The sequence below is a fragment of the Streptomyces sp. XY431 genome (assembly GCF_001279805.1).
Taxonomy (GTDB): domain Bacteria; phylum Actinomycetota; class Actinomycetes; order Streptomycetales; family Streptomycetaceae; genus Kitasatospora; species Kitasatospora purpeofusca.
This window is the reverse complement of the sequence record NZ_LGDO01000313.1, coordinates 1-55813: the sequence shown is the minus strand read 5'-3', so window position 1 is coordinate 55813 and position 55813 is coordinate 1. Positions and strand designations below refer to the sequence as shown.

Here is a 55813-nt window from a genome sequence, read left to right as displayed (position 1 = left end):
GGCCGACGCCCGCCCCCGCCCCGGTCGTGGTGCGGCTGTCCGCCGACGGCCCGGTGGTCCGCGCCCCGGGCGACGGCATGGACCTGCTCGGCGAGGCCTTCGCCCAGGACGCCGAGTGGCTGGTCGTGCCCGCCACCCGGTTCGGGCCGGAGTTCTTCACCCTGGGCACCCGACTCGCCGGGGAGGTCACCCAGAAGTTCGCCCAGTACCGGGTCGGCCTCGCCGTGGTCGGCGACCTCTCCGCGTACACCGGGGCCAGTGGCGCGCTGCGCGACTTCGTCCGGGAGAGCAACCGGGGCCGCCAGCTGTGGTTCCTCGCCGACGAGGCCGAGTTCGACGCCCGGATCGACGCGCTGCACGAGGCCCGGAACGGCGCCTCCCGACCGTCCCCGTGACCCGTTCCGCTTGCCCCGCGACGGCATCGGGTCGACCGTGGAGCTGATCCGTGCCGGGGGGAGGTGGAGCGGAGGGCCGGTCACGAGATATCTTGACGTCAAGACGTTGGAGACGTGAAGCGGAGTACCGATGACTGACTCGACCATCATCTATACGCACACCGACGAGGCGCCTGCCCTGGCGACGTACTCGTTCCTGCCGGTCGTCCAGGCGTACGCCTCGACCGCGGGCGTGAAGGTGGAGACGCGCGACATCTCCCTCGCCGGGCGGATCATCGCGAGCTTCCCGGAGCGTCTGACCGAGGACCAGCGGATCGGCGACGCCCTCGCCGAGCTGGGCGCCCTTGCCAAGACCCCGGGCGCCAACATCATCAAGCTGCCGAACATCTCGGCCTCGATCCCGCAGCTCAAGGCCGCCGTGGCCGAGCTGCAGGCGCAGGGCTACGCGCTGCCGGACTACCCGGACGACCCGCGGACCGACGAGGACAAGGACGTCCGCGCCCGCTACGACAAGGTCAAGGGCAGCGCCGTCAACCCGGTCCTGCGCGAGGGCAACTCCGACCGCCGCGCCCCCGCGTCGGTCAAGAACTACGCCAAGACCCACCCGCACCGCATGGGCGCCTGGTCGGCCGACTCCAAGACCAATGTCGCCACCATGGGCGTGAACGACTTCCGCTCCACCGAGAAGTCGACCGTGATCGGCGAGGCCGGCGCGCTGCGCATCGAGCTGCTCGCCGAGGACGGCAGCACCACCGTGCTGCGCGAGTCGGTCCCGGTGCTGGCCGGCGAGGTCGTGGACGCCTCGGTCATGCGCGCCGCCGCGCTGAACGAGTTCCTGGCCGCGCAGGTCGCCCGTGCCAAGGCCGAGGGTGTGCTGTTCTCGGTCCACCTCAAGGCCACCATGATGAAGGTCTCGGACCCGATCGTCTTCGGCCACGTGGTCCGGGCGTTCTTCCCGCAGACCTTCGCCAAGTACGGCGAGGTCCTGGTCGCCGCCGGTCTGAACCCGAACAACGGCCTCGGCGGCATCCTGGCCGGCCTCGACGCGCTGGAGAACGGCGCCGAGATCAAGGCCTCCTTCGAGGCCGAGCTGGCCGCCGGTCCGGCCCTGGCCATGGTCGACTCGGACAAGGGCATCACCAACCTGCACGTGCCGAGCGACGTCATCGTCGACGCCTCGATGCCGGCCATGATCCGCACCTCCGGCCACATGTGGGGCCCGGACGGCCAGGAGGCCGACACCCTGGCCGTGCTGCCGGACAGCAGCTACGCCGGTGTCTACCAGGCCGTCATCGACGACTGCCGCGCCAACGGCGCCCTGGACCCGGCCACCATCGGCTCGGTCCCGAACGTCGGCCTGATGGCCCAGGCCGCCGAGGAGTACGGCAGCCACGACAAGACCTTCGAGATCGCCGCCGCCGGCACCGTCCGCCTGGTCGACGCCGCCACCGGCGAGGTCGTCCTGGAGCAGGCCGTCCAGCCGGGCGACATCTTCCGCGCCTGCCAGACCAAGGACCTGCCGATCCGCGACTGGGTGAAGCTGGCCGTCACCCGCGCCCGGGTCAGCGGCGACCCGGCCGTCTTCTGGCTGGACGAGACCCGCGCCCACGACGCCGTGCTGATCGAGAAGGTCAAGGCGTACCTGCCGGAGCACGACACCACCGGTCTGCAGATCGAGATCCTGGCCCCGGTCGAGGCCACCACGTTCTCGCTGGAGCGCATCCGTCGCGGCGAGAACACCATCTCGGTGACCGGCAACGTGCTGCGCGACTACCTGACCGACCTGTTCCCGATCCTGGAGCTGGGCACCAGCGCCAAGATGCTGTCGGTCGTCCCGCTGATGAACGGCGGCGGCCTGTTCGAGACCGGCGCCGGCGGCTCCGCCCCGAAGCACGTCCAGCAGCTGGTCAAGGAGAACTACCTGCGCTGGGACAGCCTGGGCGAGTTCTTCGCGCTGGCCGCCAGCTTCGAGCACCTGGCCCGCACCACCGGCAACGCCCGCGCCCAGGTGCTGGCCGACACCCTGGACCGCGCCACCGGCACCTTCCTCAACGAGGACAAGTCGCCGAGCCGCCGCCTCGGTGGCATCGACAACCGCGGCAGCCACTTCTACCTGGCCATGTACTGGGCCCAGGAGCTGGCCGGCCAGACCGAGGACGCCGCCCTGGCCGAGGCCTTCGCGGGCCTGGCCAAGACGCTGACCGAGCAGGAGGCGGCCATCGTCGAGGAGCTCGTCGCCGTGCAGGGCTCCGCGGTCGAGCTCGGCGGCTACTTCCAGCCGGACCCGGCCAAGGCCGCGGCCGTGATGCGTCCCTCGAAGACGCTCAACGAGGCCATCGCCAACCTCGGCTGATCCCGCCCGCAGCGCGCACGACCCGGGAGGCCCCGGGGTCCGTACCGACGGACCCCGGGGCCTCCCGGCGTTCCACCGCCCGGGGGCGGCGGGGGCGGGGCGTTCAGTGCCCCTCGCCGTCCGGGCGGGCCTGCCGGGGGAGCAGGAAGGCGATCACGAAGGCCGCCGCGAGCAGCGCGGCGACCAGGCCGTAGGTCAGGCCGGCCGCGTGTCCGAAGCCGTCGGTGCGGGCCCAGCCGAAGAACGCGGTGCCGAGCAGGGCCACGCCCATCGAGCCGCCGAGCTGCTGCTGGGCGTTGAGCACGCCGGAGGCGGAGCCGGTCTCGGACTCCTCGACCCCGGCGAGCGCGATGTCGAAGAACGGGGCCATGATCAGGCCGAGGCCGAGGCCGGCCAGGGCGAGTGCCGGCGCCAGCTGCCAGGAGGTGAGGCCGGCGGCGCCGTCCACGGTGACCCACAGACCGAGCGCACCCGCGGCGGCCAGCACCATGCCGAGGTGCAGCACCCGGCGGCCGTACCGGGGGGCCAGCAGGGCGCCGGACAGCACGGCGCCGACGACCACGCCGATCGAGAGCGGGATCATCGACAGCCCGGCGTGCAGTGGGGTCCAGCCGAGGCCGAGCTGGAGGTGGAGGGTGAAGACCAGCATCAGGCCGGAGAGGGCGGCGAAGAACACCAGCCCGGTGGCGAGCGCCGAGACGAAGGCCCGCTTGCCGAAGAGCGAGGGCTCGATCAGCGGGGTTCCGCCGCGCCGCAGGACGCCGCGCTGCTGGACGGTGAAGAGCCAGGCCGTCGGCACCGAGGCGGCCATCGAGAGGAAGGTCCACAGCGGCCAGCCGAGCTCGCGGCCCTGCACCAGCGGGTAGACCAGCAGCAGGACGGCCAGGCCGAGCACGAGCACGCCGACCGGGTCGATCCGCCCGGCACCGGTGCCGGTACCAGTGGTGATCCGGGAGCTGCGGTCGCCGGGCAGGATCCGCCCGGCGGCGAACACGGTGAGCAGGCCCACCGGCAGGTTGATCAGGAAGACCGCCCGCCAGCCGAGGCCGAACCAGTCGGCCCCGGTGAGGTAGCCGCCGAGGGTCGGGCCGAGGACCGAGGAGAGCCCGAGGATCGGGCCGAACAGGCCGAAGGCGGTGCCGAGCTCCTTGGGCGGGAACATCGCCTTGATCAGGCCGAGGCCCTGCGGGATGAGCAGCGCCGCGAACAGGCCCTGCACGGTGCGGGCGGCGACCAGGGTGCCGGCGCCGGGCGCGGCCGCGCAGAGCACCGAGGCGAGGGTGAAGCCGCCCGCGCCGAGGAGGAACAGGCGCTTGCGGCCGAAGAGGTCGCCGAGCCGGCCGCCGGTGATCAGCAGGACGGCGAAGGCGAGCGTGTAGGACGCGGTGATCCACTGGATCTGGGCGTCGCTGCCGCCCAGGTCCTGCCGGACGGCGGGGGCGGCGACGCCGACGATCGTGGTGTCGAGGAGGTCCATCACCTCGGCGGCGAGGATGACGGCGAGTCCTGCCCAGCGCAGCCGGTAGCCGGTGGACGGCGTTCCGGTGGGCGCGGGTGGGGCGATCTGGCTGGCCTGACTGGTCATGGGGAGGTCTCCGGAGCGAGAGCCAGTGACGAACGTCGTTCGTCATCACGAACACTGTTTTCTTGAACGAACAGTGTTCTCCCATGGAACGGTGTTCGTGTCAAGTACTGTGGGTCCTGTCACCGACCACGAAGGAGCCCCCATGACCAGTGCCGCCCCGCGCTCCGGCTGGCCCGAGCACTGGCAGGACAGGGATCGGGCGCCCCGGCGGCAGCCGCTGAGCCGGGAGCGGATCGTCGAGGCGGCGCTGCGGATCGTCGACACCGAGGGCATGGACGCCCTGAGCATGCGGCGGGTCGGCCAGGAGCTCGGCACCGGCGCGGCCAGCCTCTATGCCCACGTCGGCTCCAAGGAGGAGCTGGTCGAGCTGGTCCTCGACCTCGCCTACGCCGACATCGAGCTGGAGGAGGCCGACCCGGCCCGCTGGGAGGAGCAGATCAAGGACCTGCTGCGGCGCTCCCGCGCGGCGCTGCTCGCGCACCGCGACCTGGCCAAGGCCGCCGTGGTCGCCAATGTCCCGATCACTCCGCACGCGATGGACATCGCCGAGGCGATGCTCGCCATCCTGCGGGCCGGCGGCCTGGACGAGCAGACCGCCGCCTACGGGGTCGACCTGCTGGGCCTGTACACCACCGCGACCGCCTTCGAGGCGTCCACCCGGGGCGGGGGCAATACCCAGGAGTTCACCGAGCGGATCCACGACTACTTCGCGACCATCCCGGCCGAGCGCTATCCGATGATCACCTCGATGTCCGCGGCGCTCACCCGCAACGTCGGCGACGAGCGCTTCGAGTTCGGCCTGGACATCCTGGTCGCCGGCCTCGCCCGGCAGGCCCCGCGCGGCGCCTGAGCCCGGCCCTTCCGGCACGACAGGGCCCGGGCACGACGAAGCCCCCGTCCGCGATCGGACGGGGGCTCGTCGAAGGTCTTCGGCCGGATCAGCCGGCGTCGGCCGCCGGTCGCCGGTTGCGCTGGTCCAGCGAGGCCAGATAGGCGTTGTAGGCCGCCAGCTCGGCGTCACCGCTGCGGTCCTCGGCGCGGTCCCGGCGGCGCGAGAGCCGCTCCTCCGAGCGCATCCACTGGTAGACCAGCGCGATCAGCACGATCGCGGTCGGGATCTCGCCGAACGCCCAGGTGATGCCGCCGGCCAGCTTCTGGTCGGCCAGCAGGTCGGTGCCGGGCGGCGCGCCCTCGGTGGTGAAGGTCTTGACCAGCTGGTGGTTGGCCATCATCACCGCGACGCCGAAGAAGGCGTGGAACGGCATGCCCATGAACAGCTCGATGATCCGCATCACATGGCCCGGCCGGTGCGGGCCCGGGTCCACGCCCATGATCGGCCAGAAGAACACCAGCCCGGTCGCCAGGAAGTGCACCATCATGGCGATGTGCCCGAGCCGGTACTGCATGAGGAAGTCGAACAGCGGGGTGAAGTAGACGCCGTACAGGCTCGCGATGAACAGCGGGATGGTGAAGCCCGGGTGCGAGATCACCTTCACATAGGTCGAGTGCAGCAGCGCCACCAGCAGCTCGCGCGGCCCGCGCGGACGCCCCTTGCCGGTCGGCCGCAGCGCGCGCAGCGCCAGGGTGATCGGCCCGCCGAGCAGCAGCAGGATCGGCGACAGCATGGAGAGCACCATGTGCTGGATCATGTGCGCGCTGAACAGCACCATGCCGTAGTCGTTCAGCCCGGTGCAGGTGACCAGGATCACCGAGCCGATGCCCAGCACCCAGGCCACCGTGCGCCCGACCGACCAGCTGTCCCCGCGCCGCCGCAGCCGCACCACGCCGAGGAGGTACAGCGCGAGCCCGGCCAGGGCGGCGGCCAGGAACACCCAGTCGGGGGACCAGGTGAGCACATTGGAGAACGTGAAGGGTCCTAGTTCGGTCATCCCGCCGTGGTGGTGCATGCCTGACATTCCGTCGCCCATCGGCGGGTCCTGCTTTCCGTCCTCGCGGTCCCTGGGTGGGTCCGGTTCGCCCGTTTTGCTTCGTCGTACAGCCTAGGCGGGCCTTACCCCGGCCGGCCCCCCGGCCCCCTGTCGGCCGGCTCAGCCCTTCGGGACGAGGACGTTCCCGTTGCGGCGGCCGGCGGCGAAGTCGTCGACGTTCCGGACGGTGGCGGCGATGATCTGGCCGACCGCGGTGCGGGTGAAGTAGGCCTGGTGGCTGGTGACCAGGACCTGGGGGAAGGTGACCAGGCGGGCGAGGGTGTCGTCGGTGATGCCCTCGATCGAGCGGTCGGTGAAGAAGACGCCGGTCTCCTCCTCGTAGACGTCGAGGCCGACGCCGGAGAGGTGTCCGGCGCGGAGGGTCTCGACCAGGGCGGCGCTGTCGACGAGGCCGCCGCGGCTGGAGTTGACCAGGATCGCGTCCTCCTTCATGCGGGCGAGGGCGGTGGCGTCGATGAGGTGGTGGGTGGCCGGCAGCAGGGGGACGTGGAGGCTGACGAGGTCGGCGCGGGAGAGCAGTTCGGGGAGTTCGGTGTAGGTCAGGCCGAGGTCGAGGCAGGCGGGGTTGGGGGCGATGTCCCAACCCAGGAGTTCGGTGCCGAATCCGGCCGCGATGCGGGTGAAGCACTCGCCGATCTTGCCGGTGCCGATGACGCCGACGGTCATGCCGTGGATGTCGCGGCCGAGCAGGCCGTCGAGGCGGAAGTCGAACTCGCGGGAGCGGTTGGCGGCCCGGGTGAGCCTGCGGTTGACGGCCAGCGCCAGGGCCCACGCGTGCTCGGCAACTGAGTACGGGCTGTAGTGGGAGACGCGGGCGACGGTGAGGCCGAGGGCGGCGGCGGCGTCGAGGTCGATGTTGTTGAAGCCGGTGGAGCGCTGGGCGACCAGCTCGGTGCCGCCGGCGGCGAGGACGGCGAGGGTGGCGGCGTCGAGCTCGGCGTTGACACTGCTGCTGACCGCCGGGTACCCGGCGGCGAGCGGGGCGGTGTCGCGGTTGAGGAAGACGGGGAGGCAGCGCAGCGCGTGCCGGCCCGCGAAGGCCTTCTCCAGCAGCGGTCGTTCGTCGGCCTGTACGCCGTACGCGAGGATCTCCATCGCCTGGTCCCTCCTGGGTCCGTCCGGTCCATTGCGCTCCTCCGGTCACGCTAGGCCGTGTCCTCCGGACCCCGCCAGGTGGACGCCGCCGGGGGTGCTCGCTGGCGTGATCGCTGCGTGTTCGGCACGTGACAGAAAATGACCGGATTTATACGCAACCCTACGTACCCCCGCCGATCGGCTGTTCCGTAGGTCAACAAGCATTGCGACCATCGAAACGAGTGATTCGATCAAGGAATCACCTTCGTTTAACGATTAACCAATCGTTCGTGAACAGTGCCCGAACCACAGTCCCGGGCACTCGAGGGGGTATCACCATGTCCGAAGACACCCATGCCACGGAGCTGACGCGCCGACGGATGCTCCAGGGGGCCGCGGCCGCCCTGACCGTCGCCACCGGCACCGTCGTGATCGGTCTCGCGGGCCCGGGCGGCGGGGCCGCCACCGCCGCCGACCCGGGCGCGTCCGACAGTTTCGACGAGGTCTTCCAGGGCCGCCGGATCCAGGGCCGTCCGGCCGTCGGGGGGAGCCACCACCACGGCGGCGGCGCCGGCACCGGCTACGAGGTGCGGATCGACGGCGACGAGCTGCACATGATGCGCAACGCCGACGGCACCTGGATCAGCGTCGTCAACCACTACCAGACCTTCGCGACGCCGCGCGCGCTCGCCCGGGCCGCCGTCAACGACCTCCAGGGCGCGACGCTCGTCCCCGTCGCCACCGCCTGATTCCGGCCACCCGGCCACCCGAGACCGACACACCACCACCAGAGGGGGGACTCATGGGAGTCCGCAAGAACCAGGCGAACCTGACGGCCCAGGAGAAGCGCGCCTTCGTCAACGCCGTGCTGGCGCTCAAGGCGAACGGCGGCTACGACCCGTTCGTCACCACGCACAACCAGTTCATCCTCAGCGACGTCGACAACGGCGAGCGCACCGGGCACCGCTCGCCCTCCTTCCTGCCCTGGCACCGCCAGTACCTGCTGGAGTTCGAGCGGGCGCTGCAGGCCGTCGACCCCAGCGTCAACCTCCCGTACTGGGACTGGACCGCCGACCGCACCGCCACCGCCGGCATCTGGGGCGCCGACTTCATGGGCGGCAACGGCCGCAGCAGCGACGGCCAGGTGACCACCGGTCCGTTCGCCTTCTCCGGCGGCAACTGGCGGCTCAACGTCAACACCGACAGCCGCACCTATCTGCGCCGCCAGCTCGGCACCGGGGTGGCCCAGCTGCCCAGCCGGGCCGACACCGAGTCGGTGCTCGCCATCACCACCTACGACGCCGCGCCCTGGAACAGCTCCTCGGCCGGTTTCCGCAACAACCTGGAGGGGTGGCGCGGGGTCAACCTGCACAACCGGGTTCACGTCTGGGTGGGCGGCCAGATGGCCACCGGCATGTCGCCCAACGACCCGGTGTTCTGGCTGCACCACTGCTTCGTCGACAAGCTGTGGTCCGAGTGGCAGAAGCGCAACCCCGGCAAGACCTACCTGCCGACGGCCGGCACGCCCGACGTGATCGACCTCAACGACCGGATGAAGCCGTGGAACACGGTCACCCCGGCCGACCTGCTCGACCACAGCGGCACCTACACCTACGACACCGGGTTCTGATCGGCTGACCGACGCCGGTCCGGTTCCGCTCCCGGCGGGGCAGTCGCCGCGAACGGCCCCGGCCCCCGAGAGTCGCGCTCTCGGGGGCCGGGGCACCGGACGTGCGGGGGCGGGCGGTCAGATGACCGTCTCGGCCTCCAGGTAGCGGTCGGCCGGCACGGTCTTCAGCTCGGCCACCGCCTCGGCCAGCGGCACCAGGCTGATGTTGGTGCCCTGGAGGGCGGTGATGTGCCCGAAGGCGCCCTTGTGGACGGCCTCCACGGCGTGCCAGCCGAAGCGGGTGGCGAGGACCCGGTCGTAGGCGGTCGGGGTGCCGCCGCGCTGGGTGTGGCCGAGGATGACCGGACGGGCCTCCTTGCCGAGCCGGTGCTCCAGCTCGCTGGAGAGCTGGGTGGCGATGCCGGTGAAGCGCTCGTGGCCGTAGATGTCCTTGCTGCCCTCCTCCCAGTGCATGGTGCCGGGCTCGGGCTTGGCGCCCTCGGCGCAGACCACGATGGCGAACTTCTTCTGGCGGTCGAAGCGCTCCCGGACGACCGCGGTGAGCTTCTCGATGTGGAACGGGCGCTCCGGCACGACGATCGCGTGCGCGCCCGCCGCCATGCCCGCGTTCAGGGCGATCCAGCCGGTGTGGCGGCCCATGACCTCGACCACCATCACGCGCTGGTGCGACTCGGCGGTGGTCTTCAGCCGGTCCAGCGCCTCGGTGGCGACCGAGACGGCGGTGTCGAAGCCGAAGGTGACATCGGTGCACGCGATGTCGTTGTCGATGGTCTTCGGCACACCGACGATCGGCAGGCCCGCGTCGCTCATCAGCTTGGCGGCCTTGAGGGTGCCCTCGCCGCCGATCGGGATCACCGCGTCCAGGCCGAGGTCCGCGCAGTACTGCTTGGCGCGCTCGACGCCGTCGCGCAGATGGCTGGGCTGGACCCGGGAGGACCCGAGGATGGTGCCACCCTGGGCGAGGATGCCGCTCACCGAGTCGAGGGTCAGGGGCCGGTGGTGCCCTTCGAGGAAACCGCGCCAGCCGTCCTCGAACCCGATGATCTCGTCGCCGTGGTCGACCACCCCCCGGTGGACCACGGACCGGATCACGGCGTTCAGGCCGGGGCAGTCACCGCCGCTGGTCAGCACTCCAATACGCATTGCTTTGCAACTCCCGAGCAGAACCGAGGAACGGCCGGACTACAGGCTGGGACGACGGACCGCCACCGTGACAGGCCGTACCCGCGCCGGGTGGGCGCGGAGGTGACTGTCGGGTGAAGGACCGGCCGATTCGGACAGAACATCCGAAACCGGCCGTGGAGTCGAGCATACGGTCCCTGCGTCCGGCCGGGCAGGAGCCGACGCGGGAGCGGCGTCGTCGACGCCCCCGCGTGGAAATGCAGCCTGCTGCCGAGGAGGGTGTGCAGCCGGCAGCCCCGGGACGGGGCAGCCCCATTGTCGTACGTCCCGGCCCGTCCGTGGAGCCCATGACCGCATCGCGGGCACCGGGCGGACGGACCGGGGGTGTACTACGCGGGGCGCGTCGTGGCCGCGATGCGCTCGGCGCGCAGCGCGTCGTACCAGGTGGTGTCGGCCGGCGGCAGGGCGTTCACGTCCAGCGCCAGCTTGAGCAGCATGTCCGCGACGGCGGGGTTGCGCGCCATCACCGGGCCGTGCAGGTAGGTGCCGAAGACGGTGTCCCGCCAGGCGCCCTCGGTGCCGTCGCCGGTGCCGTTGCCCCGGCCGGCGGTGACCCGGGCCAGCGGCTTGACGCCCTGGCCGAGGTGGGTCACGCCCTGGTGGTTCTCGAACCCGGTCAGCTGCGGCAGGCCGAGCGCCGGGTCCACGTCGGCCAGCACGTCGCCGACGCAGCGCTCGCCCTCGCCGCGGGTGGTCCACACGTCCAGCAGGCCGAGGCCCGGCTCGCGCTGGCCGAGGTCGTTGACGAACTCGTGGCCGAGGATCTGGTAGCCGGCGCAGACCGCGAAGATGATCGCGCCGTTCTCGGCCGCCCGGACCAGCCCGGTGTCGTTGCGCAGCCGCTCGGCGGCCAGCCGCTGCGGGCGGTCCTCACCGCCGCCGATCAGGTAGATGTCCCCGCTGGTGGGCACCGACTGGTCGGAGCGGACGTCGATCCGGGTCACGTTGAGATGGCGCTGGCGGGCCCGGCGCTCCACGACCAGGGCATTGCCCCGGTCGCCGTAGGTGCTGAGCAGGTCGGGGTAGACCCAGACCACGCGCAGGCTGCTCTCACTCATCCTCGAAGGCCTTCCATGACGTACGTGCGGTGGGCTGCTGGGGGCTGCGGGTGCCGCTCCGGCATCAGCCGGCCACGACCTTCCGCAGCTGCTGGAAGGCGGTGTAGTTGGCGATCGCCTCGATCCGGCCGGGCGGGGCCATCCGGACGGCCTGCTCCAGCGAGTCCACGACGTGGAACTGCAGCCCGGCGACCTCCAGGCGCACCGCGAGGTCCAGCTTGCGCTGGCCCAGCACGAAGACCGGGTGCCCGGCCAGCCGCTCGTAGTCGACGTCCCACAGCCAGGAGGTGTCGGTGCCGTCCGCGTCGAGCGCGTTGACCGAGAGCACCACCGGGGTGGGCGGGCCGTCGATCAGCGAGAAGGTCTCCAGCCAGCCGGCCGGGTTCTTGGCCAGCAGCAGCCTTATGTCACGGCCCTGGTACTGCACCACGTCGTAGCGGCCGGCGACCGCGGTGACGCCGCGCATCCGCTCCAGGGCGACCTGCGGGGAGACGCCGAACACGGCGGCGACCGCGGCCGAGCTGGTGGCGTTGGCGAGGTTGGCCCGGCCGGGCAGCTGGAGCTGGATCGGCCAGGCGCCGCGCTGCGGGTCGACCACATGGGTGCCCTGGAGCGCCCAGTGCGGGTTGGGGCGCCGGAAGCCGCACTCCTGGCAGAACCAGTCGTCGCCGGGGCGCTGCATCACACCGCCGCAGGCGGGGCAGGACCAGGCGTCCTCCTTCCACGCCTGTCCGGCGGCCACCCAGACCACCTTCTTGCAGGAGGAGGCGGCCCAGGTCACCAGCGGGTCGTCGGCGTTGGCGATCACCACGGCCTCGGTGTCCTGGAGGCCCTCGCGCCACTTCTCGGCCATCATCCGGGTCTCGGCGGCGCGGTCGAGCTGGTCGCGGGAGAGGTTGAGCAGGGCGATCGCCTTGGGACGGGTGTCGCGGGCGACGCCGGCCAGGTACTTCTCGTCGACCTCGATCACGCCGAAGCGGGCCTCCGAGCCGCCGGCCAGGGCGGAGGTGATGCCGGCCGGCATGTTGGCGCCCAGGGCGTTGGAGACCACCGGGCCGGCGGCGCGCAGCGCCTCGGCGATCAGGCGGGTGGTGGTGGTCTTGCCGTTGGTGGCGCTGACCAGCACCACGTCCAGGTGGTCGGCGAGGGTGGCGAGCAGATCGGGGTCGAGCCTGAGCGCGACCTTGCCGCCGATCACCGAGCCGCTGCCTCGGCCGGCCTTGCGGGACACGGCGGCGGCCACCTTGCCGGCGGTCACCGCGATCTTCGCGCGTGCCGGCAGCGAGGCGTCGCGTGCGCCTGTGGGCTCCGATTCGGTGCCTGCCATGCTCAGTGGTTCCTCCTTGCTGCGGCACCGCCCGGGGGCCGGACTACGGGCCGTCGGGCGGCGGGGACGGGATCAGCCTACCGACTCCGCCGCCCGGCTCGACCCCCCGGACCCCGTGCCGCCTGCTGCGACGCCCCGGGAGCGGCGGTCCGGGAGGTCCTGACGCGGGATCAGGATCGGCGGTGTACGGACGGGCCGTTCGCCGTCGGGGACGCCTGAGCGGGGTGCGGCGGTTCCGCGCGCGCCCCGGGCCGGGCGGCACGGGGGCCGCCCGGCCCGGGGCCGGTGAGGTTCTTGGTGAGGATGTGGTGAAGAAATGACCGGACGATTACCGGACCTGTCCGATCTGCTCACCGGTACGGCTCGATCGCGGCACCGGGTGGCCCCATCAGCGGCTCCATGAGCGGCTCCGCGAGCAGCCCGAGGGCGGCCCCGGGAGGGTCCCGTTCTCAGCGGCCCGGACGGGTCTGCCACGGCACCGGGAGCTCCTCGGCGGCCTCCGCCAGATGGGCGGTGATCACCAGGGTGCCCTCGTCCACCTCGTAGTCCAGCGGGGCCGCCAGCCGGCGCATGGTCGCGATCAGCCCGGTGTTGGACGACTGGGTGACCGCGTACACCGTCTCCACCCCGGCCTCCAGGGCCAGCGCGGACATCCGCCGCATGAGGTCCAGGCCCAGCCCGCGCCGCTGCCAGGCGTCCTCGACCAGCACCGCCACCTCGGCGCTGTCGTCGTCCCACATCAGGTGCCCGAGGGCCACGATCCGCCCGTCCGCCGTCTCCACCGCCAGGGCCTGCCCGTGCCGGGCGTCCAGCAGGTGGTCCAGGTAGCGGTCGGCGTCCCGGACCGGCCCGTGGTAGCGCTTGCGCAGGGTCTCGGGGGAGCAGCGGTGGTGCATCGCCAGCGCGGCCGCCTTGTCGGCCGCGTCCGCGCGCCGCACGGTCAGCTCGGCGCCGGCCGGCACGCTCAGCCGGGCCCGGACGTCCGGCACCCGGGGGCCGAGCAGGGTGTCCAGCTCGACCAGGGCCTGCGCCCGGGCGAACTCGGTCGGGGTGAACGGCAGCTGCGGGCGGGTGAGCTCGATCAGCTCGCCCGAGGGGACGGGCAGCCGCATCACATGGCCGTCCACCCCGGCGGTGCCGCGCGCCGCCGCCCCCGGGTACTGCCGGATGCTGCACTGCCCGAAGAGCTGGCGCAGTGCGATCGGCAACTCCGCGGCGTCCAGCGCCGTCCGGGTGGCGAGGGCCAGGACATGGGTGGGCACGTCCACCAGGTCGTGCGCGTCGGCCGGGCCGGTCCAGATGTCGTCCCCGCCGGCCCCGGCCACCAGCGCGGTCAGCTCGGCCCGGGTGAGCGAGCGCGGCGCGCGGACGAAGAACTCGTCCACGGCGCCGGTCGGCAGCGGGTGGGACTGCATCGAGACGATGTTCACCTGACGCCCGGCGAAGGCCGCGCAGACCCGGGCCAGACTGCCGGGGGAGTCCTGCACGGTGGTGCGGACCCGCCACAGCGTGCTGCCCTCGAAGTCGTCCAGCGGCCCCCGCAGCGGCTCGGCGCCGGGCGCCCCCGGCGGCGCGGGCGCGTCCGGCGCCGGGGGGCCGTGCAACTGGTGGCGGTGCGCCCACCAGGTGTGGAACAGCGCGGTGGCGAGCAGCGCGACGGCGGACACGGCCAGCACCACCGGCCCGTCCGGCCCGTGCACCACGAGCTTGGCCACCAGGTCGGCGGCGGTCACCGAGAGGAAGACGGCGGAGAGCTCCACCGCGTCGCGACGCCAGCGGTGGCCGCGGAGGCCGCGGCGCTGGGCGCGGGAGGGGGTCGTGGTCGGATCGGTCGTGGACGTCAGCTGCTCGGTGCGCTCCATGTCATCAATCTGCCGCTTCCGTGTTTCACGATCACGAATCCTCCGTGACCCCGCGGTTAATGGTGCCGTGACTCGATCACCGTCGCCGGTCACCCGGTGTGCTCGCGCCCGGCGGCCTTCACTTCGGCGAGCAGGACGGCGAGGTCCTCCTCGGTGGTGGCGGGGTTGAGGAGGCAGGCGCGGAGGATCTCGCGGCCGTCGAGGCGGGCGCCGGTGAGGAAGGCGCGGCCGCGGCGCTGGACGGCGGCGGGGAGCTCGCGGTTGAGGGCGTCGAGGGCGGCCTCGTCGGTACGGCCGGTCCGGCCGGCGGGGCGCAGGCGGAATGCCACGATGGAGGTCTGCACCTCGGCGAGGAGTTCCAACTCCGGGTCGGCGGTGATGAGTTCGCCGAGCCGACGGGCCAGGGCGGTGGTCCGGGAGATGTCGGCGGCCAGGCCGTCGCGGCCCCGGTGGGCGATGGTCGCCCACACCTTGAGGGCGCGGAACGGGCGGGTCTGCTCGGTGCCGTACTCGGAGAACCAGCCGAGCTCGCCGGCCGCCTCGTCGCGCAGGTAGGAGGGGACGAGGCTGAAGGCGGCGCGCAGCTCGGCCGGGTCGCGGACCAGCGCGCAGCCGCAGTCGACCGGGACGCCGAGCCACTTGTGCGGGTCGAGGGCGAGCGAGTCGGCGCGTGCCAGCCCGGCGTAGCGGTGGGCGATCTCCGGGTCCAGCACGCCGAACGCCCCGTAGGCGCCGTCCACGTGCAGCCAGAGCCGCTCCTCGGCGCACAGGTCGGCGATCGGGTCGAAGGCGTCGACCGCGCCGGTGCCGACCGTGCCGGCCGAGGCCACCACCAGGAAGGGCAGCAGTCCGGCGGCCCGGTCGCGGGCGATCGCATCGCGCAGCCCGGCGGGGTCCAGGCGGCCGTCCGGTCCGGTGGCGACGGCGCGCAGGTGCTTGCTGCCGAGGCCCAGCAGCTCGGCGGCCTTGCGGACGCAGGAGTGGGTCTCGCCGGTGACGTAGCCGACCAGCGGCGGCATCCCGGCCAGGCCGTCCTCGCGGACGTCCCACCCGGCGGCGCGCGCGGCGCGGTTGCGGGCGGCGGCGAGGCAGACGATGGTCGCCATCGAGGTGCCGGAGGTGAGCAGCCCGCCGCCGGGCGGGTGCGGGAAGCCGACCAGTTCGGCGATCCAGCGGACCACGGCCCGCTCCAGATGGACGTCCGCGTGGTCGCCGCCGGCCGAGCTGGGGTTCATCGCGGCGGCGGCCAGGGTGGCGAGCACGCCGGCCGGGGCGGGTGCGGAGTTCACCCAGCCGAAGAAGCGCGGGTGGCCGTTGCCCATCGGGTACGGCAGGACGTCGCGGCCGACGGCGGCCAGCAGCTCGTCCAGCGGACGGCCGGCGGCGGGCAGTGGGGCGTCCAGCAGGGTGCGGCGGGCGGCGTCGTCCATCGGCTGCCAGACCGGGCCGGCGGCCAGCCCGGCGAGGTGGTCGGCGGCCAGGTCGGCGGCGGTGTGCGCGGCGGCGCGGAAGTCGTCGGAGGTCATGCGGCGGCTCCTGGTGGTGCGGGGCCCGGTGGCGCGGCGTCCTCGGCGCACCCGAACGTCGCGATCCTACGGAAACGGGCCCGCGCCGTGCGGCGCGGGCCCGGTATCCGGGACGGCCCGGCGCCGGAGAGGTTCGGGTGACCGGTCGACCGCGAGCGGTGATGGCCCTGGTGGCGCGAGTGATCGCCCGATCGCCCAGCACCTGGTGAACCGCGGCGGCGCTCCGAACGGGGCGGCGGTTGCCCGGCGCGCTTGGGGGACAAGAGAACTGACATGTCCTCAGAAGAACTTCGCATGCGCCGAATCCCCGGGACCGGGCGGGCAACCTCCGGCGGAGGGACGGGCGTCATCGGGGTATCGGGGCACCGTGCCCCGGGTCTGGAGGAACGACATGGCTGTCGGAACACGCATCCGACTGTCGCTGATAGGCGCGCTCGCCGCGCTCCTCGCGGGCGGGGTCCTGCCCGCCACCGCCTCGGCCGCCCCGGAACCATCGCCCGCCGCGGGGGCGGCGCGCTGGACGGCGGCCAAACTGCCGAGCGGCGACACCGTGCTGACCGGCTCCACCCGTCCCGACGCCCGCACCACCTGGGCGGCCGGCTTCCGGGTCGTCCCGGGCAGCGACGGGAGCGTCGGGTTCGACCCCGTGCTCTACGCCCGCGACGACCGCCGCGACGGGAAGTGGACCGAAGTGCCGACCGCGCCCGCCGGGACCGACCGGGTCAACGCCGTCGCGGCGACCTCGGCCCGTGACGGCTGGCTGGTCGGTGACTCCGGCCGGGGTGGCGGGCCGGTCATGACCCAGCACTGGAACGGCCGCTCCTGGCAGGTGGAGCCGGCTCCGATGCCCGCCGACTCGGTCGGCGGCGGCCTGCTGGGAATCGCCGCGCTGACGCCGAACAATGCCTGGGCGGCGGGCTGGAGCCAGGGGCCCGACAGCCACGTGGGCATCGTCCAGCACTGGAACGGCCGCTCCTGGCGGCAGGTCGAACTGCCCGCGCCGTTCCAGAGCTGGGGCCTCGGCGCGATCGCCGCGGCCGGCCCCGACGACGTCTGGGCCGTCGGCAACGGCTACGCCGAGGACGACCGGCCGGTCGCCCTGCACTTCGACGGGCGCAGCTGGAGCGTCGTGCCGGTGCCGGCCTTCGGCGGCCTGTACGGCGAGTTCAACGATGTCGTGGTGAAGGGGCCGCGCGACGTGTGGGCGGTCGGGCGCGTGGTGCTGGACGAGAAGGACCGCGGCCACGCGTTGCTCATGCACTGGGACGGTCGCGCCTGGACCCGGGTCGAGGCTCCCGAGGGTGCGGGCGCCGTGAGCGGCGCCGCCTCCTCGCCGGACGGCATCGTGACGGTGGGCCGGGTCTCGGGCGGCGGCGAGGCGGCGTACGCGCTGCGGGTGACGGGCTCGCGGGCGACCTCGCTGGACTTCCCGGAGTCCGGCGCGGGCACGGCGTTCTGGTCCTGGAAGGTGTCCACCACCGGTCGTGAGGTGACCGTCACCGGCGCCTTCAACTACGAGAAGCAGCAACTCCCGCAGCCGATGGTGATGACCACCCGGCTCTGACCGCAGTGCTCTGACCGCAGTGCCCTGACCGCACGGCCCCGGCTGTACGGCCCCGGCTGTACGGTCGCGCCCGGTCCGGCGGCCCCGCCTCGGCGGTGGGGCCGCCGGACCCTGCCGTCCCGCCGCCGTGCAGAATCCGCGCACGATCGGGCGGCCGTCGGAGTTCCCGCGTCGGCCGGTCGCCGACACCGTGCCGTACGTGCCGGCACCTCCTCAGTCGAGCGAGGCGGAGAGCCCGCCGGCGGAGCGGCAGTAGCCCTGCATCTCCTTGTCGGAGAACTTGGCGCAGAGCCGGCCGGCCGCGCCCGCGTCCGTGTAGTTGACCGTGTAGTAGCTGACCAGCCCCTCGGCGCAGGCCTTGCGCTGCCAGCCGTCCGCGGCGGTGGCGCACTGCTGGGCGGCCCAGTCCTCGCGGTCCAGGTTGTACTTCATGGTGCGCGAGCCGACGCCCCGGCTGCAGTCGACCGCCCCGCCGGAGGCCTTGCCGGCGAGGCACCACTTCAGTGCCTCGGCGTACACCTCGGGGTGGTTCGGGTAGTCGTGCGAGGAGAGGTAGAAGGTCGGCGCGTAGAAGAAGCAGGCGGACTGGAACAGCGCCGGCTGGTCCTTGCACGGGTACAGCGGGTCCTGGGCTAGCTTGTCGGCGGGGAGGTTGGCCTTGGCCTTCTCGTCCTCCTCGTCCGGGCCGAAGAGCTGCATGAACAGGCCCTCGGAGCAGCGGATCCGGTTCTGGTCGGTGGTGAACTTGTTGCACAGCTCGCGCGCCTTGGCGACGTCCTGCTTGGCGACGAACATGGTGCCGTGGCCGACGCCGTGGATGCACGGGCCGCTGTTCTTGGGCGCGCAGAGCTTGACCAGGTCGGTCTCCGGCTGGGCGGAGGCGTTGAGCATCTCCTCCACCGCGCCGTGCAGATAGCCGGCCGCGCAGGTCTCGTGCGGGAAGGAGATGACCTTCTGGAAGTCGGCGTTGAACCGCTTGACCGCCGCGTGCCCGAGCTCGTGGGCGATCGGGTGGCAGAACCGGACGGTGTACGGCAGCTGCTTGGTGATCCGGTCGAGGTCGGCCAGGGCGACGCCGGGGTCGCTGGCGTCCATCTCGGCCATCAGCTTGTTGCGCAGCGTCGAGCGGGTCCACACCGCCGGGTCCCCGGTCGCGGTGGCCGACGCGGCCGGCTGCCCGGCCGCCTGCCCGGTACTGGCGGGCGCGGCGCCGGCCGAGCCGGTGGCGCCCTCGGTCCCCGGGACGGCCGCGGCGACGGCCGCGCGGTCGGCGGCCTGCTGGGGCGTCCAGTCGGTGACGGCCACCGACCCCAGACCCAGCACCCCGAGCAGCAGGGCGGTGAGAATCGCGAAGGCTCGCGGTTGCATGACGGAGATCCCCCGGCGGATCGAGACGGACGGGACGTTCCCCATCCTGACGGCACGGGTCTCGGATTCCGTGTTTTCGGCCGCCATTCGGGAGGTGTCGGCGACGCTATCGCACGTCCCGACCGGTCAACGAGCCGGGTTCACGGCGGGTCACCCTCCCCCGGGTGGCGCAACGGCGCACCACCCGGGGCACCCGGGGTCAGAGCTCCAGCGACACCTGGTACTCCGTCAGCCAGGCGTCCAGGTCCAGGGCCAGATCGGCCGCCAGCCGGACCGTCTGCGGGTCGGTGTCCGGGGCGAGCGCGTCGGCGAGCTCGCGGCGGTCGAGCAGGGCGAGGGCGGGGGAGCCGGGGTCGGCGGCCAGTGCGGCGAGCTCGCGGCGGAGCAGCTCCGGGTAGCGGGGGTCCTGGACGATCGGGTACGGGCTCTTCATCCGGCCGGCGATCTCGGCCGGCAGCACGTCCCGGACGGCGGCGCGCAGCAGGCTCTTCTCCCGGCCGTCGAAGGACTTCATCGTCCACGGCGTGTTGAAGACGTACTGCACCAGCCGGTGGTCGCAGAACGGCACCCGCACCTCCAGCCCGCTGGCCATGCTCATCCGGTCCTTGCGGTCCAGCAGGATCCGGACGAAGCGGGTCAGGTTGAGGTACGACACCTCCCGCATCCGCCGTTCGAACGGGTCGGTGTCCGGCAGGTGCGGCACCTCGGCGAGCGCCTCCCGGTACCGGGCGCGCCGGTAGCCGGGCAGGTCGAGCTTGGCGAGCAGCTCCCGGTCGAGCAGCTGCTCGCGCGGGCCGGTGCCCGCGCCGCCGAAGCCGCTGAGCGCCGTCGCCCACGGGAAGTCGTCGGCGTCGAGGGCCTTCGGGTCGTGGAACCAGCGGTAGCCGCCGAACAGCTCGTCCGCGGACTCGCCGGACAGCGCGACCGTCGAGTGCTCGCGCACCCTGCGGAAGAACAGCAGCAGCGAGGTGTCCATGTCGCCGACGCCGCCCGGCAGGTCCCGGGCGCGCAGGGTGGCGAGCCGCTGCGCCGGGTCGGTGAGGGCGGCGCTGTCCAGCTCGATCACCGAGTGGTCGGCGCCCACGTGCCGGGCGAGCAGCTCCGCGTACGGCCGGTCCGGGGTGGTGCGCACCGCGTCCGGGTGGAAGTGCTCGCTCTGCCCGGTGAAGTCCACCGCGAAGGAGCGGACCGGTCCGGCGCCCGCCGCCTCCAGGCTGCGGGCGGCCAGGGCGGTGACCGCGCTGGAGTCGAGACCGCCGGAGAGCAGTGAGCACAGCGGCACGTCCGCCTCCAGCTGGCGGTGGACGATGTCCTCCAGCAGGGCCCGGACGGTGCCGATCGTGGTGGCGAGGTCCTGGGTGTGCCGGCGTGCCTCCAGCGACCAGTAGCGGTGGACCGAGACGCCGCTGCGCCGCACCCGCACCAGGTGGCCGGGTCGGACCTCGGCGATGCCCCGGTACGGGGTGAGGCCGGGGGTGCGGATCATGGAGAACAGCTCGCGCAGCCCGTCCAGGTCGACCACCGGGCGCACCGCGGGGTGGGTGAGCAGCGCCTTGGGCTCCGAACCGAAGAGCACGCCGTCCGGGGTGGGGTGGTAGTGCAGCGGCTTGACGCCCATCCGGTCGCGGACCAGCAGCAGCTCCTCGGTGCGGGCGTCCCAGACGGCGAAGGCGAACATGCCGTTGAGCCGCTCGGCGACGCGCTCGCCCCACTCCAGGTAGCCGCGCAGGACCACCTCGGTGTCGCCGCGGGTGCGGAAGCGGTGGCCGGCCGCCACCAGCTCGGCGCGCAGCTCGTGGTGGTTGTACACCTCGCCGTTGTAGCTGAGGGCGGCCAGCAGCCGGCCGTCGTGCTCGGCCGTCATCGGCTGGGCGCCGCCCTCGGGGTCGAGCACGGCGAGGCGCCGGTGGCCGAGGGCGGCGTGCCGTTCCAGGTGGACCCCGCCGTCGTCCGGGCCGCGGCAGAGCTGGGTGGCCGTCATGGCGTCGAGCACGTCGCGTTCGAGGGTCAGGTCGCGGTCGTAGGCGACCCATCCGGTGATCCCGCACATCAGCAAGCCTCCGGTTCTTCCGACACTCTTCCGATGCTCCCGCCCCCCTGGTCACCCCGCGGTCCCCCCCGGTGTGTGAGCAGGTCATCACGCTACGTGGTGGCTCCGATGCGGACAAGACCCCGAAGCTGTGCCGGTTGCCGCAGAATCCTGCCCGATTTCGGGCAGGATCTTTGATCTTTGCCGGGAGGGCCGCCTAGGCTCACCGATTGTGTCCAGCCCGACCGGTTTCTCGCACCCTCACGAAGACCTCCTCGCCCACCTCACCCGGACCAGCCCGCTCGGGCCCCGGGAGGCGGCGCGGGTGGTGGCGGAGGTGCTGGCGTACTTCTCCGAGACCACCGAGGAGTACGTCCGCCGCCGTCACGGCGAGCTGCAGGCGCGCGGCCTGACCAACGAGAAGATCTTCGCCCGGCTCGCCGAGGAGCTGCCCGCCCGCCGGGTCGCGGCTCCGGAGCTCTCGGCCCGCCAGCTGCGCCGGATCGTCTACGGCTGACCGGCCGTCGGCGGCCGGTGCAGGACCGGCCGGGCCGGAACGCCCAGCAGCGGAACACCGAACAGCGGAACCAAGGAACCAAGGAGTCCACCACCATGTGCGGAATCGTGGCCTACATCGGCCCCAAGGACGCGACCCCCTTCCTGCTGGAGGGCCTCGCCCGACTGGAGTACCGGGGCTACGACTCGGCCGGCGTCGCCGTCGTCGGACGCACCGGCGGCATCAAGGTCCGCAAGGTCAAGGGCCGGGTCGCCGACCTCGCCGCCGCCGTCCCCGCCCGGTTCAAGGGCTCCACCGGCATCGGCCACACCCGCTGGGCCACCCACGGCGTGCCCAGCGACGCCAACGCCCACCCGCACCTCGACAACGCCGAGCGGATCGCCGTCGTCCACAACGGCATCATCGAGAACGCCGACGAGCTGCGGGCCAAGCTCGCCGCCGACGGCGCGGTCTTCCGCTCCGAGACCGACACCGAGGTGCTCGGCCACCTGATCGCCGCCCACGCCGCCGAGGGCGTCGAGCTGGAGGAGGCCGTGCGCGCCGCCCTGGGCAAGGTCGTCGGCACCTACGGCATCGCCGTCCTCGACGCCGAGCAGCCCGACCGGATCGTGGTCGCCCGCAACGGCAGCCCGATCGTGCTCGGCATCGGCGAGAAGGAGATGTTCGTCGCCTCCGACGTCTCCGCCCTGGTCCGCTACACCCGCCAGGTGGTCCACCTGGAGGACGGCGAGCTGGCCACCGTCCGCGCCGACGGCTTCCGCACCTTCACCGAGGACGCCCGCACCACCCACCGCCAGCCGTCCACCGTGGACTGGGAGATCGACTCCTACGACACCGGCGGCTACGAGCACTTCCTGCTCAAGGAGATCCACGAGCAGCCCGGCTCGGTCGAGCGCACCCTCGGCGGCCGCCTCGACGAGCGGTTCGCCACCGCCCACCTCGGCGGCCTCAACCTGGACGCCCGCGAACTGCGCGAGATCCGCCGGGTCAAGATCCTCGGCTGCGGCTCCGCCTACTACGCCGGCGAGATGGGCGCCCAGCTGATCGAGGAGCTGGCCCGGATCCCCGCGCACAGCGAGCCCGCCTCGGAGTTCCGCTACCGCAACCCGGTGATCGAGGCCGACACCCTCTACATCGCGGTCAGCCAGTCCGGCGAGACCTACGACACGCTCGCCGCCGTCCAGGAGGTCAAGCGCAAGGGCGGCCGGGTGCTCGGCGTCGTCAACACCGTCGGCAGCGCCATCGCCCGCGAGTGCGACGGCGGCATCTACCTGCACGCCGGCCCGGAGATCTCGGTCGCCTCCACCAAGGCGTTCACCTCCACCGTCGTCGCCTTCGCGCTGATCGCCCTGCACTTCGGCCGGATCCACGACCTCTCGCCCGCCGACGGCCACCGGATCGTCTCCGCCCTCAAGGCGCTGCCCGACCAGATCCGCGAGGTCCTCGCCCAGAGCGACGCCATCGCCGAACTCGCCGCCGAGTACGCCGGGTCCGAGGGCATGATGTTCATCGGCCGGGTGCGCGGCTACCCCGTCGCCCGCGAGGGCGCGCAGAAGCTCAAGGAGATCTCCTACGTCCACGCCGAGGCCTACCCGGCGAGCGAGCTGAAGCACGGCCCGCTGGCGCTGATCAGCCCCGAGCTGCCCACCGTCGCCCTCGTCCCGGACGACGAGCTGCTCGACAAGAACCTCACCACCCTCGGCGAGATCAAGGCCCGCTCCGGCCGCGTCCTGGCCGTCGCCCACCGCCGGCCCGAGACCAAGCTCGCGGACCACTGCATCCTGGTGCCCAAGAGCGAGCCCGAGCTGGACCCGCTGCTGCTCAACATCCCGCTCCAGCTGCTCGCGTACCACGCGGCGGTGGCGCTGGGGCGCGACGTCGACAAGCCGCGCAACCTCGCCAAGAGCGTCACCGTCGAGTAGTCGCGGACGCGCCCCGGGACCGGCCGTGCTCCACGGCCGGTCCCGGGGCGCGTTCCGGGTGCCGTTGCGGGTGCCGTTGCGGGCGCCGTCACGGGCCCGAAGGCCGGACGGTCAGCCGGCCGTCCCGCGCACCGCCCCGGCGGCGCGGACGACGGCCTCGGCCAGCCGGTGGTTCTCCGGGCCGAGCGGGAGGGAGCTGAACCGGCGCCGCGTGTACCCGTAGGCGACGCCGCTGCGCGGATCGGCGAAGGACTGCGCGCCCACCGCGCCGCTGTGACCGAAGGCCTCCGCCCCGAGGAACGGGAAGCGGGTGCTCTGCGCCTCGAAGCCGAGGCCGAAGTGGTCCACCTCGCCGGTCACCACGTCGGTGCCGTGCGTGCGGACCGGACCGAACTCGGCGATCGTGGCCGGTGCCAGGAACGGCGTCCGCCCGTCCAGCCCCTGCGCCGCCGCCGCGTACAGCGCCGCCAGACCGCGGGCGCTGCCGAAGCTGCCGGTCGAGGCCGGGCCCTGCGCCTGCACCGAGCGGAGGTTGCCGAAGCCCATCAGGTCGGTGGGCGGGGAGGCGTTCAGGTTGAAGGCGATCCCCATCAGGCTGTCGGGGGCCGGCAGCTCGCCCTGCTGGCCGGGGAGGGGGACCGCCGGAAGCACCGGCAGGAACCGCGACTCCAGCTCCGCGGGCAGGCCGAGGAAGAAGTCCAGCCCGTACGGGGCCCGGATCCGCTCCTCGAACAGCTCCTGCACCGTGCGGCCGGTCCGGCGGCGGACCACCTCGCCGGTCAGCGCGCCGATCACGTAGGCGTGGTAGCCGTAGGCCGTCCCGGGCTCCCAGTAGGGCTTCTGGCCGGCCAGCCGGTCCGCGAGCCGCCGGTCGTCCGCCAGCTCCTCCGTCGTGAAGCCGCCGTCGACCCCGATCAGCCCCGCCCGGTGCTCCAGCAGCTGCCGGAACGTGAGTGCGCCCTTGCCCTCGGCCGCGAACTCCGGCCAGTAGTGGGCCACTTCCTTGTCCAGGTCGAGCACACCCTCCTGCACCAGCAGGGCCGTCACCAGGTGCGCCGCCCCCTTGGCGGAGGAGTAGAGCGCGAACAGCGACTCGCCGGAGACCCCCTCGCCCGCCCAGAGGTCCACCACCCGCCGCCCGTCCAGGTGCACGGCCAGCTGCGCGCCACCGCCCGCCGGCTCCTCCGCCACCACGGCGGCGAACTCCTCCCGCACCGCCTCGAACCCCGGCGCCACGCTTCCGCCGACAACGTCACTGCTGGACATGCTTCCCCCTGTATGTGCTGCTGCGGCCTTGATCACCGGCCTGCCGGGGCGTCAACCCGCCCCGGCGCCGAAGTATTCCGGCGCCGGGCGGGGAGCGGGCGGGTCGGTGTCAGTAGTCGGCGCTGGGTGCGCGGGTGGTGGGGCCGAGGTCCGGCTCGTCGCGGACCTCCAGGGCCTCGGCGTGGCGGTCCAGTTCGAGGACGAGCAGGGTGTTGCGGCCCGGCTGCCAGAGCGGACCCGGCGCGTAGAGGGTGCGCTGCGGACCCTCCTCGGTGTAGCGGCCGAGCAGGAAGCCGTTCAGCCAGAGCAGCCCCCGGCCCCAGCCCGGGAGGGCCACGAAGGCGTCGGCAGGGGTGTCGACCTCGGTCTCGAAGCGGTGGAACGCCGGGTCGCCGTCGACGGTCCCGACGCCGTCCTCGAAGGTGAGGGCGGCGAGGTCGGTGAGCGGCAGCGGACGGATCTCCCAGGTGTGCAGGCGCTGGCGCTCGTGCGAGACGCCGCGCCGGATCCCCTTGCGATCGTCCATCTGCGGCCCGTAGTTGGCGCGGCCGAGCGCCTCGACCAGGATGTCCAGCGTGACCCCGGCCGGGCCCACCGCCAGCGGGAGGGTGGCGCCCGGCGCGTTGCGGTCGACGGCGCCGATCGGGCGGCCGTCCGCGAAGACCTGCGCGCGGTCCCCGATGCCGTCGATCCGCAGCGGCATCTCGGGTCGCGGCCCCGGGACGTGGGTGCGGTAGTGGATCAGGCCGAGCGACTGGCCGACCCGCTCCATCGGCTCGGTGGTCGGCCGGTGGACGGGCGTCGAGAGCGCGTCCAGGGAGTCCAGCAGCCGGGCCCGGCCGGTCGCCCGCTCCAGCCGGCGGGGCTCCAATCGCGGTGGGGGCGCGGGCAGTTCACCCTCGGGGAGCGGCACGTACCTGCCGATGACGGACCGCAGGGCGTGGAACTTCTCGGTCAGCTCACCCGCCTCGCCGATCGGCGCGTCGTAGTCGTAACTGGTCACGGTCGGCTCGTAGCCGGCGGTGTCGGGCCCGGTCCCGGAGTGGTTGGCACCCGCCCAGAAGCCGAAGTTGGTGCCGCCGTGCGCCATGTAGAGGTTGACCGAGGCCCCGGTCGCGAGCAGCTCGTCGAGCGAGGCCGCCGTCTCCTCGGCGTCCCGGACGTGGTGCGGCTGCCCGATCCGGTCGAACCAGCCGATCCAGAACTCCATCGCCGCCAACGGCCCCTTGGGCTGCTGCCGCCGCAGCACCTCGAAGCGCTCCGGCGCCCGCGAGCCGAAGGTGCCGGTGGCCAGCACACCCGGGATCGCCCCGCCCTGCTGCATGAAGTCCTCGGAACCGTCGGCGGTGAACAGCAGGCAGTCCACGCCGCGCGCCACCAGCCCGTCCCGCAGATGCGCCAGATAGGCGGCGTCGTTGCCGTAACTCCCGTACTCGTTCTCCACCTGCACCGCCACCACCGGCCCGCCCCGGCTGCCCAGCAGCGGCAGCAGCTCCGGGACCACGGCGTCGAACCACCCGTCCACCTCGGCCAGGAACGCCGGGTCCGAGCTGCGCAGCCCCATCCCCTCGGCCGCGAGCAGCCGGGCCGGCAGGCCGCCGGACTCCCACTCGGCGCAGATGTAGGGCCCCGGGCGCAGGATGACGTCCAACCCGTGCCGCTCGGCGGTCCGGACGAACCGGGAGATGTCCCGCCATCCGGAGAAGTCGATCGCGCCGGAGGGTAGTTCGTGGAAGTTCCAGGGAATGTAGGTGTCGACGGTGTTGGCGCCCAGCGCGCGCAGGCGGGCCAACCGGTCGTCCCACAGCTCCGGGTGCACCCGGAAGTAGTGCAGCGCTCCGGAGACGATCCGGTGCGGCGCGCCGTTGCGGCGGAAGCCGTCGTCGTCGAAGTCGAGCTCGATCATGCGGACCAGCTTTCGGTTGACGCGGTCGTCGGTCGGGTACTGCTGCGTCGGAGCCGGCCCGGGGGTGTCGGCCCACCGGGCCTGCCCTCGTCCAGCCAGCGTATACGAGGTGTGTACGCGCCCCACCTACGTTTCGGCGGGCACGTAACACTCCGTAGGAAGGCGAGGTCGCCGACGCCCATGCGCCGGGATTCCCTCAGAAGCAAGACGCGGTCCCTGGTGGCCGCGATGATCGCGGGGGTGATGGCGGTCCCCCTGGTGGGTGCCGTGTCACCCGCCGCGCAAGCGGTGGAGGCAGAGCCGTTCACCGGTCTCCATCCGTGTTTCAACACCGACGGTCTGCCTCCGGAGGAGGTCTACCGGGGGGTGGGTCTCAACTACGGAAGCAGCACGAAGGACGCGAACCCCCAGGAGGGGCCAACGGCCGTGGGCGTCGACCCGGCCACGGTGTTCAGCGTCGGCTTCAAGGCGCGAGGGGCGAACTTCTCGCTGAAAGCGCACGTCGTGGGCGATGCGGAAGGCAACGGCAGCAGCTCGTCGGGCTATGTCAGCACGAGTGCTGTCCGGAAGGTGGCCGTGGAGTTCGCCTCCCAGCACACGGGTTTCTCCGGGCGGGACGAGAACTCCGCCTACTACAAGGAGGGCTGGGTCTACACCATCGTGCCCGACCTCAGGTACGTGGACGTGTCGAAGCAGTTCAAGGCGCTCCCCGAGCAGGCCAAGGGCGAGTACGAGTGGGCGGCAGTCGGCCGTATCCCCGGCAGCAGCGTGAAATCGGCCTCGAAGGTGCGGGCGACCTACAAGCTCGACGCCAATGGCGCAGCATCGATCGAAAAGATCGCGACGATCGGGGAGGAGATCAACACCAGGTTCGAGAAGCCGGACCGGACCGTGGTACCCGACCTCAGGACCTACGGCTTCTCGTCGAGGGACGAGAAGTGGCCCGCGGTCTCGGTCAATGCGCCGGACAACCCCAGGCAGAGCCAGTGCAACGACATCGAGGAGGGGCTCTACGAGGACTGCGAGGGCGAGGACGAGACCGCCGGGCCCGCCGGCGCGCCGGTGGCGAAGAGCGGGGTGCGGAGTGTCGCCCTCGCCACGGCGGCCGGGGCCGCACCGGTGGCTGCCGGAACGGCGACGTCGCCGCTGTTCGACGGGGCGACGTACCAGTTCAGGGCGGCGGGGTCGGCGAACGGTCCGATCCACAACCTGGACGTGCGTGGCGGGGTGAGCGCCAACGGGACCACCGTGCAGGCGTACCCCCGAAACTGCACCGCCTCGCAGAACTGGCGGCTGCGCGCGGCCCCGGACGGCCGGTTCGTCCTGGAGAGCGCGCTCGCCCAGGGCATGGTCCTGCAACAGGACCTCTACAGCCACAACACCCTGCTCTGGCCGTTGCAGCGTGACGAGCAGGGCCGCTCGCAGGGCACGCCCAACCAGCAGTGGACCGTCAAGGACGCCGGTGACGGGGCGTACAGCCTGGTCAGCGCCGCCGACCAGAAGTGCCTCACGATGGCCGGACAGGAGTCCGTCGGCCTGAGCGTCAAGCCGTGCGACGGAGGCCCGGCCCAGAAGTGGACCCTGTCCGTGCCGTGCGTGCCGACCGACCCGGCCTCGCTGCCGGCCACCGGCCGCACCGTGCCCGGGTACCCCGTGCTGAAGTGGCCGACCGTCAAGGGCCACCCGGAGCTGACCTGGCCGTCGGTGCCCGGTGCTCCCGGGGTTCCGTGGCCCGCGGTGCCGGGCAGCCCCGACGTCCCGATGCCGGGCCGACCGGATCTGCCGGTGGTCGACTGGCCGGGCGCGCCCGCGCTGCCGAAGGTGTCCTGGCCGACGCAGGCGGGGCAGCTGCCGTGGCCGAAGGTCCCCGGCTTCCCCGAGGTGAACTGGCCGATCATGCCGGGGACCAAGAACGTCCCCTGGCCGATCCTGCCGCTGCCGGTCGTGCCCGGGACCGGTTCCGATGCCGGGGCCGGGATCGTCGTCCCGGGTCGGCCCGTGCCCGACCGGCCGACCGTCGCCGGTCATCCCGAGCTGACGTGGCCCGCCGTGCCCGGCTTCCCGGACGTACGGTGGCCGTCGGTGCCGGGATCCCCGGACGTTCCGTGGCCCGGTCACCCGGACATGCCCGCCGTTTCCTGGCCGGGCGCTCCGACCCTGCCCACGACCACCAAGCCGTCGTTGCCGGGCTCCCCGAACTGGACCTGGCCGGACATCCCCGGCTTCCCGGGGGTGCCGTGGCCGTCGCTGCCCGATGTGCAGCGGGCGCCGTGGCCCTCGGCCTCCGGCTTCCCCGAGGTGCCGAAGACCCCGTCCGTGCCGACCGTCTGCAAGCTGCCCACCGACCCGGGTACCAACCCCACTGACCCGGGCACGAACCCGACCGACCCGGGCACCAATCCCACCGATCCCGGAACCAACCCGACCGACCCCGGTGGTGGCGACAACGGCGGGTCCCCCGGTGGGCCCGTGCCCCCGCTTCCCGGGATCAGGCTGCCCAGCTTCCCCTTCCTCCCCCTCCTTCCGCCGTGGGGCTGGCTGTTCTCCAGCGGACCCAGCGGACCCAGCGGGCCGAGCGGCCCCGGCAGCGGGCAGAAGCCCGACCCCGTGCAGGGCATCGGCCTGGTGTCGGCCGCGGACCCGCAGCTGGTGCCGGACGTCACCGGCGGGGTGCCCGCCAACGGGACGCCCGTGCAGGCGTGGACGCCGAACGCGACCGACTCGCAGCGGTGGGCGTTCTGGGACCGGGGCAACGGCAACTGGCTGATCGAGACGCGGCTGACCTACGGCGGCAGCGACCCCGGCGCCCGGCTCGTCCTGGGCCAGGACACCGCCACGCACCGCACCGCGCTCCAGCCCGTGGCCGCCAACCGCACCGAGCAGCAGTGGCGGTTCGCCGACGCCGGTGACGGTCGGACGACGATCGCCAACGGCAACGGCGGCGGCTGTCTGACGCTCGCCGCCAAGGGCCAGCCGCTGACGGTCGCTCCCTGTGACGGCTCCGACCGGCAGAAGTGGCGGCTCAACGGCGTGGTGGCCGGCGGCGACGGCACCGCCGGTGGTGCCCCCGTGTACTCGGCCTTCCCCGGCAAGTGCGCGGACGTCACCGGCGGCAACACCGCCGACCGCACCCCGATCGACCTCTACGACTGCAACGGGACGCCCGCCCAGCGCTGGACGGCGTCCGCGAGCACCGGTGTGTTCGCCCTGAAGGCGTTCGGCAAGTGTCTGGACGTCGCCGGGGGCCTCACCGCCCACGGCACCCGGGTCGGCCTCTACGCCTGCAACGACTCGCCCGCGCAGCGCTGGCAGAAGGGTCCGGACTCCTCGCTGGTCAACCCGAACTCCGGCATGTGCCTGGACGTGACCGGTGGCGTCGACGTCAACGGGACCGTCCTGCAGATCTGGGACTGCAACGCCACCGACTCCCAGCGCTGGGGCCTGGGCACCGTCCCGCCGCGTGCGCCGGTGACCCCGACCCCGACCCCGCCGCCGGGCACCGGAGCGGTGGTCAACCCGGGGATCGGCACCTCGCAGGTGTCCACCCTGGTGTCCGCCAACAACGGGATGGTGGCCGACCTGGACCGGTCGGGCACCGCCGCCGGCACGTCGATCAAGGCGCTGGCGCCGAACGGCAACGACGCGCAGCGCTGGGCGTTCTGGACCACTGCCAACGGCCGGTGGATCATCGAGACGCTGCTCACGGACGGGAAGACGGCGGCCGGTCAGGGCATGGTCATGGACCACGACCCGGGCCCCCACCGCACCCATCTGATCCGCACCATGGACGGGAACGCCAATCAGCACTGGGCGTTCCGGGCCGCGGGCGGCGGCTGGTTCTGGGTGACGAGTGACACCGACAACAACTGCCTGACGGCCAACAACGCCGGTGAGGCGCTGGCCGTTTCCGCCTGCGACGGCGGCGACCGGCAGAAGTGGCGGCTCGGGGACGTGACCGACGGCCCGGCGGCGCAGCCCGGCCAGCCCGGCCAGCCTCAGCCGAACCGGCCGGACCCGGCCACCAGCCCGGCGGTCACCCCCGGCGGCGTCCGCAACAACCAGGTGGCGGTGCTGCGTTCCGCGAACAACGGAATGGTCGCGGACCTGGACCGGTCGAACACCGGCTCCGGCACGTCGATCAAGGCACTCGCTCCGAACGGCGGCGATGCGCAGAAGTGGGCGTTCTGGGATGCCGGCAACGGCCGGTGGATCCTGGAGACGCTGCTCACGGACGGGAAGACGGCGGCCGGTCAGGGCATGGTGATGGACCACGACCCGGGCCCGCACCGGACGCACCTGATCCGCACCATGGACGGGAACGCCAATCAGCACTGGGCGTTCCGGGACGCGGGCGGCGGCTGGTTCTGGGTGACCAGTGACACCGACAACGGCTGTCTGACCGCCAACAATCCGGGCGAGGCGCTCGCCGTCTCCGCCTGCGACGGCAGCGACCGGCAGAAGTGGCGGCTGGACGGCCTCACCCAGGGTCCGAACCCGCCGAACCCGGCCACGGGCACGGTGGTCAACCCCGGGGTGGCGAACAACCGTGTCGCCACGCTGCGTTCCGCGAACAACGGAATGGTCGCCGACCTCGACGGCGGGACGACCAACTCCGGCACGTCGATCAAGGCACTCGGCGCCAACGGCAACGACGCGCAGAAGTGGGCGTTCTGGAGCACCGCGAACAACCGGTGGATCCTGGAGACGCTGCTCACGGACGGAAAGGCGGCGGCCGGTCAGGGCATGGTGATGGACCACGACCCGGGGACGCACCGGACGCATCTGATCCGGACGATGGACGGGAACGCCAATCAGCACTGGGCGTTCCGGGACGCGGGCGGCGGTTGGTTCTGGATCACCAGTGACACCGACGGCGGCTGTCTGACGGCCAACAACTCGGGCGAGGCGCTCGCCGTCTCCGCCTGCGACGGCGGCGACCGGCAGAAGTGGCGGCTGGACAACGTCACGGACGGACCGGCGGCCCCGCAGCAGCCCCAGCCGGGCAACGGCGGGTCCGGTGGCTCGGGCGGCTCGGGTGGCTCGGGTGGCGGCGGCCCGGTCGTCCGGCCGGCCGTGGGCAACAGCCAGGTCGCGACCCTGCGGTCGAACAACAACGGCCTGGTCGCCGACCTCGACACCGGCAGCACCGCCTCCGGTACCTCGATCAAGGCGCTCGGCGGCAACGGCAACCCCGCCCAGCGGTGGGCGTTCTGGGACGCCGGCAACGGCAGCTGGATCGTCGAGACCCTGCTCACGGACGGCAAGGCCGCCCCGGGCCAGGGCATGGTGATGGACCACAACCCGAGTGCGCACCGGACCCACCTGATCCAGAACCAGTCGGGCAACGCCAACCAGCGGTGGTCGTTCCGCGATGCCGGGAACGGCTGGTACTGGCTCGTCAGCGCCGCCGACGGCGGCTGCCTGACCGCGAACAATGCCGGTGAGCAGTTGGGCGTCTGGCGCTGCGACGGCTCGGACAAGCAGCGCTGGCGGCTGGACAACGTCCAGGCCGGTCCGACCCCGGGCGCCGGTTCCGGCGGTGGAGGCAACACCGGCGGCGGTGGGAACACCGGCGGTGGTGGTAACACCGGCGGCGGGTCCGGCGGCGGTGGCGGCGGGGGCAACTCCGGTGGCTCCGGCGGCGATCGCATCCGGCCCAGTGGTGACGGCTGCGAGTACCAGACGCCGGACGCCGAACACCGGGGCGGCTGGATCTGGAAGGGCTGGAACCTGTGCCGCAACACCGAGATCAGCGACTCCGACAGCGAGCAGTCGACCACGTTCCGGATGCGGGACGACGGCACGCTGGAACTCGTCTACTCCTGGTTCAGCGACATCACCAGCCGGTGGAACACGGTCGTCAGCTGGACGGCTCCGAACAGCACCGGCTGCGGCCGCTGGGCGTCCATGCAGATGGACGGCAACTTCGTGGTCTACGGCGAGGGCTCCAGGGTCTGCTGGGCCAGCGGAACGGGCGGCCACGACTCTGCCTGGATGGAGGTCAACCGGAGCGGCACGCTGACGATCTGGTGGGTCGACGACAACGAGTTCCAGCGGGCACGCGCGCAGGCCGGCCGCCCCGGCCCGGGCCTCGGCGGCAGCTTCCTGGACGCGGTGATCGTGATCGCCTACCTGATCCCGCGCCGGGAGTGGGGGGTGGGGACGCAGCACCGGATCTCGACGCCGAACTGCGGGAAGATCCACTGCACCTGACGCGGTAGCGCTCCTCAGGACGGAGGACCGCCCGGGCACCACGCCCGGGCGGTCGTTCCGCGTCCGGAACACGGGGTTCTCCACGTGTCGCTCCGGCCCTAGACTGCTCAGCTCGCGCGGCATTACCGACGGGTAGGTACGTATCCGCGGGGCGCCGCCACCGACTGGCAGGGATGGGGAGTCCGGATGGCCGACGAGCGGGTGCACGCGTACGCGGACGACGCGCTGGGGGAGCACGACGCGGTGGCGCTGGCCGCCCTGGTGCGGGCCGGTGAGGTCGGCCCCGCCGAGCTGGCGGCGGCCGCGGCGGCCCGGGCCGAACGGGTCGACGCCGGGCTCGCCCCGGTCGCCTTCGCCGCGTACGGGCGGCCGCCCGGGGCGGACGGCAGCGCCGCCGACGCCCCGCTGTACGGCGTGCCCAGCTATCTGAAGGACAACACCGACCTGCGCGGGATGCCGACCGGCCAGGGCAGTTCGGCCTACCGGGCCAGGCCCGCCCGCCGCAGCGCGGGCTTCGCCGAGCAGTTCCTCGGCACCGGCCTGGGCGTCCTCGGCAAGACCCGGCTGCCGGAGTTCGGGCTCAACGCCTCCACCGAGTTCGCCGCCGCCCGCCCCGTCCGCAACCCCTGGCGGACCTCGCACTCCCCGGGCGCCTCCTCGGGCGGCGCGGCCGCCCTGGTCGCCTCGGGCGTCGTCCCGATCGCGCACGCCAACGACGGCGGCGGCTCGATCCGGATCCCGGCCGCCTGCTGCGGGCTGGTCGGACTCAAGCCCACCCGGGGCCGGGTGGTGCCCAACGCCCAGGGCCGCCGGCTGCCGGTGGACCTGGTGACGGACGGTGTGCTGACCCGCTCCGTCCGCGACACCGCCGCGTTCTTCGCCGCCGCCGAACGCCACTACCGCAACCCCGCGCTGCCCCCGCTCGGCCTGGTCGAGGGCCCGGGCACGCGCCGGCTGCGGATCGGGCTGGTGGTGGACTCGCCGGTCGCGCCCAGCGACGCGGCGACCCGGGCGGCGGTCGAGGCGACGGCGGCCCGGCTGGAGGCGCTGGGGCACGAGGTGACCCCGGCCGTGATGCCGTTCGGCGAGGAGTTCTCCCGCGACTTCGTCCTCTACTGGGGCTACATCGCCTTCCTGATCGCCACCACCGGCCGACTCACCGTCGACCCCGGCTTCCGGGCGAGCCGGCTCGACGGGCTGACCACCGGGCTGCGGCGGCTCTTCCACCGGGAGTTCCGGAGCGTACCGGGCGTGGTCCGGCGGCTGCGGCGCGCCGAGGAGACGTACGCGGGGATGTTCCGGACCCACGATGCGGTCCTCTCGCCGGTGCTGGCGCACGTCACGCCACCGATCGGGTACCTGAGCCCGAACGTCGCCTTCGACGAACTGATCGACCGGCTCACCCGGTACGTGGCGATCACACCGGTCAACAACGTCACCGGCGGCCCGGCGATCGCGCTGCCGACCGGTGCGAGCGCCGACGGCCTGCCGGTCGGCGTCCACCTGTCGGCGGCCCACGGGGAGGAGCGGGTGCTGCTGGAGCTGGCGTTCGCCCTGGAGGCGGACCGGCCCTGGCGGCGGATACAGGACTGAGGGCGGACGGAGGACCGAGGGCGGACAGAGGACCGCGGACCGGGGCCGTCGTTCAGCCGAGGACCGGGGAGGCGATGGCACAGGCGGCCCGGACCTCGCTGCGCAGCGGGCCGAGCACATCGGGGCCGGTCGCCCCGGTCGCCCCGGTCGCCCCGGTCGCCCCGGTCACCCCGGTCGCCGCGTCCCCGTCCGGCCCCGGCCCCGGCAGCGGTGTGCCGCTGCGCAGCGCCCCGGCCAGCGCGGCCAGGTCCGCCGCGATGGCGGCGACCTCGCCCGGCGGCGGCGCCGGCTCCCCGTGCTCGACCCGGACCCGGGTGGCGGTGGTGGCCTCCACCACCCGTTCCACCGCGATCACCAGCGGCCACCACGCCGCCGCCCGGGGCCCGGTCGGCGGCGGTTCGGTGAGCGCGCGCTGGAATTCGGAGCGGACCGCCGAGAGGTCCCGGTAGAGGCGCCGGCGCCGGACGGGCCGGGCCGGCCGGTCCTGGCCGGGTGCGCCGGCGAAGGCCAGCGCCACGTACGCGGAGGCGTCCGCCACGGTGTCGGCCAGCCGGTCGCCGATCCGGGTGTGCCAGGACTCCGGCCAGCACAGGTACCCGGCGACCAGGGCGATCCCGCAGCCGATCAGCGAATCGTAGAGCCGGGGCAGGACGAGCCCGAACCCCTGGTGGTTGAGCAGGTCGGACAGCAGCAGGATGACCGGGGTGATGGCCGCCGTCTGGAACGCGTACCCCTTGGCGGAGAAGGCCGGGATCAGCGCGGCCAGCGCCGCGACGGTCGGCACGTCCCACCAGCCGCGCGGCACCTCGGCGAGCACCGGCACGGCGAGCAGCAGCCCGCCGGCGGTGCCGAGGGCGCGCAGCACGGCCCGTGAGAACACCGAGCCGAAGTCCGGTTTGAGGACGAAGGTGACGGTCAGCGCGACCCAGTAGGAGCGGGGCACCGGCAGCACCGACACCACCACCTGCGCCAGGCCGATGCACAGCGCGAGCCGCAGGCCGTAGCGCCAGGACGCGCCGGAGAGCAGCGCCGCCCGGGCCGCGCGCCGGGTCCGCACCCAGGGGGCGGCGGGGCGGCCGAGCCGGTCGGGGTCGGCGGCGTGCGCGTGGTCGGGCTCGGCGCCGACGGCGGCCGCGTAGCGCAGCGCCCGGTCCAGGGCGCGTTCCGAGGGGCCGGTCGGCTCGGGCAGTTCGAGCGGGACGGCGGTGCCGGTCCGGGGGCCGTCCCCGATGCTGTCGGCGAGCGCCAGGACGGCCGCCGGCCAGGCCTCCGGCAGCGGGCCGAGCCGGGCCGGGCGCAGTTTGGCGGCGGAGGCCGCCTCGACGATCGGGATCAGGGCGTTGAGCCGGGCGATCAGCCGGGTCAGCCCGGGGGAGCGGCCGTGCCGGCGGGTGCGGTGGGCGAGCAGCAGGTCGTACGAGGCGTTGAGCGACTGGGTGACGGCCTGTCGCCGTTCGTCGTGCTCGGGGGTGCCGGCGGCCCGGACGAACGCGGCGACCGAGCGGTAGGAGTCGGCGACCGCCGCCCGTTCGGGGACCCCGCCGCGCAGCGGCCAGCCGAACAGGGTGAGCAGCAGCACCACCGCCCCGCCGGCGGTGAGCAGCAGCGGTGCCGTCCACCAGGGGCGGGGCATCGGCAGCCCGGCGCCGACGACGGCGTTGAGGAGGAGCAGGAGTCCGGAGACGGAGGCGACCGAGCCGATCGAGGAGATCATCCCGGAGACCAGCGCCACCAGGGTGAGGACGGCGACGGCGGTCCAGTCGCGGCCGTACACCAGGGTGCCGAGGGTGACGCCGACGGCGCCGAAGAGCTGGGGGACGGCGATGTTGAAGAACCGCATCCGGTAGGCGTCGGCGGTGTCGCCGATCACGCCGGACAGGGCGCCCATCGAGACCAGCGCGCCGTACGCGGGCCGCCCGGCGGCGAGGCCGACGGCCAGCGGCGCGGAGAGCGCGACCGAGGCGCGGGCCACCGCCGCCCAGGGCACCGGCGCGGGTTGGGGCCGCAGCCCGGCCGTCAGCCAGGTCGGCGGCAAGAGCCGGACGCCGTGCGGGTGCTGTGCCATGGGCCCAACCTACGGCGCCCGCCGGTACGGCCCCGGGCGCGGCGCGCACGGGCCGGGCGGGCTCCACGCAGGTGACTGTGCAGGTGACCGCGCAGGTGAGGGCCGGTCAGGCGGTGGCGGCGGCGGTGCCGGGCGCGGGTGCCGGTGCGGACGCCGGGTCGGCCGGGCGGCGGGTGGTGGGGAGGTCGCGGACCCGGCCGACGGGGGAGAGCAGGAGGACCAGCGCCGCCAGCGGCACCCCGGCCGTGGTGATCCACATCGCCGGGCGCAGGCCCACCGCGGTGCCGAGGACACCGGCGAGCAGGGCGCCCACCGGGATGGTGCCGTAGTTGAGGACGGCGGCACTCGCGGTGATCCGGCCGAGCAGCTCGGGCGGGCAGTAGTGCTGCTGGAAGCCGGACTTGATGACGTTCCCGGCCACCACCCCGGCCGAGACCCCGAACCCGCCGACGGCGTAGCAGAGCACGCCCGCGCCGGTCCCGGTGAGCGGGATCAGCAGGGCGAGCGCGGGCAGGCCCAGCTCGAACAGGATCATCGCGCGCGCCGTGCCGACCCGGGCGGCCACCCGGCGGGCGGCGAACGCGCCGAGGACGCCACCGCTGCCGGCCGCCGCGACCAGCCCGCCGACGGTGCCGGAGGCGAGTCCGACCTCGCGGACCAGGAAGGCGACCAGGATCGACTGGTACCCCATCAGCGCCAGGTTGCAGGTGGCGCCGTAGAGGGTGAGGGCGCGCAGCCAGCGGTCCCCGGCGACCAGCCGCAGGCCCTCGCCGATCTCGCGCCGCAGCGCCCGGTCGGCACCGCGGCCGTTGCGGTTCGCACCGCGGCCGTTGCGGTTCGCGCCGCGCCCGTTGCGGTTCGCGCCGCGCCCGTCGTGGTGCCTGCCGCGCCCGTTGCCGGCGGCCGGGGTTTCGCGGTGTCGGATCCGGCCCAGGCAGAGCAGCGAGACCAGGAAGGTCGCGGCGTTGGCGAGCATGCCGTTGGCGGCGCCGGCGAGCTGGGCGAGCAGGCCGCCGGAGCCGAGGCCGACGATCTGGGCGGCGGAGGCGCTGCCGTGCAGTTTGGCGTTGCCCTCGGGCTGGTCGGCGGGGGAGAGCAGGTCGGGCAGGTAGGCGGTGTAGGCGGTCTGGAAGAACACGGCCGCGGTGCCGGTGAGCAGGGCGACCGCCAGCAGCAGGCCGGTGCTCAGCCATCCGGCCCAGGCGGCGGCGGGGACGGCGGTGAACAGGACGAGCGAGACGGCGGCGGCCGCCAGCATCACGGTCCGGCGGGGTAAGCGGTCCACCCAGACGCCGGCCGGCAGGCCCATGACCAGCCAGGGCGCCCAGGAGGCGGCGCTGAGCAGGCCGATCTGGAAGGTGGAGGCGTGCAGTTCGGAGACGGCGATGAGCGGCATCGCGACGCCGGTCACGGAGGCGCCGAACTTGCCGGCGGTCTCGCCGCACCAGAGCAGCCGGAAGTCCCGGTGGCGGCGGAGCAGGCTGCGGCGGGGGTCGTCGTGCGTCACTCGGCGCTCCGGGCCTCGTCGGTGCGGGAGCGCCGCGGGAAGGACTGGAGCTGGACGACGATCGGCAGCGCCGCCGGGTCCGGCGCGGCGTCCGGGGCCGGGGTGTGGCGTTCGACGACGGCGAAGATCTCGTCGTTGAGCGCCTGGAGCTGGGCCGGGTTCAGCCGCAGTCGGCGCCAGTCCGAGATGGTGCCGACATTGCGCCACTCGTCCGGCCAGTCCTCGGTGATGTAGTCGTTGACCCGGTTGAAGTACTGCTGGACCAGCTGGTTCAGATAGAGCGAGACCGCGCCGCGGGTGTCCGGGTCGTCGCGGAAGTCGGCGGTGTCGAGCCGGTTGGACACCTCCACCCGCCGCCACCAGCGCTCCCGCTTGGTGCCGCGCCCGGTCTCCTCCTCGATGAACCCGTGCTCCGCGAGGTGGCGCAGGTGCCAGCTGACGGTGCCGGTGTTCTCGCCGAGCCGCTCGGCGAGCCGGGTCGCGGTCGCGGGCCCGTCGAGGTTGAGGAGCTCGAAGATCTGCATCCGCAGCGGGTGCGCGAGCCCGCGCAGGCTGCGGGCGTCGAGGCGGCGCTGCGGCGGCCCGGGGGGATCGGGCGGTCCGGGCGCGGCGGGGGTGTCGGGGTGCTCGGTGGTCATACCCGCAGCCTAGATTGCAGAGGATCCTCTGCATAGATGTGTCTGCAGAGAAACCTCTGCAAGTTTCCCGTTATCCCGAATCGCATCCCGGACGGCCCGATGATCTTCTAGAGTCGCGTCCGGTAGGACCGTAGGACCATAGGACTGAACGACCGTAGGACCGTACGACCGCACGGTGCGTTCCACCCTCGCGCACCGGTTCCAGGGAGAGGCAGCACCATGACCGAGCCGCAGCCGAAGCCGTTCGAGCACGTCGACGAGGACTGGCAGAGCGCCCTCGTGGTCGTCGCCCACCCCGACGACATGGAGTACGGCGGGGCCGCCGCCGTCGCCCGCTGGACGGACCAGGGCAAGAAGGTCGTCTATGTGATGGCCACCAGCGGCGAGGCCGGGATCGACAGCATGGACCCGGAGCTGTGCGGCCCGCTGCGCGAGGCCGAGCAGATCGCCTCCGCGGCCGTGGTCGGCGTCGACACCGTCGAGTTCCTCGGCCACCCGGACGGCACCGTCGAGAACGGCCTGCCGCTGCGCCGGGACATCGCGCGCGCCGTCCGCCGCCACCGCCCGGACATCGTCATCACCATCAACTTCCACGACACCTGGGGCGGGCCGTACCTCAACCAGGCCGACCACATCGCGGTCGGCCGGGCCCTCCTCGACGGGGTGCGGGACGCGGGCAACCGCTGGGTCTTCCGCGAGCTGACCGCTGAGGGCCACGAGCCGTGGAACGGCGTGCGGGCGATCTGGGTCTCCGGCTCGCCGGAGTCCGGGCACGCGGTCGACATCACCGAGCACTTCGACCGGGGCGTGGCTTCGCTGGAGGAGCACAAGGCGTACCTGGCCGGCCTCGGCGGCGCGATGGCGGACGCGCGCGGCTTCCTGGAGGGCTTCGGCCGCGAGGCGGGCACCCGGCTCGGCACCCGCTTCGCCGTCCCGTTCGAGGTCTTCCCGCTCGGCTGAGGTCCTCAGGAGTGCTCCGGCGGTTCTTCTTTCTGCTCCGGCTCCGGTTCCGGCTCCCGCCGTCGACGACGGCGCAGCAGCTGCCGGACGGCGAGGGCGGCGACCAGGACGCCGAGCGCGATCAGCAGCCAGAGCTGGTAGCGCAGGGCCGTCCGCCAGACCGCGCCGATGTTGGCACCCGCGACATAACCGAAGGTCGCCCACACCCCGACCCAGAGCGCCGCGCCGAGCACGTTGAACACCTGGAAGCGGGGCCAGGGCATGCCGGTCGTCCCGGCGATGAGGCCGCTGGTCTGCCGCAGGCCGTCGACGAACCGGGCCACCGTCACCACCTTGCCGCCGTGCCGGGCGAAGAACACCTCTGCGCGGGCCGCCCGCGCCGGGGTGAGCAGCACGTACGGGCCCCAGCGGTGGACGAAGGCCCGGCCGCCGGTGGCGCCGATCAGATGGCCGAGGGTGTTGCCGAGCACCGCCGCCGTGAAGGCGATCGCCACCACGGCGGCGAGGTTCAGGTGTCCGGTGCCCGCGTAGACGGCGGCCAGCACCAGCACGGTCTGGCCCGGCGCGGGGACGGCGCAGTTGTCGAGCAGCACGAACAGCGCCACCAGCGCGTAGCCGTACTGCTGCAGCAGCGGTGCGAGCGCGGCGAGCGGCCCCGGCAGCTCGGGCGCGGTCTCGGCGAGGAACCGCGCCGTCCAGGGTGGGAGGGACACGGCTCACCGCCCCGGGCCGGACGGGCGCGGGGCGGTGGGCGGTGGCGTCAGCGGGTCGCCTCGCGGGGTTCGACGTTGCAGTCCGGGCCCGGGTAGACCAGGCCCGTGTGGCCGTCCTCGAAGCGGACCATGTACGGCGGCGAGCCGTCCGGGCCGCGCACCTCGACGATCTCGCCCTTCTGGTCGATCATGCCCACCGCCCGGCTGTGGATGTGGAGCTGGTCACCTACCGCTGCGTGCATGGTCGTGCTCCTCGGGTGTGTGCGGACATCGGCGGCCGACGTGCCGCCCGGGTCCCCGTCCGCTCTCTCCACTCTGCTGCGGGCGCGCACGGCACGCAACGGCGCGCACCGCCCGCGACGGCGCGTCCGGGCGCCGCGGTGGAGGGGGGCTCAGCGCGGCCCGAGCAGATCGGCCAGGTAGCACCGGACCAGCCGCTTGCACTCGGCGATCATCGCCGGGTCGCCGTCCCGGTCGCCGCGGAAGGCGAGCTTGAGCACCGCGTCGGCCGCTTCCAGCGCCACCCGCAGGCCGAGGGTCAGCGCGGCGGGGTCGGTCGTGCCGAACAGGTCGCCGCCGAGGGCCTGGAGCCGCAGCGCGACGGCCGTGTTGTTGTCCACCTCGGCGTCCAGCAGGTGCTGGTCGTCGTGGACGCCGCTCGGCGCGGCCGGCCCGGAGAGCCCGAAGTCCACCTGGCCGAAGCCGGGGACGGTCCGCTTCATCGCGACGAACTCGTCCACCGCGAGATCGGTGAACCCGGCCGGCCCGCTGGGGGCCTCGGCGCGCAGCCGGTCGTCGAGCCGGTGCAGATAGCGGTCGAGGTTGTGGCCGGCCAGTGCGGCGAGCAGGTCCTCCTTGCCCGCGAAGAACTGGTACAGGGTGCCGATCGGCACCTGGGCGCGCTGGGCCACCTCCTTGGTGGTGAGCGCGGCGGCCCCGGCCTCGTCGAGCAGCGCGGCGCACGCGTCCAGGATCCTTCCGTAGCGTTCCTGGCTGCGCTGCTGCACCGGCCGTCGCCGCCCGGGGCCCGTCCACCCCGCCGTCCGGTGACTCCTCGTGTCCGCGCTCATGTGGCCACTGTGCCGCATCTGCCGTTCGGCGGGCCAATCCCCGGGCCGATCCCAGGGTTGATCCGAGGGCCGATCCCCGGGCCGATCCGCGCGGGACAGGCCGTAGGCTCTCTGCGCTGATCATGAGGGGCAGGAGAGGAAACCATGGGGCAGAAGATCATCCGGTTCTCGGACCTGACCGGCCGGCACGCGGAGGACGAGGACCAGCTGGTGCGGGTCGTGGTCCGCGCCCACCCGGAGCTCGCGGACGGACCGGTCGCGATCGAGGCGCTCGCCGGGGAGCTGGCCGAGGTGCGGGGGCTGGCGCTCGACCTGGTGACGATCGAGCTGCACCGCCCGGACGCGGAGGAGCCGGAGACGGTCGTGATGACCGCCGAGGCCTTCGACCGGCTGGCCACGGTGACGCCGATGGCCGAGGTGCTGCGCGGCGCCGAGCGGGTCGCCGCCCGGACGGTGCCGGTGCAGGCCGCGGCCGCCGGGGCGGGCCGGGAGCGGGTCAACTACGCGAGCCCGGAGCACGCCGGCCGTCCGCACAAGGGCCGTACCACCGACGCCGAGAAGCAGGTCGTCCGGGACCACCTGGACGAGATCAACGAGCGGCTGGCCGCGGAGGGCGTCCGCACCGTCGACCTGGCCAACCCGGAGCACGTGGCCCGGTACGGCCTGGAGGAACTGGCCGCCGAGCGCGGCGTCACCCTCGGCTGATCCGGCGGGGCCCGGCCCCCGGGAGCGCGGCGGCCGCGTTCCCGGGGGCATCGGTACTGGAGCGGACCGACAAGAGGCCAAGGATTCTTGACGGTCAGTCAGTCCGTTCCGTCCGGCGGTTCTCAGCGGAACGCCGGGGCGGTGCGGGCGGCCCAGTCGGCGAAGGTGCGCGGTGCGCGGCCGAGGACCCGCTCGACGTCCGGGCCCGGCGTCCGCTCGGCGGGCAGCGGCCGACCGAGGATGGCGAGGGTGCCCTCCACCACCGGCTCCGGCATGAACGCCAGCAGCTGGGCGCGGGCCTCGTCGTGGGTCTGCTCGACGAACCGCACCGGGGTGCCCAGGGCCGCGCCGATCGCCTCGGCCCGTTCGCGCGGGGTGACCGCGGCCGGGCCGGTGAGCTCGTACGTCCGGCCGGCGTGGCCGTCCTCGCGCAGGGTGGCGGCGGCGACCGCGGCGACGTCCGCCGGGTCGACGGTGGGCAGTCCGACCTCGCCGAACGGCGCGGCGGCCGTGCGGTCGGCGCGGATCGAGTCGGCCCAGGCGAAGGCGTTCGAGTTCAGGCCGCCGGAGCGCAGCACCGTCCAGTCGAGGCCGGAGTCGCGCACGGCCTCCTCGAACCCGGCGGCGTGGCGGTAGACCTCGGGCCGCGTCCCGACGCCCTGGGAGGAGAGCAGGACGACCCGGCGCACCCCGGCCGACCGGGCCAGCCGGAGGATCTCCTGCGGTTCCTCGCCGGCCACCAGCAGGAACAGGGCGGTGGCACCGTCGAGGGCGGGGCGCAGGCTCTCCGGGTCGGCGAGGTCCGCCGGTACGTGCCGGACGCCGGTCGGGAGCGGCCCCGGCCGACGGGAGACGGCGGTCACCTGCTCGCCGGCGTCGACCAGGGTCCGGACCAGCTCGCGGCCGACGTTCCCGGTCGCACCCGTGACAACAATCATGGTAAACCCCCTGTGAGGGGCGGCAGTTGGCCGCTCCGATTGAGTTAGTCAGTTGGCTGACTGAGAACGACGGTAGCCGATGCCGGGCCGGACGTCTACTCTTAGTCAGGTGACTGACTCAAAGACCTCGAAGACCCCGAAGACCGTGAAAGCCTCGAAGAGCACCGGCCGCGCCCCGGGCAAGCGCGAGCGGCTGGCCGCGGCGGCGGCGCGGGTCCTGCACGAGAAGGGCGTGGAGCAGACCACGCTCGCCGACATCGCCCAAGCGGCGGACGTCCCGGTCGGGAACGTCTACTACTACTTCAAGACCAAGAACGAGCTGGTCGAGGCCGCGATCCAGGCCCACGCGAGCGGCCTGGAGGAGCTGATCGGGCAGCTCGACGCGCTCCCCGCCCCGCAGGAGCGGCTGAAGGCACTGCTGGCCGGCTGGGTCGGGCAGCGCGAACTCACCGCCCGGTACGGCTGCCCCACCGGCAGCCTCGCCTCGGAGCTGGACAAGCGCGCCGACGGTCTCGACGCGTCCATCGCGGAGGTCATGCGCAGGCTCCTCGGCTGGGCCGAGGTGCAGTTCGCGGAGATGGGGCGCGAGGACTCCCGCGAGCTGGCCGTGGCGCTGGTCGCCGCCTACCAGGGGATCTCGCTGCTCACCAACACCCTCCGCGAGCCCGGGCTGATGCTGGCCGAGGGGGACCGGCTGGAGCGCTGGATCGACTCGCTGGGCTGACCCGTCGGTGTCCGGAACCTGCCAATGGCAGGGGTGGGGACGGGAGCGGACCGCCGGACTCCGCCGCCGACGTGCGGGAAGTTCTCGTCCCGCCAGGAGAAACGCCGCTGCGGCGTAACGCGTAACGCGTAACGCGGCCGCGGCGGGATCTGCGCCGGGCCGGGCAGCGACCGCTGGACCTGAGCGTCTCGCCCGCCCGGTTCACCCTCTACGACCGGGCGCCGGACGAGAACGTGCTGCTGCTGCAGATCCACCACATCGCCGTCGACGACGCCTCCCTGGTGCTGCTCGACCACCGCCGGACCGAGGCCGCCGCGGTGGCGGCGGAGGCGGACGGCTGGGACTTCTAGGACATCTCTCCCGTACGGCGGTGTCCATTTCAATTTCTTTCGGCCAACCGTGCGAGAGGTCTGTTCGAGGCCGCAGCACCCCCCTAGAGTGGACCGCGCTCCTCCGCAAGTGACCTTTCCGGCACGGCAGTTCACTGCTTCCTCGAACGTTCGGCGCAGCCTGTTCCCACCATCGAGCCGGAAGGGCGGGTCCGTGACACAGGCGTTCCAGTCCCCGGGCTTCGCCGCCCTCGCGGCGGGCCGCGCGGTCGAGACACGGCTCGTCGAAGAACGCTGGCAGGCGGTGGCCTGGGACCTCGGGACGGACCGGCGCCGAGTGGTCACCGACCGGCCCGGGGGCGTCCACCTGAGCGAGATCGAGCCGGACGGCGAGGCCATCTGGTGGTTCGACGCCGACAGCGACGAGCAGGGCCGCTGGCGGCGGGAGCCGTTCGCCGGCGGGCCGGACGGCGAGGCGCTGCACGGGGTGCCGCCCGGGCGCCCGTACGGCGTCGCCTTCGACCGGACGGGCGCGCTCGCGGCGGTGGCCGTCGGCGTCGACGGGGCCTCGCGCTGCTACGTCGGACCGCCCGCGGGCGAGGCGCGACTGATCGGTTCCGCGCCGGGGTACCTCAGCCTGGCCGACCTGTCGCCGGACGGCCGGCTGCTCGCCCTCGGCGGGCGGCCCGACGGGGACGACGCGGTGGTGCTGTGGCGGACGGACGGCGGCCCGGCCGTCAGCGCGGCCGGGGGCGGCGGACTGCGGCTCTGGCCGATCGAGTTCAACCCGCTCGCGGTCCTCGATCCCGAACTGCTGCTGGTGGTCGAGGAGGACGATCGGTACACCGTCGCGACCTGGCGGGCGGACACCGGGCTGCGCCGCTACCCGGGCCTGTCCTTCGACGCCCAGATATCGGCCGGCTGGTACCGGGGGCCGCGCGGGGTGCTGATCCAGCACGAGCGGGCCGGGCGGAGCCGACTGCTCCTCGCCGACCTCGACCCGGCACCCGTGGTCCGGGAGCTCGGCACACCCGGCGGCACCATCCACGACCTGTCCTGCGCCCCGGACGGTACCCTGCACTGCGTCTGGAGCCGGGAGTCCACCCCGCCCCGCCCGCTGGTGCTGCGCCCGGAGGCGGAGGCGGAGGCAGGGACGGGGCCGGGGGCGGCGGTCCGACCCGGCCCCGATCCGGACCACCCCGGCCTGGACCTGGACGGCACCTCCCGCGGCCGCCGCTGGACACCCCGCCCGTACGGGCGCATCCACAGCTTCGTCAGCACCCCGCCCGGCCGGGGCCCGTGGCCGACGCTGTTCCTGGTGCACGGCGGCCCCGCCACCCACGACCGGGACTCCTACGACCCCCGGGTGAACATCCTGGTCGGCCACGGCTACGCGGTGGTGCGCACCAACTACCGCGGCTCCACCGGCTACGGCGCCCGCTGGCAGCACGAGTACGGCCACCGGGTCGGGCTGGCCCAGATCGAGGACCTCGCCGCCGTCCGGGCCGAGCTGGTCGCCGACGGCACGGCGCTCGCGGGCCGCACCGGCCTCTGCGGGTTCTCCTGGGGCGGCTATCTGACCCTGCTGGCGCTGGGCGTCCAGCCGGACCTGTGGTCGCTCGGCATGGCCGCCCAGCCGATCGCGGACTACCCCGCCACCTACCGCGGCACCACCCCGGCCCTGCGCGAGCTCGACCGGCAGCTCTTCGGCGGCAGCCCCGAGGAGGTGCCCGAGCGCTACCGCGCGGCCGACCCGCGGTCGTACGTGCACCGGGTCCGCTCGCCCGTGCTGCTGGTCGTCTCGCGGGACGACGAGCGGTGCCCGCCCGAGCAGGTGGCCCGGTACGCCGCGGACCTGAGCCGGCTGGCGGTGCCGCACGAACTGCTTCGGGTGGACGGCGGCCACTACAGCCGCCGGACCGCCGACCACCGGTCGGTGCTGGCCGCGATGGTCCGGTTCGCCGGACAGGTCTGGCCGGCACCACCCCACCGACCACCTCGGGGCGACCGCCCCGGGGGAACCGCCCAGCCGTTGGAAGGAGGTGAACAGCCATGAAGCGTCGCAGCATCCAGAACGACCCGATCGGTACCCCGGAGCGTGACCGTGGCGCGGTGATCGTCCAGAACTTCGCGCTCGACATCACCAAGGCCGCACCGGTCGCGCCCGCCCTCAAGGGGCAGCCGAAGCCGAAGCCGGAGTCCAAGAAGTGATTCCCGGTCGCTCCGGGGCGCCTCGGCGCTCCGGAGCGACACCCCGCGCACCGCCCCGGCCCACAGCCCATTTGCCACCGCCCGAGTCCACCGTCCGCGCACGACAGAAGTGGCCATCATGCGTATCGTCCTGCTGCACATGCCCTGGGGTGCGATCGACGTGCCGTCGCTGGCGCTCGGGATCCTGCACACCGCCGCCGCCCGCGCCGGCCACGAGGTCGAAGTGCGGTACGCCAACCTGGACTTCGTGGACTGGGCGGCCGAGACCACCGGGTTCGGGGTGGAGGACTACGAGTACTTCTCCGAGAAGTCCTACTTCCAGGGCGCGGGCGACTGGGCGTTCGCCGGCGCGCTGTACGGCGACGACGAGCCCGCCCCGGGCTTCGCCGAATCCGCCGACTCCGAGCGCTACTTCGAGTACCTGGCCACCAACGGCGCGAGCGAGCAGGAGATGGCCCTCACCCGGGCCACCCGCGCGATCGCCCCCGCGTTCGTCGCGCGACTGGTCGAGGAACTCGCCGCCGACCCGCCGGACCTGGTCGGCTTCACCACCACCTTCCAGCAGAACACGGCGAGCCTCGCCGCCGCCCGGCTGCTCAAGCAGCGCTGCCCGCAGGTGCGCACGGTGTTCGGCGGCGCGAACTGCGACGGCCCGCAGGGCGCCGCGCTGCACCGCAACTTCCCCTTCCTGGACTACGTGGTGCGCGGCGAGGGCGAGGCGGCCTTCCCCGCGCTGCTGGCGGGCGGCGACCTCGCGGCCGTGCCCGGGCTGTGCTGGCGGGACGGGGCCGGGAAGTCGACGGTCAACGAGATGTCGCGGCGCCCGCTGCCGCCCGCGGCGATCCTGACGCCCCGCTACGACGGCTTCTACGAGCGGCTGGACGCCTCCGTCGCGGCCGGCTGGGTCGACCCCAAACTCGTCCTCGAAGGCTCCCGGGGCTGCTGGTGGGGGGAGAAGCACCACTGCACCTTCTGCGGTCTCAACGGCTCCTCGATGGAGTTCCGCTCCAAGCCGCCGGCGGACTTCCTCGCCGAGGTGCTCACCCTCGCCGAGCGCCACCAGCTGCTGGACGTCTACGTGGTCGACAACATCCTGGACATGGGCTACTTCGACACCGTGCTGAAGTCGCTGGCCGAACTCCCCGTCGACCTGCGGCTGCACTTCGAGATCAAGGCCAATCTGCGCCGCCACCAGTTCCAGCTCCTCGGCGACTCCGGCGCGGCCCAGGTGCAGCCCGGCATCGAGAACCTGAGCACCCGGGTCCTGAAGATCATGGACAAGGGGGTGACGGGCTGCCAGAACGTCCGCGCGCTGCGCGACGCGCAGAGCGCCGGCGTCTCGGTCACCTGGAACTACCTCTACGGCTTCCCGGGCGAGCAGCCGGACGACTACGAGTCGGTGATCCGCCAACTGCCCGTACTGCACCACCTGGACCCGCCGACCGGCGCGGGGCGGATCGCGATCGAGCGGTTCAGCCCGTACTTCGACCGCCCCGAACTGGGCTTCGCGATCACCAGGCCGGCTTTCCAGTACCGCGCGACCTACCGGCTGCCGGAGAGCGAACTCGCCGAACTCGCCTATGTGTTCACCGCGCCGCCGCGGGGGATCGGCGGCGAGGTCGCGGAGCGGCTGGGCGCGGCGGTGGACACCTGGCTCGCCCGGTTCCCGGACAGCCGGCTCACCTACCGGGAGGCGGGCGGGCGGATCGTGCTCGTCAACACCCGGCCCGGCTACGACTGGCGGGTGGTCGAGCTGACCGACCCGGTGGAGATCGCCGCCTTCCGGCTGCTGGGGCAGCCCCGTTCGCCCGCCGCGCTGGCCGCGAAGCTCCCCGGCGGCGCGGCGGCGGTCGAACCGGTGCTGGAGCGGTTCGGCGCGCTGGGCCTGCTGTTCCACGACGGGGACAGCTACCTCCAGGTCGCCGTCGAGTCCGACAACCAGGTGCTGATGCGGATGCGGCACCGGCACGGCCCCGCGGCCGTCCTTCCCCGCGGTCCGCGCACCGAGACCGGGACCGGGACCGAGGAGGTGCTGGATGCCGTCCCGATCGGCTGAGCGGACCGACGCCGGGGCCTGGCACGCGGCCGGCCCCGAGGCCGAGCTCTGGCTCGACTACGACCCCGCCGTGAGGGAGTTGCCGGGCATCGGGCTCGGCCGCCGGACCCTGGCCGGACCGGCGGGGGCGGAGATCACCGAGCTGCACCGGTCCGGCGTCCGCTGCCTGCGGCTGACCGAGCCGGTGCGGCTGTGCGCGGACGCGCCGGCGGCCTCGGCGCGGGCCCTGATGCTGCTGCGCGAGGCGACCGGACAGGGGCTGGCCGTGCTCTGGCACGCGGTCTGCACGGACGGCTGCGCGGAGCAGCGGCGGTTCCACCACCTCTACCCGCCCGAGGAGTTGACCGGCGCGGCGGCCGAGGTCGCCGCCGACTGGCGCGCGAGCTACTTCCCGAGCAAGTGCGTCTACCGGCGCGGTCCCGGCTTCGTCGAGGTGCGCGACCGCCGCTTCGGGACGCTGGAGCTGTTCACCGTCGACGAGCCCGGCCATCTGGCCCAACTGGACGCGCTGGCCGAGGGCGTCGAGGTCGGCCTGCTGCCGGAGGCCGTCCACCGGGACTTCGCCGAGGCCGGCCTGATCGCCGAACAGGCCGGGCGGGCCTGGTTCCTGCCCATGCGGGTGCGCCGCTGGCCCTTCCCGTCGCTGACCGTCTGACCCGTCCGACCTGCCTGACCACGTTCGACCCCGTCCGACCCCGTCCGACCACGCCCGACCACGTCCGACCCGTCCGAGGAGAGAAGCATGAGCACCGCGGTCGACGACGCCGCCGCGCGGATGTCCGCGTTCATCCGCGACCCCTACCCCACGCTCGCCCGGATCCGCGAGGCCGGCGCGGTCTCCGTCGTGGAGTTCGGCGAGGGCCTGCCGGTCTACCTGGTGACGCGGTACGAGGACGTCCGGACCGCGCTGATGGACCCGCGGTTCGGGCAGGACGTCCGCCGCAGCCAGGCCATCGCCAGCGGACGGGGCGCCGGTCTGACCCTCGGCTCGGACGTCGTCCACATGCTCAACAGCGACCCGCCGGACCACACCCGGCTGCGCCGACTGATCCAGGGCGTCTTCACCCGTCGGCGGGTGGACCTGATGCGGCCGATGGTCGAGCGCATCGCCGGCGGCCTGCTGGACGGGCTGCGCGGGCGGGGGACGGCCGACCTGGTGACGGACTTCGCCTTCCCGCTGCCGATCATGGTCATCTGCGAGCTGCTGGGCTTCCCCCCGGAGGACATGCACTCCTTCCGCACCTGGTCGACGGCGATCCTGACCCAGGGCGGCGAAATGACCTTCGACCAGGCCACCGGCGAACTGAACGACTACCTGCGGGAGTTGATGACGGCCCGGCGGGCCTCCCCGCGCGCGGACATCCTCACCGACCTGGTGCAGGCCCGGGACGCCGGCGAACTCACCGAGCAGGAGGTGTTCTCGATGGTCTTCCTGCTGCTGATCGGCGGCCACGAGACCACCGTCAACCTGCTCGGCACCGCCACCCTGGCCCTGCTCCACCACCCGGACGAACTGGCCCGGCTGCGCGCCGACCCGGGGATGATGCCGGTCGCGATCGACGAGTTCCTGCGCTACGAGTCCCCGGTGAGCATGGCCACGATGCGGTTCACCAACGCCGAGGTGACGGTCGACGACGTGGAGATCCCGGCGGACGAGCTGGTCCTGCTCTCGCTCGGCGCGGCCAACCGGGACCCGGCCCGCTTCGCCGACCCGGACCGGCTGGTCCTGGACCGGAACGACCCGGGCCACCTGGCCTTCGGGCAGGGCCTGCACCGGTGCCTCGGCTCCTTCCTCGGCAAACTGGAGAGCGAGGTGGCGCTGACCGGCCTGCTGGAGCGCTTCACCCGGATCGAGCTGGCCGCCGCGGAGGAGACCCTGCCCTGGCGCAACACGATCATGCTGCGCGGTCTGGAGTCGCTCCCGGTCTCGCTCGATGGCTAGCAGCACGGGCGCGGGCGGCAGCACGGGCACCGACAGCGGCCCCAAGCCGGCGGGACTGCTGCGCTTCCGCCCCCGGATCGGCCTCGCACCGCTGCGCGCGCGAGGCTACCGGCTGCTGGTGATCGGCCAGGGCACCTCGGAGTTCGGCAACGCGTTCCAGGTGGTCGCCCTGCCGCTGCTGGTCCACGCCCTCGGCGGCGGCGCCCGCCAGTTGAGCGTGGTGGTCGCCGCCTACGGCGCGGGACGGCTGGCCGCCACCCCGCTCGGCGGGATGTTCGCCGACCGGTTCGGCGCCTGGCGGGTGATGATGGCCGCCGACCTCGGCCGACTGCTCGCCACCACCGGACTGTGCGCGACCGCCGCCGGAGGATCGGCGAACTACTGGCTGATCGGCACGCTCGCGCTGCTGGTCGGCCTCGGGGCGGGGGTGTTCCTGCCGGCCGCCTGGGCGATCACCCCGACCCTGCTGCCCGCCGAGGACCTGCACGCGGGCAACGCGCTCAACAGCACGGTGACCTTCGGCGCCGGCCTGCTCGGTCCGGCGGCCGCCGGACCCCTGGTCGCCTGGCTGAACCCGGCCGTCGCCCTGGGCCTGGACGCGGCGACCTTCGCCGTGTCGGCGGCGACGCTGCTGCTGATCGGCCGCGGCAGCACGGTCGCACCACCCCGGCCGATCTCCGAACGGGCCTCCGTGCCGAGGAACTTCCGCGCTCTGCTGCGGGAGTCGCCGCTGCTGCGCGCGGTGCTGACGGTGACGGTGATCGCCAACCTGACGGTCGGCGGCGCCACCAGGGTCGCCCTGCCTACCCTGGCCACCGACGGCTTCGCCGCCGGCGCCGTCGGCCTCGGCCTGCTGCTGGCCGCCTTCACCGGCGGGGCGCTGGTCGGCGGCCTGTTCGCGGCCGGCCTCACCGAGGTGCGCTCGCGCGGCCGCACGGCCATGCTCTCCGGCCTGGTGATGGGCGCGGCGATCGGCCTGGTGCCGTTCACCGGCCTCGTCGGCGCGGTGCTGCTGCTCCTCGTCGCCGGCGGCGCCAGCACGGTGACCAACGTCCTGGTCGTCACCGGCGTCCAGAAGAGCACCCCGCCCGCCCTGCTGGCCCGCGTCATGGCGGCCATCACCTTCTGCGGGCTGGGCGTCTTCCCGCTCTCGGTGATCGCGGCCGGTGCGGCGGTGGACGCCTTCGGGAGCAGCGGCGTCCTCGCGACCACCGGCCTCTGCCTGCTCGGCGCCTTCGGCTACGCCCTGACCCGCCCCGAGATCCGCGGGCTGTGACCCACCGCCCTCAGCAGGCGCAGGAGATGCCCGAGCGCGGGGCCGTGAGGTCGTCGATCGGCCGCCGCTCGGTGCCGTCGGCCGTCTCGAAGGCGAAGCCCTCCCGGACCCAGTACTCGAAGCCGCCGAGCATCTCCTTCACCCGGTAGCCGAGCCGGGCGAAGGCGAGCGCGGCCCGGGTCGCACCGTTGCAGCCGGGCCCCCAGCAGTAGGTGACGACGGTGGCCCCGCGGTCGACCAGCTCCGGAATCCGGCCGGTGGGCAGGTGCAGCGCACCCGGGATGTGCCCCTGCGCCCACGCCACCTCGCTCCGCGAGTCGACCACGACCAGCCCGGGCACGCCCGCCGTGAGGTCGGCACGCACGTCCGAGACATCGGCCTCGAAGCTGAGCCGGGAGAGGAAGTGCGCCTCGGCAACGGCCGGCTCGGCGGGCGGAACGGAGAGAACGGCGCTGCTCATCGAGTACTCCTGAGGTCGAGCGGTACGGGCTGGTGCACCGATCCTGTCCCACGCCCCACCCCACCCACGAGCGTCGCGATCGCCGCCGTTCGCCAAGATCCCGCCATCCCGACTCGTGGTCGGCGCGCTACCGCAGCGGTCCGCACTCGTCGACGAACACCGTCGGCACCGACAGGAACACGTCCGCGTCCACCGGGCCGTAGGCGATGTTGAACGTGTCCAGCCAGTACGACCAGTCCTGCATCCCCGCCGCGCTGCTGAAGCGGTAGTTCAGCTGCCAACGCACCCACTGGCCCGGGCGGAGACGTACCGCCGGCGGTCTACGCGGGCGGGGCGGCAGCCCGAACAGAGGGTCCACCCGGGGAAGGACCCGCAGCCGGCCGTCGGCCTCCCGGAGGCCGACGGCGATCCCGCGAAGCTCCTCCCGGGTCTCGCGCGGCTGGAATCGATCGCGTTCGTGCATGCGGACGACATGCGCAGAGGAAGCCGCGGCCGCGGGCAGCACGAAGGCCGCCGGGGCCGTGTTCCGCCGCGCAGCGGCCTCGCCTCCCCGGGACTGCTTGGTCCATGACGTTCTGATCCACTGCACCGTGATCTCCACAGCACCCACCTCCCTGGCGAAGGACGAAGGATACGGAGATCGGGGAGCGGATGCCCTCGCCATTTCGGGTCCCGCCCCCACCGAGGCGCGGGGGGTGTGCGTCCGTTCAGGGGATTTCTCCCGCGTTGCTACGACCTGTCAGATAAGCGTCATGTGAATGTCACTGCTGGTGACCGGACCGGAACCCGCGCGGGATGTGACGGCGGCGGCCGTCACCTGTCCCTCATGGCGCGTCCGTCCGACAGGTGGTTGATCTCCATGTTCCGGCCCGGCAGGCCCCCTCTTCGTTCGAATTCCCCGGCGCGACCCCGCTCCCGGTTCCTTCCCGCCGTCCCGGCCCGGCTGTCGGGGCGGGGCCTGGTCGCCGTCCTGGCGGCGCTCGCCGTCGTCCTCGGTGCCGCACCGGCCATCGCCTACGAGGCTCCGAGCAGCGCGGGCACCGGTGTCACCGGCTTCAACGGCCACCGGGACATCCCCTTCCCGTCGGGGATGTCGATGAACGCGGCCGTCACCGGCAACATCCAGGTCCAGGAGGGCCTGACGCTGAGCTCGATCGGCAGCCCGGCCGCCTCGCACTACGACCCGCAGGTGGACCCGACCAAGGCGTACGCGATCCGGGTGCGGACGCGACCGCTGCAGGACTGCCCCGCGAACACCGTCTGCCCGGCGGGCGTGCTCACGGTCAGCTTCAAGCACCCCGTGCGCAACCCGATCCTCAACATGGCCGGCCTGGGCGCCGGTGCCAACGGCCCGGGCTTCGTCACGGGCACCTATTCCCAGCTGACGCTCACCGGTTCGGACCAGCCGGCCGAGCTGAGCCAGGCCAACAGCGGCGCCACCCTGTTCGTGACCGGGCGCACGGTCCGGCCCCGTAGCGGTACCGCGCGGGCCAACTGCCAGGACGCCGACACCGCCCTGCGGGCGGGCTGCGGCAGTGTCCGGATCCAGGGCACGGTGTCGTCCCTGACCTTCGCGGTCGACTTCGTCACCCAGCGCGTCGCCATGGGTGCGAACAACAGCGACGGCCAGGACGACTGGGCGGTGTCCGCGCTGGTGGGCGACGACTGCTCCAACGCCCCGGCCTCCTACGGGAACGCCTCGCACGTGGTCGGTGACCTGACCCTCGGGCAGGAGGTGTCGGAGGACGTCCAGACGACGATGATCACGCAGGCGTGCCGTCAGGAGGACGACGACCGGGACCTCAATCCGGACTTCGGGACGCTGACCGCGGGGATGGCGGGCCGGACGTACTCGCTGACGGTGCCGGTGAGCGGCCCGGCCGCGGGTTCGGGCGCCTCCGCCTACGCGGCGGCGTGGATCGACTTCGGCGGCAGCGGCAGCTTCGGGACCGCGGAGCGGGCCACCGCGACGGTGGCGCCCGGGCAGACCTCGGTGACGTTCACCTGGACGGTGCCCGCGGGCGTGGTCGCCGGTCCGACCTGGAGCCGGTTCCGGCTCGGCTACGACCAGGCGCAGGTGGAGGCGCCGACCGGGATGGCGGACTCCGGCGAGGTGGAGGACTGGCCGCTGACCATCGGCCCGGCCCCCGCGCTGACGCTGGAGAAGAAGGCCGACCCCGCGACCGTCACCAAGGCGGGCCAGCAGGTCACCTACAGCTTCACGGTCACCAACAGCGGCACCTTCCCGGTCACCGACCCGGTGGTCAACGAGACCTCGTTCTCCGGCACCGGTACGCGTCCGCAGGTCACCTGCCCGCCCGGCACCGTGGACCCGGGGGCCTCCGTCACCTGCACCGGCAGCTACACCGTCACCCAGGCCGACGTGGACGCGGGGAAGATCGACAACGCCGCCACCGCCACCGCGACCCCGCCGGCCGGGATGAACCCGCCGGTGTCCAACGAGTCGACCGCCACCGTCACCGCACCCCCCGCGCCCGGTCTGACGCTGCGCAAGAGCGCCGCCGAGACCGGCGCCCTCCAGGTCGGCGAGATCCTGCACTACTCCTTCGAGGTCACCAACACCGGCAACACCACCCTCGCCCCGGTCACGGTCCAGGAGACGGCGTTCACCGGCCGGGGCACGGCCCCGCAGATCACCTGCCCCGCCGCGACGGGCTCCCTCGCCCCCGGCGCGGTCGTGACCTGTACCGCCGAGTACACCGTCGTCCAGGCCGACGTCGACGCCGGCACGGTCGAGAACACCGCCGGCGCGACCGGCACCCCGCCCGGCGGCGGGACGCCCGTCACCTCCGACCCCTCCAGCACGGTCGTGCCCTTCAACCCCCGCCCCTCCCTGGACGTCGACAAGGTCGCCGACAAGCAGCGCCTCGTCGCCGGTGAGACCCTCACCTACACCTACACGGCGACCAACACCGGCAACGTCACCCTCACGGACATCACGATCACCGAGACCTCCTTCACCGGCAGCGGGGGAGCGCCGAAGGTGACCTGCCCCGGTGGTGAGCTGGCCCCCGGTGCCGCCCGGACCTGTACGGCGACGTACACGGTGACGCAGGCGGACGTGGACGCCGGGAAGATCGACAACGCGGCCACCGCCACCGGCACCCCGCCCGGCGGCGGGACCCCCGTCACCTCGCCCCCCGCCACCACCACCGTCACCTCCGAGCGCACCCCCGCGCTCAGCATCACCAAGTCCTCCGACAAGCAGCAGCTCGTCGCCGGCGAGCAGATCACCTACACCTTCACCGTCACCAACACCGGCAACATCACCCTCACCGGCGTCCGCCCCGTCGAGTCGGTCTTCACCGGCACCGGCAAGCGCCCGCCGATCGCCTGCCCGCCCGGCTCCGGCGAGCTGCGCCCGGGCCAGCAGCTGGTCTGCACCACCAGCTACACCGCCACCCAGGCCGACATCGACACCGGCAGCATCCGCAACACCGCGACCGCGACGGGCACCCCGCCCGGCGGTGGCACCCCCGTCACCAGCCCGCCCGACACCGCGGTGGTCAGCAGCCCGCCCAAGCCGGGCCTGACCCTCGTCAAGAGCGCCGACCGCGCCGACGTCACCGCCGGCCAGGACGTCACCTACACCTTCACCCTCACCAACACCGGCAATGTGACGATGCATCAGCTCGCCGTGAACGAAGGCGAGTTCAGCGGCACCGGCAAGCTGTCCGCGATCTCCTGCCCCGGCACCTCCCTCGGCGTCGGACAGCAACTCGCCTGCACCGCCACCTACCGGGTCACCGCCGAGGACGCCGCCCGCGGCACCCTCACCAACACCGCCGCCGCCACCGGCACCACGCCCGGCAGCAACCACCCCATCACCTCGCCCCCCGGCAGGGCCACCATCACCACCCCCCCCGCCACCACCGAACC

The 55813-nt window shown here is 73.4% G+C and carries 41 protein-coding genes; 20 read left to right on the top strand and 21 right to left on the bottom strand.

Annotated elements, in window-relative coordinates; translation table 11 throughout:
* Positions 1-395, top strand: a 395-nt coding sequence (locus ADK60_RS24735) for a DUF4180 domain-containing protein (protein ID WP_502687454.1), incomplete at its 5' end; no start/stop codon positions are given.
* Between the two features lie 130 nt (positions 396-525).
* Positions 526-2748 carry an NADP-dependent isocitrate dehydrogenase gene (locus tag ADK60_RS24730; protein WP_045942913.1) on the top strand — a complete coding sequence of 741 codons (2223 nt, stop codon included), beginning with the start codon at positions 526-528 and terminating at the stop codon, positions 2746-2748.
* 103 nt (positions 2749-2851) lie between these two features.
* On the opposite strand, the gene ADK60_RS24725 is transcribed toward ADK60_RS24730, so the two are convergent.
* A complete protein-coding gene (locus ADK60_RS24725) occupies positions 2852-4333 on the bottom strand; it encodes an MFS transporter (RefSeq protein WP_053648983.1) in 1482 nt (493 codons plus the stop codon).
* Between the two features lie 142 nt (positions 4334-4475).
* Between ADK60_RS24725 and ADK60_RS24720 the strand changes: the two genes are divergently transcribed.
* Entirely contained in the window at positions 4476-5183 is a 708-nt protein-coding gene (locus tag ADK60_RS24720) for a TetR/AcrR family transcriptional regulator (RefSeq protein WP_053648981.1), read from the top strand.
* 88 nt (positions 5184-5271) lie between these two features.
* Here ADK60_RS24720 and ADK60_RS24715 read toward each other — a convergent pair whose 3' ends face one another.
* The gene (locus tag ADK60_RS24715; RefSeq protein ID WP_045942910.1) at positions 5272-6240 is read right to left on the bottom strand and encodes a cytochrome c oxidase assembly protein; all 969 of its coding nucleotides are present in this window, start codon (positions 6238-6240) and stop codon (positions 5272-5274) included.
* Positions 6241-6381: 141 nt separating this feature from the next.
* Positions 6382-7377 carry a 2-hydroxyacid dehydrogenase gene (locus tag ADK60_RS24710; protein ID WP_053648979.1) on the bottom strand — a complete coding sequence of 332 codons (996 nt, stop codon included), beginning with the start codon at positions 7375-7377 and terminating at the stop codon, positions 6382-6384.
* A gap of 317 nt (positions 7378-7694) precedes the next feature.
* Here ADK60_RS24710 and melC1 point away from each other — a divergent pair, with 317 nt between their 5' ends.
* Together melC1 and melC2 are read left to right on the top strand one after the other, a co-directional pair.
* Positions 7695-8105: an apotyrosinase chaperone MelC1 gene (melC1, locus tag ADK60_RS24705; protein WP_053648977.1), complete on the top strand. Its 411-nt coding sequence runs from the start codon at positions 7695-7697 to the stop codon at positions 8103-8105.
* A gap of 53 nt (positions 8106-8158) precedes the next feature.
* The gene (gene melC2 / locus ADK60_RS24700) at positions 8159-8986 is read left to right on the top strand and encodes a tyrosinase MelC2 (RefSeq protein ID WP_045942904.1); all 828 of its coding nucleotides are present in this window, start codon (positions 8159-8161) and stop codon (positions 8984-8986) included.
* Between the two features lie 117 nt (positions 8987-9103).
* Here the strand turns inward: melC2 and ADK60_RS24695 are convergent, their stop codons facing one another.
* The 5 genes from ADK60_RS24695 to ADK60_RS24675 all read right to left on the bottom strand — a co-directional run bounded on the left by ADK60_RS24695 (position 9104) and on the right by ADK60_RS24675 (position 15941).
* Positions 9104-10129, bottom strand: coding sequence for a 6-phosphofructokinase (locus ADK60_RS24695; RefSeq protein WP_045942903.1), 1026 nt, complete (start codon positions 10127-10129; stop codon positions 9104-9106).
* A gap of 368 nt (positions 10130-10497) precedes the next feature.
* Positions 10498-11226: a type 1 glutamine amidotransferase gene (locus ADK60_RS24690; RefSeq protein ID WP_045942902.1), complete on the bottom strand. Its 729-nt coding sequence runs from the start codon at positions 11224-11226 to the stop codon at positions 10498-10500.
* Between the two features lie 64 nt (positions 11227-11290).
* Positions 11291-12553 carry a MurT ligase domain-containing protein gene (locus tag ADK60_RS24685; RefSeq protein WP_045942901.1) on the bottom strand — a complete coding sequence of 421 codons (1263 nt, stop codon included), beginning with the start codon at positions 12551-12553 and terminating at the stop codon, positions 11291-11293.
* 449 nt (positions 12554-13002) lie between these two features.
* Entirely contained in the window at positions 13003-14415 is a 1413-nt protein-coding gene (locus ADK60_RS24680) for a GNAT family N-acetyltransferase (RefSeq protein ID WP_079008668.1), read from the bottom strand.
* A gap of 89 nt (positions 14416-14504) precedes the next feature.
* Positions 14505-15941: a pyridoxal phosphate-dependent decarboxylase family protein gene (locus tag ADK60_RS24675; RefSeq protein ID WP_053648975.1), complete on the bottom strand. Its 1437-nt coding sequence runs from the start codon at positions 15939-15941 to the stop codon at positions 14505-14507.
* A gap of 391 nt (positions 15942-16332) precedes the next feature.
* Between ADK60_RS24675 and ADK60_RS24670 the strand changes: the two genes are divergently transcribed.
* Positions 16333-17505 carry a WD40/YVTN/BNR-like repeat-containing protein gene (locus ADK60_RS24670; protein WP_053648973.1) on the top strand — a complete coding sequence of 391 codons (1173 nt, stop codon included), beginning with the start codon at positions 16333-16335 and terminating at the stop codon, positions 17503-17505.
* 213 nt (positions 17506-17718) lie between these two features.
* Here ADK60_RS24670 and ADK60_RS24665 read toward each other — a convergent pair whose 3' ends face one another.
* Positions 17719-18873, bottom strand: coding sequence for a hypothetical protein (locus tag ADK60_RS24665; RefSeq protein ID WP_159400559.1), 1155 nt, complete (start codon positions 18871-18873; stop codon positions 17719-17721).
* Between the two features lie 199 nt (positions 18874-19072).
* A complete protein-coding gene (asnB, locus tag ADK60_RS24660; RefSeq protein ID WP_053648969.1) occupies positions 19073-20923 on the bottom strand; it encodes an asparagine synthase (glutamine-hydrolyzing) in 1851 nt (616 codons plus the stop codon).
* Positions 20924-21134: 211 nt separating this feature from the next.
* Here asnB and ADK60_RS24655 point away from each other — a divergent pair, with 211 nt between their 5' ends.
* Positions 21135-21419: a hypothetical protein gene (locus tag ADK60_RS24655; protein ID WP_045942893.1), complete on the top strand. Its 285-nt coding sequence runs from the start codon at positions 21135-21137 to the stop codon at positions 21417-21419.
* 95 nt (positions 21420-21514) lie between these two features.
* The gene (glmS, locus tag ADK60_RS24650) at positions 21515-23341 is read left to right on the top strand and encodes a glutamine--fructose-6-phosphate transaminase (isomerizing) (protein WP_053648989.1); all 1827 of its coding nucleotides are present in this window, start codon (positions 21515-21517) and stop codon (positions 23339-23341) included.
* A 111-nt stretch (positions 23342-23452) separates the two neighbouring features.
* On the opposite strand, the gene ADK60_RS24645 is transcribed toward glmS, so the two are convergent.
* Together ADK60_RS24645 and ADK60_RS24640 are read right to left on the bottom strand one after the other, a co-directional pair.
* On the bottom strand, positions 23453-24607 hold the full coding sequence (locus ADK60_RS24645) for a serine hydrolase domain-containing protein (protein WP_053648967.1): 1155 nt from the start codon (positions 24605-24607) through the stop codon (positions 23453-23455).
* Between the two features lie 109 nt (positions 24608-24716).
* The gene (locus ADK60_RS24640) at positions 24717-26513 is read right to left on the bottom strand and encodes a glycoside hydrolase family 35 protein (RefSeq protein WP_053648965.1); all 1797 of its coding nucleotides are present in this window, start codon (positions 26511-26513) and stop codon (positions 24717-24719) included.
* 426 nt (positions 26514-26939) lie between these two features.
* On the opposite strand from ADK60_RS24640, the gene ADK60_RS47810 reads away from it, so the two are divergent.
* Together ADK60_RS47810 and ADK60_RS24630 are read left to right on the top strand one after the other, a co-directional pair.
* A complete protein-coding gene (locus ADK60_RS47810) occupies positions 26940-32726 on the top strand; it encodes an RICIN domain-containing protein (RefSeq protein WP_159400558.1) in 5787 nt (1928 codons plus the stop codon).
* 186 nt (positions 32727-32912) lie between these two features.
* The gene (locus ADK60_RS24630; RefSeq protein WP_053648963.1) at positions 32913-34319 is read left to right on the top strand and encodes an amidase; all 1407 of its coding nucleotides are present in this window, start codon (positions 32913-32915) and stop codon (positions 34317-34319) included.
* Positions 34320-34371: 52 nt separating this feature from the next.
* On the opposite strand, the gene ADK60_RS24625 is transcribed toward ADK60_RS24630, so the two are convergent.
* The 3 genes from ADK60_RS24625 to ADK60_RS43795 form a co-directional block, all read right to left on the bottom strand.
* Positions 34372-36384 (bottom strand): FUSC family protein, encoded by a 2013-nt coding sequence (locus ADK60_RS24625; protein ID WP_053648961.1) that lies wholly within the window; start codon positions 36382-36384, stop codon positions 34372-34374.
* A gap of 106 nt (positions 36385-36490) precedes the next feature.
* A complete protein-coding gene (locus ADK60_RS24620; RefSeq protein WP_053648958.1) occupies positions 36491-37891 on the bottom strand; it encodes an MFS transporter in 1401 nt (466 codons plus the stop codon).
* On the bottom strand, positions 37888-38529 hold the full coding sequence (locus ADK60_RS43795) for an ArsR/SmtB family transcription factor (RefSeq protein ID WP_053648956.1): 642 nt from the start codon (positions 38527-38529) through the stop codon (positions 37888-37890). The genes ADK60_RS24620 and ADK60_RS43795 overlap by 4 nt, the downstream gene beginning before the upstream one ends.
* A 219-nt stretch (positions 38530-38748) precedes the next feature.
* Between ADK60_RS43795 and ADK60_RS24610 the strand changes: the two genes are divergently transcribed.
* A complete protein-coding gene (locus tag ADK60_RS24610; protein ID WP_053648954.1) occupies positions 38749-39489 on the top strand; it encodes a PIG-L deacetylase family protein in 741 nt (246 codons plus the stop codon).
* 5 nt (positions 39490-39494) lie between these two features.
* Here ADK60_RS24610 and ADK60_RS24605 read toward each other — a convergent pair whose 3' ends face one another.
* From ADK60_RS24605 to ADK60_RS24595, 3 genes are all read right to left on the bottom strand, one after another.
* On the bottom strand, positions 39495-40202 hold the full coding sequence (locus tag ADK60_RS24605) for a DedA family protein (RefSeq protein WP_053648952.1): 708 nt from the start codon (positions 40200-40202) through the stop codon (positions 39495-39497).
* Between the two features lie 47 nt (positions 40203-40249).
* Positions 40250-40444 (bottom strand): DUF1918 domain-containing protein, encoded by a 195-nt coding sequence (locus tag ADK60_RS24600; RefSeq protein WP_045942875.1) that lies wholly within the window; start codon positions 40442-40444, stop codon positions 40250-40252.
* Between the two features lie 150 nt (positions 40445-40594).
* On the bottom strand, positions 40595-41272 hold the full coding sequence (locus ADK60_RS24595) for a TetR/AcrR family transcriptional regulator (protein ID WP_045942874.1): 678 nt from the start codon (positions 41270-41272) through the stop codon (positions 40595-40597).
* Between the two features lie 144 nt (positions 41273-41416).
* Here ADK60_RS24595 and ADK60_RS24590 point away from each other — a divergent pair, with 144 nt between their 5' ends.
* The gene (locus ADK60_RS24590; protein WP_053648950.1) at positions 41417-41977 is read left to right on the top strand and encodes a hypothetical protein; all 561 of its coding nucleotides are present in this window, start codon (positions 41417-41419) and stop codon (positions 41975-41977) included.
* A 122-nt stretch (positions 41978-42099) separates the two neighbouring features.
* On the opposite strand, the gene ADK60_RS24585 is transcribed toward ADK60_RS24590, so the two are convergent.
* Positions 42100-42915 carry an SDR family oxidoreductase gene (locus ADK60_RS24585; RefSeq protein ID WP_053648948.1) on the bottom strand — a complete coding sequence of 272 codons (816 nt, stop codon included), beginning with the start codon at positions 42913-42915 and terminating at the stop codon, positions 42100-42102.
* Positions 42916-43024: 109 nt separating this feature from the next.
* On the opposite strand from ADK60_RS24585, the gene ADK60_RS24580 reads away from it, so the two are divergent.
* The 7 genes from ADK60_RS24580 (at position 43025) to ADK60_RS24555 (ending at position 51453) form a co-directional block, all read left to right on the top strand.
* Positions 43025-43639 (top strand): TetR/AcrR family transcriptional regulator, encoded by a 615-nt coding sequence (locus ADK60_RS24580; RefSeq protein ID WP_502687453.1) that lies wholly within the window; start codon positions 43025-43027, stop codon positions 43637-43639.
* A 543-nt stretch (positions 43640-44182) separates the two neighbouring features.
* Positions 44183-46024, top strand: a complete 1842-nt coding sequence (locus ADK60_RS24575; RefSeq protein WP_053648945.1) for a prolyl oligopeptidase family serine peptidase — start codon at positions 44183-44185, stop codon at positions 46022-46024.
* Positions 46021-46179, top strand: a complete 159-nt coding sequence (locus ADK60_RS45855; protein WP_167349777.1) for a hypothetical protein — start codon at positions 46021-46023, stop codon at positions 46177-46179. Before ADK60_RS24575 ends, ADK60_RS45855 begins: the two co-directional genes overlap by 4 nt.
* Before the next feature lie 118 nt (positions 46180-46297).
* On the top strand, positions 46298-48235 hold the full coding sequence (locus ADK60_RS24570) for a RiPP maturation radical SAM C-methyltransferase (protein WP_079008670.1): 1938 nt from the start codon (positions 46298-46300) through the stop codon (positions 48233-48235).
* The gene (locus ADK60_RS24565) at positions 48216-48890 is read left to right on the top strand and encodes a DUF5825 family protein (protein ID WP_053648943.1); all 675 of its coding nucleotides are present in this window, start codon (positions 48216-48218) and stop codon (positions 48888-48890) included. Before ADK60_RS24570 ends, ADK60_RS24565 begins: the two co-directional genes overlap by 20 nt.
* Positions 48891-48977: 87 nt before the next feature.
* Positions 48978-50177 carry a cytochrome P450 family protein gene (locus ADK60_RS24560; RefSeq protein ID WP_053648941.1) on the top strand — a complete coding sequence of 400 codons (1200 nt, stop codon included), beginning with the start codon at positions 48978-48980 and terminating at the stop codon, positions 50175-50177.
* Entirely contained in the window at positions 50170-51453 is a 1284-nt protein-coding gene (locus ADK60_RS24555; RefSeq protein ID WP_079008665.1) for an MFS transporter, read from the top strand. The genes ADK60_RS24560 and ADK60_RS24555 overlap by 8 nt, the downstream gene beginning before the upstream one ends.
* A 10-nt stretch (positions 51454-51463) precedes the next feature.
* Here ADK60_RS24555 and ADK60_RS24550 read toward each other — a convergent pair whose 3' ends face one another.
* Both ADK60_RS24550 and ADK60_RS24545 read right to left on the bottom strand, forming a co-directional pair.
* Positions 51464-51913 carry a rhodanese-like domain-containing protein gene (locus ADK60_RS24550; RefSeq protein WP_053648938.1) on the bottom strand — a complete coding sequence of 150 codons (450 nt, stop codon included), beginning with the start codon at positions 51911-51913 and terminating at the stop codon, positions 51464-51466.
* Between the two features lie 127 nt (positions 51914-52040).
* Positions 52041-52514 carry a hypothetical protein gene (locus tag ADK60_RS24545; protein WP_053648936.1) on the bottom strand — a complete coding sequence of 158 codons (474 nt, stop codon included), beginning with the start codon at positions 52512-52514 and terminating at the stop codon, positions 52041-52043.
* A 258-nt stretch (positions 52515-52772) separates the two neighbouring features.
* Here ADK60_RS24545 and ADK60_RS47805 point away from each other — a divergent pair.
* On the top strand, positions 52773-55813 hold a 3041-nt coding region (locus tag ADK60_RS47805; protein ID WP_159400557.1), incomplete at its 3' end, for a CLIPPER-2 domain-containing protein.

Bases quoted from the DNA above. Each gene is read 5' to 3' on its own strand.
- ADK60_RS24680 (WP_079008668.1), bottom strand. From the start codon at position 14,415: ATGGAGCGCACCGAGCAGCTGACGTCCACGACCGATCCGACCACGACC.
- ADK60_RS43795 (WP_053648956.1), bottom strand. From the start codon at position 38,529: ATGACCACCGAGCACCCCGACACCCCCGCCGCGCCCGGACCGCCCGAT.
- ADK60_RS24560 (WP_053648941.1), top strand. From the start codon at position 48,978: ATGAGCACCGCGGTCGACGACGCCGCCGCGCGGATGTCCGCGTTCATC.
- ADK60_RS24675 (WP_053648975.1), bottom strand. From the start codon at position 15,941: ATGACCTCCGACGACTTCCGCGCCGCCGCGCACACCGCCGCCGACCTG.
- melC1 (WP_053648977.1), top strand. From the start codon at position 7,695: ATGTCCGAAGACACCCATGCCACGGAGCTGACGCGCCGACGGATGCTC.
- ADK60_RS24630 (WP_053648963.1), top strand. From the start codon at position 32,913: ATGGCCGACGAGCGGGTGCACGCGTACGCGGACGACGCGCTGGGGGAG.
- ADK60_RS24730 (WP_045942913.1), top strand. From the start codon at position 526: ATGACTGACTCGACCATCATCTATACGCACACCGACGAGGCGCCTGCC.
- ADK60_RS24590 (WP_053648950.1), top strand. From the start codon at position 41,417: ATGGGGCAGAAGATCATCCGGTTCTCGGACCTGACCGGCCGGCACGCG.
- ADK60_RS24695 (WP_045942903.1), bottom strand. From the start codon at position 10,129: ATGCGTATTGGAGTGCTGACCAGCGGCGGTGACTGCCCCGGCCTGAAC.
- ADK60_RS24585 (WP_053648948.1), bottom strand. From the start codon at position 42,915: ATGATTGTTGTCACGGGTGCGACCGGGAACGTCGGCCGCGAGCTGGTC.
- asnB (WP_053648969.1), bottom strand. From the start codon at position 20,923: ATGTGCGGGATCACCGGATGGGTCGCCTACGACCGCGACCTGACCCTC.
- ADK60_RS24570 (WP_079008670.1), top strand. From the start codon at position 46,298: ATGCGTATCGTCCTGCTGCACATGCCCTGGGGTGCGATCGACGTGCCG.
- ADK60_RS24555 (WP_079008665.1), top strand. From the start codon at position 50,170: ATGGCTAGCAGCACGGGCGCGGGCGGCAGCACGGGCACCGACAGCGGC.
- glmS (WP_053648989.1), top strand. From the start codon at position 21,515: ATGTGCGGAATCGTGGCCTACATCGGCCCCAAGGACGCGACCCCCTTC.
- ADK60_RS24625 (WP_053648961.1), bottom strand. From the start codon at position 36,384: ATGGCACAGCACCCGCACGGCGTCCGGCTCTTGCCGCCGACCTGGCTG.
- ADK60_RS24640 (WP_053648965.1), bottom strand. From the start codon at position 26,513: ATGATCGAGCTCGACTTCGACGACGACGGCTTCCGCCGCAACGGCGCG.
- ADK60_RS24665 (WP_159400559.1), bottom strand. From the start codon at position 18,873: ATGCAACCGCGAGCCTTCGCGATTCTCACCGCCCTGCTGCTCGGGGTG.
- ADK60_RS24715 (WP_045942910.1), bottom strand. From the start codon at position 6,240: ATGCACCACCACGGCGGGATGACCGAACTAGGACCCTTCACGTTCTCC.
- ADK60_RS24600 (WP_045942875.1), bottom strand. From the start codon at position 40,444: ATGCACGCAGCGGTAGGTGACCAGCTCCACATCCACAGCCGGGCGGTG.
- ADK60_RS24645 (WP_053648967.1), bottom strand. From the start codon at position 24,607: ATGTCCAGCAGTGACGTTGTCGGCGGAAGCGTGGCGCCGGGGTTCGAG.
- ADK60_RS24725 (WP_053648983.1), bottom strand. From the start codon at position 4,333: ATGACCAGTCAGGCCAGCCAGATCGCCCCACCCGCGCCCACCGGAACG.
- ADK60_RS45855 (WP_167349777.1), top strand. From the start codon at position 46,021: ATGAAGCGTCGCAGCATCCAGAACGACCCGATCGGTACCCCGGAGCGT.
- ADK60_RS24670 (WP_053648973.1), top strand. From the start codon at position 16,333: ATGGCTGTCGGAACACGCATCCGACTGTCGCTGATAGGCGCGCTCGCC.
- ADK60_RS24565 (WP_053648943.1), top strand. From the start codon at position 48,216: ATGCCGTCCCGATCGGCTGAGCGGACCGACGCCGGGGCCTGGCACGCG.
- ADK60_RS24610 (WP_053648954.1), top strand. From the start codon at position 38,749: ATGACCGAGCCGCAGCCGAAGCCGTTCGAGCACGTCGACGAGGACTGG.
- ADK60_RS24685 (WP_045942901.1), bottom strand. From the start codon at position 12,553: ATGGCAGGCACCGAATCGGAGCCCACAGGCGCACGCGACGCCTCGCTG.
- ADK60_RS24710 (WP_053648979.1), bottom strand. From the start codon at position 7,377: ATGGAGATCCTCGCGTACGGCGTACAGGCCGACGAACGACCGCTGCTG.
- ADK60_RS24690 (WP_045942902.1), bottom strand. From the start codon at position 11,226: ATGAGTGAGAGCAGCCTGCGCGTGGTCTGGGTCTACCCCGACCTGCTC.
- melC2 (WP_045942904.1), top strand. From the start codon at position 8,159: ATGGGAGTCCGCAAGAACCAGGCGAACCTGACGGCCCAGGAGAAGCGC.
- ADK60_RS24595 (WP_045942874.1), bottom strand. From the start codon at position 41,272: ATGAGCGCGGACACGAGGAGTCACCGGACGGCGGGGTGGACGGGCCCC.
- ADK60_RS24720 (WP_053648981.1), top strand. From the start codon at position 4,476: ATGACCAGTGCCGCCCCGCGCTCCGGCTGGCCCGAGCACTGGCAGGAC.
- ADK60_RS24550 (WP_053648938.1), bottom strand. From the start codon at position 51,913: ATGAGCAGCGCCGTTCTCTCCGTTCCGCCCGCCGAGCCGGCCGTTGCC.